At 31.7% G+C, this 56276-nt stretch carries 62 protein-coding genes, 3 tRNA genes and 1 pseudogene (1 of these 66 running past the window's edge); 30 read left to right on the top strand and 36 right to left on the bottom strand.

All coding sequences use genetic code 11. From position 1 onward, the window contains the following. The 8 genes from trpS to B3792_RS07015 all read left to right on the top strand — a co-directional run. Positions 1-778, top strand: the 3' portion of a protein-coding gene (gene trpS, locus B3792_RS07050) for a tryptophan--tRNA ligase (protein WP_286495867.1). Its footprint begins 194 nt before the window's first position; the window shows 778 of its 972 coding nt (coding positions 195-972); its start codon lies beyond the left edge, outside the window; it ends in the stop codon at positions 776-778. A 119-nt stretch (positions 779-897) separates the two neighbouring features. Continuing rightward, on the top strand, positions 898-1227 hold the full coding sequence (locus B3792_RS07045; RefSeq protein ID WP_291047513.1) for a HesB/IscA family protein: 330 nt from the start codon (positions 898-900) through the stop codon (positions 1225-1227). Between the two features lies 1 nt (position 1228). Continuing rightward, positions 1229-2083, top strand: coding sequence for a hypothetical protein (locus tag B3792_RS07040; protein ID WP_291069208.1), 855 nt, complete (start codon positions 1229-1231; stop codon positions 2081-2083). Positions 2084-2087: 4 nt separating this feature from the next. Further along, positions 2088-3545: a Fe-S cluster assembly protein SufB gene (gene sufB / locus B3792_RS07035; protein WP_114999857.1), complete on the top strand. Its 1458-nt coding sequence runs from the start codon at positions 2088-2090 to the stop codon at positions 3543-3545. Positions 3546-3589: 44 nt separating this feature from the next. Next, the gene (locus B3792_RS07030) at positions 3590-3934 is read left to right on the top strand and encodes a four helix bundle protein (protein WP_219035200.1); all 345 of its coding nucleotides are present in this window, start codon (positions 3590-3592) and stop codon (positions 3932-3934) included. 39 nt (positions 3935-3973) lie between these two features. After that, positions 3974-4729: a Fe-S cluster assembly ATPase SufC gene (gene sufC / locus B3792_RS07025; protein WP_219035199.1), complete on the top strand. Its 756-nt coding sequence runs from the start codon at positions 3974-3976 to the stop codon at positions 4727-4729. 78 nt (positions 4730-4807) lie between these two features. Next, positions 4808-6127 (top strand): Fe-S cluster assembly protein SufD, encoded by a 1320-nt coding sequence (sufD, locus tag B3792_RS07020; protein ID WP_219035198.1) that lies wholly within the window; start codon positions 4808-4810, stop codon positions 6125-6127. Between the two features lie 136 nt (positions 6128-6263). Then, complete coding sequence (locus B3792_RS07015; protein WP_257468255.1) at positions 6264-7487, top strand: aminotransferase class V-fold PLP-dependent enzyme; 1224 nt, start codon at positions 6264-6266, stop codon at positions 7485-7487. A 77-nt stretch (positions 7488-7564) separates the two neighbouring features. On the opposite strand, the gene B3792_RS07010 is transcribed toward B3792_RS07015, so the two are convergent. The 3 genes from B3792_RS07010 to B3792_RS07000 form a co-directional block, all read right to left on the bottom strand. Continuing rightward, a complete protein-coding gene (locus B3792_RS07010) occupies positions 7565-7891 on the bottom strand; it encodes a single-stranded DNA-binding protein (RefSeq protein WP_125349072.1) in 327 nt (108 codons plus the stop codon). Positions 7892-7971: 80 nt separating this feature from the next. Next, positions 7972-8355, bottom strand: a complete 384-nt coding sequence (locus B3792_RS07005; protein WP_125349073.1) for a DUF3037 domain-containing protein — start codon at positions 8353-8355, stop codon at positions 7972-7974. Further along, complete coding sequence (locus B3792_RS07000; RefSeq protein ID WP_219035197.1) at positions 8333-9124, bottom strand: HipA family kinase; 792 nt, start codon at positions 9122-9124, stop codon at positions 8333-8335. Before B3792_RS07000 ends, B3792_RS07005 begins: the two co-directional genes overlap by 23 nt. 109 nt (positions 9125-9233) lie before the next feature. On the opposite strand from B3792_RS07000, the gene B3792_RS06995 reads away from it, so the two are divergent. Next, the gene (locus B3792_RS06995; protein ID WP_286495865.1) at positions 9234-9881 is read left to right on the top strand and encodes a SanA/YdcF family protein; all 648 of its coding nucleotides are present in this window, start codon (positions 9234-9236) and stop codon (positions 9879-9881) included. Between the two features lie 38 nt (positions 9882-9919). On the opposite strand, the gene B3792_RS06990 is transcribed toward B3792_RS06995, so the two are convergent. From B3792_RS06990 to B3792_RS06980, 3 genes are all read right to left on the bottom strand, one after another. Continuing rightward, entirely contained in the window at positions 9920-10450 is a 531-nt protein-coding gene (locus B3792_RS06990; RefSeq protein WP_219035195.1) for an adenine phosphoribosyltransferase, read from the bottom strand. Between the two features lie 93 nt (positions 10451-10543). Further along, positions 10544-10972 carry an acyl-CoA thioesterase gene (locus B3792_RS06985; protein WP_125349076.1) on the bottom strand — a complete coding sequence of 143 codons (429 nt, stop codon included), beginning with the start codon at positions 10970-10972 and terminating at the stop codon, positions 10544-10546. 84 nt (positions 10973-11056) lie between these two features. Further along, the gene (locus tag B3792_RS06980) at positions 11057-11317 is read right to left on the bottom strand and encodes a hypothetical protein (protein WP_038333588.1); all 261 of its coding nucleotides are present in this window, start codon (positions 11315-11317) and stop codon (positions 11057-11059) included. 255 nt (positions 11318-11572) lie between these two features. Here B3792_RS06980 and dnaA point away from each other — a divergent pair, with 255 nt between their 5' ends. From dnaA to B3792_RS06965, 3 genes are read left to right on the top strand one after another with little or no spacing between them, the layout of a single operon-like run. Further along, complete coding sequence (gene dnaA, locus B3792_RS06975) at positions 11573-13000, top strand: chromosomal replication initiator protein DnaA (protein ID WP_286495871.1); 1428 nt, start codon at positions 11573-11575, stop codon at positions 12998-13000. Positions 13001-13018: 18 nt separating this feature from the next. Further along, positions 13019-13465 (top strand): low molecular weight protein-tyrosine-phosphatase, encoded by a 447-nt coding sequence (locus tag B3792_RS06970; RefSeq protein ID WP_219034670.1) that lies wholly within the window; start codon positions 13019-13021, stop codon positions 13463-13465. Positions 13466-13474: 9 nt separating this feature from the next. Continuing rightward, positions 13475-14182 carry an SAM-dependent methyltransferase gene (locus B3792_RS06965; protein WP_286495863.1) on the top strand — a complete coding sequence of 236 codons (708 nt, stop codon included), beginning with the start codon at positions 13475-13477 and terminating at the stop codon, positions 14180-14182. A gap of 145 nt (positions 14183-14327) precedes the next feature. On the opposite strand, the gene B3792_RS06960 is transcribed toward B3792_RS06965, so the two are convergent. The 3 genes from B3792_RS06960 to B3792_RS06950 all read right to left on the bottom strand — a co-directional run bounded on the left by B3792_RS06960 (position 14328) and on the right by B3792_RS06950 (position 15441). Beyond that, positions 14328-14627, bottom strand: a complete 300-nt coding sequence (locus tag B3792_RS06960; protein ID WP_219034672.1) for a type II toxin-antitoxin system RelE/ParE family toxin — start codon at positions 14625-14627, stop codon at positions 14328-14330. Next, the gene (locus tag B3792_RS06955; RefSeq protein ID WP_219034673.1) at positions 14620-14871 is read right to left on the bottom strand and encodes a type II toxin-antitoxin system ParD family antitoxin; all 252 of its coding nucleotides are present in this window, start codon (positions 14869-14871) and stop codon (positions 14620-14622) included. The genes B3792_RS06960 and B3792_RS06955 overlap by 8 nt, the downstream gene beginning before the upstream one ends. 81 nt (positions 14872-14952) lie before the next feature. Continuing rightward, positions 14953-15441, bottom strand: a complete 489-nt coding sequence (locus B3792_RS06950) for a hypothetical protein (RefSeq protein WP_286495862.1) — start codon at positions 15439-15441, stop codon at positions 14953-14955. Between the two features lie 114 nt (positions 15442-15555). Between B3792_RS06950 and B3792_RS06945 the strand changes: the two genes are divergently transcribed. Continuing rightward, positions 15556-15930, top strand: coding sequence for a DUF962 domain-containing protein (locus tag B3792_RS06945; RefSeq protein ID WP_286495861.1), 375 nt, complete (start codon positions 15556-15558; stop codon positions 15928-15930). A gap of 100 nt (positions 15931-16030) precedes the next feature. On the opposite strand, the gene B3792_RS06940 is transcribed toward B3792_RS06945, so the two are convergent. The 5 genes and pseudogenes from B3792_RS06940 to B3792_RS06920 form a co-directional block, all read right to left on the bottom strand. Next, positions 16031-16669: an SGNH/GDSL hydrolase family protein gene (locus tag B3792_RS06940; protein WP_286495860.1), complete on the bottom strand. Its 639-nt coding sequence runs from the start codon at positions 16667-16669 to the stop codon at positions 16031-16033. After that, a pseudogene (locus B3792_RS06935) lies at positions 16670-17097 on the bottom strand (SGNH/GDSL hydrolase N-terminal domain-containing protein); the annotation flags it as partial. Between the two features lie 88 nt (positions 17098-17185). After that, positions 17186-18613, bottom strand: coding sequence for an adenylosuccinate lyase (purB, locus tag B3792_RS06930; RefSeq protein WP_125349080.1), 1428 nt, complete (start codon positions 18611-18613; stop codon positions 17186-17188). Positions 18614-18634: 21 nt separating this feature from the next. Then, a complete protein-coding gene (locus B3792_RS06925; RefSeq protein ID WP_291047529.1) occupies positions 18635-19489 on the bottom strand; it encodes a fructosamine kinase family protein in 855 nt (284 codons plus the stop codon). Positions 19490-19545: 56 nt separating this feature from the next. Beyond that, positions 19546-20835: an adenylosuccinate synthase gene (locus B3792_RS06920; protein WP_219034680.1), complete on the bottom strand. Its 1290-nt coding sequence runs from the start codon at positions 20833-20835 to the stop codon at positions 19546-19548. Positions 20836-21065: 230 nt separating this feature from the next. Between B3792_RS06920 and B3792_RS06915 the strand changes: the two genes are divergently transcribed. Then, positions 21066-21755, top strand: a complete 690-nt coding sequence (locus tag B3792_RS06915; protein ID WP_286495857.1) for a DsbA family oxidoreductase — start codon at positions 21066-21068, stop codon at positions 21753-21755. A gap of 60 nt (positions 21756-21815) precedes the next feature. Continuing rightward, entirely contained in the window at positions 21816-22169 is a 354-nt protein-coding gene (locus tag B3792_RS06910; RefSeq protein WP_185144102.1) for a TonB-dependent receptor domain-containing protein, read from the top strand. 49 nt (positions 22170-22218) lie between these two features. Here the strand turns inward: B3792_RS06910 and B3792_RS06905 are convergent, their stop codons facing one another. The 6 genes from B3792_RS06905 to B3792_RS06880 form a co-directional block, all read right to left on the bottom strand. Continuing rightward, the gene (locus B3792_RS06905; protein ID WP_125349084.1) at positions 22219-22836 is read right to left on the bottom strand and encodes an N-acetylmuramoyl-L-alanine amidase; all 618 of its coding nucleotides are present in this window, start codon (positions 22834-22836) and stop codon (positions 22219-22221) included. A gap of 78 nt (positions 22837-22914) precedes the next feature. Beyond that, a complete protein-coding gene (locus B3792_RS06900; protein WP_219034682.1) occupies positions 22915-24243 on the bottom strand; it encodes a DUF58 domain-containing protein in 1329 nt (442 codons plus the stop codon). Next, positions 24243-25229 (bottom strand): AAA family ATPase, encoded by a 987-nt coding sequence (locus B3792_RS06895; RefSeq protein WP_286495856.1) that lies wholly within the window; start codon positions 25227-25229, stop codon positions 24243-24245. Before B3792_RS06895 ends, B3792_RS06900 begins: the two co-directional genes overlap by 1 nt. Then, positions 25229-26473, bottom strand: a complete 1245-nt coding sequence (locus B3792_RS06890) for a hypothetical protein (protein ID WP_286495855.1) — start codon at positions 26471-26473, stop codon at positions 25229-25231. The genes B3792_RS06895 and B3792_RS06890 overlap by 1 nt, the downstream gene beginning before the upstream one ends. Continuing rightward, positions 26470-27132 carry a hypothetical protein gene (locus B3792_RS06885; protein ID WP_280036848.1) on the bottom strand — a complete coding sequence of 221 codons (663 nt, stop codon included), beginning with the start codon at positions 27130-27132 and terminating at the stop codon, positions 26470-26472. Before B3792_RS06885 ends, B3792_RS06890 begins: the two co-directional genes overlap by 4 nt. After that, entirely contained in the window at positions 27119-28114 is a 996-nt protein-coding gene (locus B3792_RS06880) for a stage II sporulation protein M (RefSeq protein WP_219034685.1), read from the bottom strand. The genes B3792_RS06885 and B3792_RS06880 overlap by 14 nt, the downstream gene beginning before the upstream one ends. Before the next feature lie 29 nt (positions 28115-28143). Here B3792_RS06880 and B3792_RS06875 point away from each other — a divergent pair, with 29 nt between their 5' ends. Continuing rightward, positions 28144-28866: an RDD family protein gene (locus B3792_RS06875; RefSeq protein WP_219034686.1), complete on the top strand. Its 723-nt coding sequence runs from the start codon at positions 28144-28146 to the stop codon at positions 28864-28866. Between the two features lie 30 nt (positions 28867-28896). Further along, complete coding sequence (locus B3792_RS06870; protein ID WP_219034687.1) at positions 28897-29268, top strand: YchJ family protein; 372 nt, start codon at positions 28897-28899, stop codon at positions 29266-29268. 377 nt (positions 29269-29645) lie between these two features. Here B3792_RS06870 and B3792_RS06865 read toward each other — a convergent pair whose 3' ends face one another. From B3792_RS06865 to B3792_RS06855, 3 genes are read right to left on the bottom strand one after another with little or no spacing between them, the layout of a single operon-like run. Beyond that, entirely contained in the window at positions 29646-30359 is a 714-nt protein-coding gene (locus tag B3792_RS06865; protein ID WP_219034688.1) for a nucleotidyltransferase family protein, read from the bottom strand. 1 nt (position 30360) lies between these two features. Next, positions 30361-30783 carry a RapZ C-terminal domain-containing protein gene (locus B3792_RS06860; protein WP_219034689.1) on the bottom strand — a complete coding sequence of 141 codons (423 nt, stop codon included), beginning with the start codon at positions 30781-30783 and terminating at the stop codon, positions 30361-30363. Then, positions 30776-31792 carry an aminoglycoside phosphotransferase family protein gene (locus B3792_RS06855; protein ID WP_291069205.1) on the bottom strand — a complete coding sequence of 339 codons (1017 nt, stop codon included), beginning with the start codon at positions 31790-31792 and terminating at the stop codon, positions 30776-30778. The genes B3792_RS06860 and B3792_RS06855 overlap by 8 nt, the downstream gene beginning before the upstream one ends. A gap of 105 nt (positions 31793-31897) precedes the next feature. Here B3792_RS06855 and B3792_RS06850 point away from each other — a divergent pair, with 105 nt between their 5' ends. Together B3792_RS06850 and B3792_RS06845 are read left to right on the top strand one after the other, a co-directional pair. Then, positions 31898-32362, top strand: a complete 465-nt coding sequence (locus B3792_RS06850) for a hypothetical protein (protein WP_147279970.1) — start codon at positions 31898-31900, stop codon at positions 32360-32362. A 76-nt stretch (positions 32363-32438) separates the two neighbouring features. Further along, positions 32439-33074, top strand: coding sequence for an NAD(P)H-dependent oxidoreductase (locus B3792_RS06845; protein WP_291069203.1), 636 nt, complete (start codon positions 32439-32441; stop codon positions 33072-33074). 48 nt (positions 33075-33122) lie between these two features. Here B3792_RS06845 and B3792_RS06840 read toward each other — a convergent pair whose 3' ends face one another. From B3792_RS06840 to ccsA, 7 genes are all read right to left on the bottom strand, one after another. Then, positions 33123-34769, bottom strand: coding sequence for a dipeptidyl-peptidase 3 family protein (locus B3792_RS06840; RefSeq protein ID WP_125349098.1), 1647 nt, complete (start codon positions 34767-34769; stop codon positions 33123-33125). A gap of 261 nt (positions 34770-35030) precedes the next feature. Beyond that, positions 35031-35106, bottom strand: a tRNA-His gene (locus B3792_RS06835). A 42-nt stretch (positions 35107-35148) separates the two neighbouring features. Continuing rightward, positions 35149-35224 (bottom strand) — tRNA-His (locus B3792_RS06830). 41 nt (positions 35225-35265) lie between these two features. After that, a tRNA-His gene (locus B3792_RS06825) sits at positions 35266-35341 on the bottom strand. 118 nt (positions 35342-35459) lie between these two features. After that, positions 35460-36161 (bottom strand): bacillithiol biosynthesis deacetylase BshB1, encoded by a 702-nt coding sequence (gene bshB1 / locus B3792_RS06820; protein WP_125349099.1) that lies wholly within the window; start codon positions 36159-36161, stop codon positions 35460-35462. Positions 36162-36164: 3 nt separating this feature from the next. Next, positions 36165-36758, bottom strand: a complete 594-nt coding sequence (locus B3792_RS06815; protein WP_181816287.1) for a glutathione peroxidase — start codon at positions 36756-36758, stop codon at positions 36165-36167. Positions 36759-36873: 115 nt separating this feature from the next. Then, entirely contained in the window at positions 36874-40164 is a 3291-nt protein-coding gene (gene ccsA / locus B3792_RS06810) for a cytochrome c biogenesis protein (protein ID WP_291047538.1), read from the bottom strand. A 270-nt stretch (positions 40165-40434) separates the two neighbouring features. On the opposite strand from ccsA, the gene B3792_RS06805 reads away from it, so the two are divergent. Genes B3792_RS06805 through B3792_RS06790 form a run of 4 tightly spaced genes read left to right on the top strand, consistent with a single transcriptional unit; the run spans position 40435 to position 43204 of the window. Beyond that, a complete protein-coding gene (locus B3792_RS06805) occupies positions 40435-40863 on the top strand; it encodes a CC0125/CC1285 family lipoprotein (protein WP_180906237.1) in 429 nt (142 codons plus the stop codon). 17 nt (positions 40864-40880) lie between these two features. After that, positions 40881-42215, top strand: coding sequence for a Y-family DNA polymerase (locus tag B3792_RS06800; RefSeq protein WP_306459994.1), 1335 nt, complete (start codon positions 40881-40883; stop codon positions 42213-42215). Positions 42216-42227: 12 nt separating this feature from the next. Next, positions 42228-42686 carry a LexA family protein gene (locus B3792_RS06795; protein WP_115001214.1) on the top strand — a complete coding sequence of 153 codons (459 nt, stop codon included), beginning with the start codon at positions 42228-42230 and terminating at the stop codon, positions 42684-42686. A 56-nt stretch (positions 42687-42742) separates the two neighbouring features. Beyond that, positions 42743-43204 (top strand): hypothetical protein, encoded by a 462-nt coding sequence (locus B3792_RS06790; protein WP_219034692.1) that lies wholly within the window; start codon positions 42743-42745, stop codon positions 43202-43204. Positions 43205-43236: 32 nt separating this feature from the next. On the opposite strand, the gene B3792_RS06785 is transcribed toward B3792_RS06790, so the two are convergent. Then, on the bottom strand, positions 43237-44625 hold the full coding sequence (locus tag B3792_RS06785) for a hypothetical protein (protein WP_257468169.1): 1389 nt from the start codon (positions 44623-44625) through the stop codon (positions 43237-43239). Between the two features lie 294 nt (positions 44626-44919). Between B3792_RS06785 and B3792_RS06780 the strand changes: the two genes are divergently transcribed. Then, positions 44920-45168 carry a type B 50S ribosomal protein L31 gene (locus B3792_RS06780; RefSeq protein ID WP_038335685.1) on the top strand — a complete coding sequence of 83 codons (249 nt, stop codon included), beginning with the start codon at positions 44920-44922 and terminating at the stop codon, positions 45166-45168. Between the two features lie 132 nt (positions 45169-45300). Next, the gene (locus B3792_RS06775; protein WP_115001213.1) at positions 45301-46473 is read left to right on the top strand and encodes a proline dehydrogenase family protein; all 1173 of its coding nucleotides are present in this window, start codon (positions 45301-45303) and stop codon (positions 46471-46473) included. A gap of 50 nt (positions 46474-46523) precedes the next feature. Here the strand turns inward: B3792_RS06775 and B3792_RS06770 are convergent, their stop codons facing one another. Further along, positions 46524-46832 (bottom strand): hypothetical protein, encoded by a 309-nt coding sequence (locus tag B3792_RS06770; RefSeq protein WP_115001211.1) that lies wholly within the window; start codon positions 46830-46832, stop codon positions 46524-46526. Positions 46833-46901: 69 nt separating this feature from the next. After that, the gene (locus B3792_RS06765) at positions 46902-47213 is read right to left on the bottom strand and encodes a hypothetical protein (protein WP_115001209.1); all 312 of its coding nucleotides are present in this window, start codon (positions 47211-47213) and stop codon (positions 46902-46904) included. Between the two features lie 148 nt (positions 47214-47361). Between B3792_RS06765 and priA the strand changes: the two genes are divergently transcribed. Continuing rightward, the gene (priA, locus tag B3792_RS06760) at positions 47362-49821 is read left to right on the top strand and encodes a replication restart helicase PriA (RefSeq protein WP_291069201.1); all 2460 of its coding nucleotides are present in this window, start codon (positions 47362-47364) and stop codon (positions 49819-49821) included. 42 nt (positions 49822-49863) lie between these two features. Here the strand turns inward: priA and B3792_RS06755 are convergent, their stop codons facing one another. Genes B3792_RS06755 through B3792_RS06745 form a run of 3 tightly spaced genes read right to left on the bottom strand, consistent with a single transcriptional unit; the run spans position 49864 to position 51151 of the window. Beyond that, the gene (locus B3792_RS06755) at positions 49864-50238 is read right to left on the bottom strand and encodes a hypothetical protein (protein WP_125349102.1); all 375 of its coding nucleotides are present in this window, start codon (positions 50236-50238) and stop codon (positions 49864-49866) included. A 12-nt stretch (positions 50239-50250) separates the two neighbouring features. Next, the gene (locus B3792_RS06750; protein WP_115001203.1) at positions 50251-50598 is read right to left on the bottom strand and encodes a hypothetical protein; all 348 of its coding nucleotides are present in this window, start codon (positions 50596-50598) and stop codon (positions 50251-50253) included. A gap of 52 nt (positions 50599-50650) precedes the next feature. Next, entirely contained in the window at positions 50651-51151 is a 501-nt protein-coding gene (locus B3792_RS06745; RefSeq protein WP_291047547.1) for a GbsR/MarR family transcriptional regulator, read from the bottom strand. A 173-nt stretch (positions 51152-51324) separates the two neighbouring features. On the opposite strand from B3792_RS06745, the gene B3792_RS06740 reads away from it, so the two are divergent. From B3792_RS06740 to B3792_RS06725, 4 genes are read left to right on the top strand one after another with little or no spacing between them, the layout of a single operon-like run. After that, positions 51325-52014 (top strand): ABC transporter ATP-binding protein, encoded by a 690-nt coding sequence (locus B3792_RS06740; RefSeq protein WP_038335693.1) that lies wholly within the window; start codon positions 51325-51327, stop codon positions 52012-52014. Between the two features lie 57 nt (positions 52015-52071). After that, entirely contained in the window at positions 52072-53301 is a 1230-nt protein-coding gene (locus B3792_RS06735) for an ABC transporter permease (RefSeq protein ID WP_038335694.1), read from the top strand. Next, on the top strand, positions 53301-54557 hold the full coding sequence (locus B3792_RS06730; protein WP_038335695.1) for an ABC transporter permease: 1257 nt from the start codon (positions 53301-53303) through the stop codon (positions 54555-54557). The genes B3792_RS06735 and B3792_RS06730 overlap by 1 nt, the downstream gene beginning before the upstream one ends. Positions 54558-54581: 24 nt before the next feature. Continuing rightward, entirely contained in the window at positions 54582-55715 is a 1134-nt protein-coding gene (locus B3792_RS06725; RefSeq protein ID WP_219034695.1) for an efflux RND transporter periplasmic adaptor subunit, read from the top strand. The last annotated feature ends 561 nt before the right edge of the window (positions 55716-56276 follow it).

Below are 56276 nucleotides of genomic sequence, written 5' to 3'. Positions count from 1 at the left end.
AACTTGGCTGGCATTAGGTTTAGATCCTTCGAAAGTAGTTTTTTACCGTCAATCTGATGTGACTGAAACAACAGAATTAACATGGTATTTATTGAACTTCTTTCCATTTCAACGTCTTACTTTAGCGCATTCTTTCAAGGATAAAGCGGATTATTTAGCAGATGTAAATGCAGGATTATTTACGTATCCAATTTTGATGGCTGCGGATATTTTATTGTATGATGCTGAAGTTGTACCTGTTGGGAAAGATCAATTGCAACATTTAGAAATTACACGTAGTGTTGCCGAAAAATTCAATCACCAAATGGGAGAAACTTTTGTTTTACCACAAGCTGCAATTGATGAAAATATTATGTTGATTCCAGGAACTGATGGAAACAAAATGTCTAAATCAAGAAATAATTTTATCAATATTTTCTTACCAGAGAAACAATTGCGCAAGCAAGTAATGTCGATTGAAACGGATTCAACTCCATTAGAAGATCCTAAAAATCCAGATACAGACAATGTTTTTGCTTTATACAAATTATTGGCAACGCCAGAACAAGTAGAGGAAATGCGTCAAAATTATTTGAATGGAGGTTACGGATATGGTCATGCAAAACAGACTTTATACGAATTAATTTTAGAGAAATATGCTGATGCGCGTACTAAATTTGATGAGTTGATGAATGATAAAGTGACTTTGGATGCATTTTTAGAAAATGGTGCATTGAAAGCAAGAGATGTTGCACAAAAAGTATTGAAACGTACGCGAAACAAATTGGGATTGAAGTAATTTGATCAAATTGTAAGTTGGCGATAAATAATATAACTTAAGCGATTGTTAATATTTATATCGTTCATTATTTGAAGTCATTTTAAATAAGTATCTTTGCAATATAAAATTAGAATCAAATGATTAAGGTTTCAGAATCAGCAAAAAATAAAATAATATCACTTTTACAAGAAGAAGGAACTTCTATAGAAGAATCTTTTGTTCGCGTAGGAGTTACGAGTGGAGGATGTTCAGGTTTAAACTATAATTTAGAGTTTACGAAAGAACAAAGTGCAGAAGACAAATTGTTTGACGACAATGGTGTAAGAATTTTGGTTGACAAAAAATCATTCTTATACCTTGTTGGAATGACATTAGAATATTCAGGAGGGTTGAATGGAAAAGGTTTCGTGTTCAATAATCCAAATGCATCTCGCACGTGTGGTTGTGGAGAAAGTTTTGCAGTTTAAGATGAAAAAAATAGCTTTATTCGTTACGTTTTTGATTGGTTTTGTCGCTTTTGGACAAAATACAATTGTAGAAAAAGATTTGATGGTTTTTCAACCAACAGAATCTTCAAAAAAGTTGAATAAAGCTTATTCAGAACATATGTTTTTCGGTTTGTTTAATGTAAAACCTTTTATAAAAGCGTTAGACTTAGACGAATCAAAAATCAAAACAATTACCATTACCAATGCATCAAACAAAAAAGTTGCGTACAAAGCAAATTATGATGCGACAGGAAATCTTCTTGATTTTGAATTGACAGATGAGGTTGCAACGCCAACTAAAGTAAATTATACGTATAAAGATGGTGTAATTTCTGCCGAAACGATTGCAAGAAAAGGAAGTGAAGTAAAAACAAATCAATTCTTTTACAACCAAGAAAATATGTATGTCAAAAACGGAAATAAACTTTTTGATATCATTTGGTTAGAAGGAGATGTGATGTTGAAGAAAACCTATATGGAGCAGAAAATTGGTTTTGAAGACCGATTAATGCACGATTGTAGAATTACAAAATCATTAGGTCAAGACATAAATAAGATTTGTTATAGCAATTCGACATTTAAGGTGCCATTCAAAATAAAAGAATATACGCCAGATGTTGCACCAAAAACAGAAAGAATTAATTTGGTAGAAGGACCTTGGTCAGAAATTAAATTAATTGCTCAAAATAAATATCAGATTTCGAAAAATAATCAACCACAATTTGAGGTGATTTTAGATCAAAATCAACGATTAAAAGAATTCAAATTTTTAGGAAATAAAGCTAATAAACAGCAACCTTTACAGTTTAATTTTACCTATACATTTTATAAATAATAAGATGAGTAACACAAAATATACAGAAGACGATCTACGTGAAGATCTTGCTAGCCAAAAGCAATATGAGTTTGGTTGGACGACTGAAATGGAATATGAAGAATTCCCAGTTGGATTGAATGAAGATATCGTGCGTGCTATTTCAGCCAAAAAAGAGGAGCCTGAGTGGATGACGGAATGGCGTTTGGAAGCTTACCGCGCTTGGGTTAAAATGGAAGAACCAGAATGGGCAAACGTAACTTACGAAAAGCCAGATTTTCAGGCTATTCAGTATTATGCAGCTCCAAAACCAAAGAAAGAATTAGCAAGTTTAGACGAAGTTGATCCTGAATTATTAAAAACTTTCGAGAAATTAGGAATTTCTTTAGATGAACAAAAACGTTTGTCTGGAGTTGCGATTGATGTGGTTTTTGATTCAGTTTCAGTAAAAACAACTTTCCGCGAAACATTAGCAGAAAAAGGAATTATTTTTATGTCAATTTCGGAAGCAATTAAAGAACATCCAGAATTGGTGAAAAAATACATTGGTAAAGTAGTTCCGCCAACAGATAACTTTTATGCAGCTTTAAACTCGGCAGTTTTCTCGGACGGATCATTCTGTTATATTCCAAAAGGTGTTCGTTGTCCAATGGAATTATCAACGTATTTCCGTATCAACTCTGCAGGAACAGGACAGTTTGAGCGTACTTTATTAATTGCGGACGAAGGTGCTTATGTTTCGTATTTAGAAGGTTGTACAGCGCCAATGCGTGATGAAAACCAATTACACGCTGCTGTGGTTGAGTTAATCATTATGGATGATGCTGAGATCAAATATTCTACTGTACAAAACTGGTATCCTGGTGATGATAAAGGAAAAGGTGGAGTTTTCAACTTTGTAACAAAACGTGCAGTTTGCGAGAAAAATGCAAAAGTATCGTGGACGCAAGTTGAAACAGGTTCTGCGGTAACATGGAAATATCCATCTTGTATCTTAAAAGGAGATAATTCGGTAGGTGAGTTTTACTCAATTGCGGTAACAAATAATTATCAACAAGCGGATACAGGAACAAAAATGATTCACATCGGTAAGAATACGAAATCGACAATTATTTCGAAAGGTATTTCTGCTGGTAAATCTCAAAACTCTTACCGTGGTTTGGTGAAAGTGATGAAAAACGCTGAAGGAGCACGTAACTTCTCTCAATGTGATTCATTGTTGATGGGTAACGAGTGTGGTGCGCATACTTTCCCTTACATCGAAATCGAAAATAAATCGGCTCAATTAGAACACGAAGCAACAACTTCTAAAATTGGTGAAGATCAATTGTTCTATTGTAATCAACGTGGTATCGATACTGAAAAAGCGATTGCATTAATCGTAAACGGATTTAGCCGCGAAGTATTAGACAAATTACCAATGGAGTTTGCCGTTGAAGCGAAAAAATTATTAGAAATCTCATTAGAAGGTTCTGTAGGATAGTTATTAATAATGAGTTGATGTGATAATTTGTTAATGAGTTAATGATGGAAAAAGATAATATCATTTTAAAATTAACTTTAGAATTTTCACTATTAATTATAGAATATTGTGAAGAACTTGAATTGGATAAGAAATTTGTTATTTCAAATCAATTATTAAAATCAGGAACTTCAATAGGAGCAAATATTAGAGAAGCTCAAAACGCTGAAAGCTTGAATGATTTTATTCACAAGTTTAAGATTGCAGCAAAAGAAATTGATGAAACCAAGTATTGGTTAGAATTATGTCAATTATCTAAAAATTATCCAAATACAGAAAGTTTATCTGATAAATTGGTAAACATTTCTAAAATTGTGAATAAAATTATAAGTACATCAAAATCAAGATAATTAAAGAATTATCACATTAACTAATTTACAAATTAGATTATGTTATTAAATATAAAAGACTTACATGCTCGTATCGAAGAGCGCGAAATTTTAAAAGGTTTAAACCTTCAAATTAATCCAGGTGAAGTTCACGCGATTATGGGACCTAATGGTGCAGGAAAATCAACTTTATCTAACGTTATTACAGGTAAAGAAGATTACGAAGTAACCGATGGTGATATCGAGTTTGATAATGAATCAATCTTAGAATTAGCACCAGAAGAAAGAGCACAAAAAGGAATTTTTATGTCTTTCCAATATCCAATCGAAATTCCTGGAGTTTCTGTAACAAACTTCATCAAAACTTCTATCAACGAAACGCGTAAAGCGCAAGGTTTAGAAGAAATGGGAGCTTCTGAAATGTTGAAAGAAATTCGTGCAAAAGCTGAATTATTAGGAATCAAAAAAGATTTCTTATCTCGTTCGCTTAACGAAGGTTTCTCTGGAGGTGAGAAAAAACGTAACGAAATTTTCCAAATGTTAATGTTAAACCCAAAATTAGCCATCTTAGATGAAACTGATTCTGGTTTAGATATTGATGCTTTACGTATTGTTGCGGATGGTGTAAACGAATTCAAAAATGAAAACAATGGAGTGTTAGTAATTACACACTACCAACGTTTATTAGACTATATCGTTCCTGATTTTGTACACGTTTTAGCAGACGGAAAAATCATTAAATCTGGTGGTAAAGAATTAGCTTTAGAATTAGAAGCAAAAGGTTACGACTGGGTAAAAGAAGAAGCAGGAATCTAAACATTTTGTAAAATGTAAAATGTATTAAGTCCAAAGTACTTTTTACTTCTTACATAATACATTAATACAATATCTAAAATGATTGATTTAAAAGAAAATTTAGTTTCTCGTCATTTAGTGTTCAACGAAAAAAACAAAGTGAATAAAGAAATCGAAGGTTTACGTCAAGAAGCCATCGAAATCTTTAATCAAAAAGGTTTTCCGACACGTAAAGACGAAGAATGGAAATATACAAATCTTGCTCCTTTGTTGAAGGTGGATTACAAATTGTTCCCAGAAGACGAAGTTGCAATTGAGTACAAAGACATCAAGAAATATTTGATTAATGATATCGATACGTACACAATCGTATTCATTAATGGAAAATATTCTTCGTTTTTGTCAAATACAACACATGATGAAGCTGATATTTGTGTCTTGTCAAGCGCAATGCATAAAACAACTCATCAAGCTGTAATTGAGAATTATTACGGAAAAATTGCGAAAAAAGGTGAAAGTTTAGTTGCTTTAAATACAGCTTTTGCAAAAGATGGAGCTTACATTTATGTTCCAAATAATGTAATTTTATCTAAGCCAATTCAGATTGTTTATTTCTCAACAGGAGCTTCTCAAGAAGCGATGTATCAACCACGTAATTTGGTTGTAGTTGGAGATAATGCGCAAGTTCAAATTATCGAAAGACATCAAACATTAGACGAAAAAGCAAACTTAACAAATGTTGTTTCGGAGGTGAATGTTGGACGTAATTCTGAGATTCATTGGTACAAATTCCAAAATGATTCTAACGATGCTTCTTTAGTTGATAATACATACATCAATCAAGAAAGAGATTCTCGTGCCAATGTATTTACGTTTGCTTTTGGAGGAAAAATTGTACGTAACAATTTGAATTTCTTCCAAAATGGAGAAAATTGTAACTCTGTAATGGACGGAATTACGGTGATTGATGGAAAACAACATATCGATCATCATACATTTGTGGAGCATAATTTCCCGAATTGTGAGTCGCACGAATTGTACAAAGGAATTTATGATGAGAAAGCGCAAGGAGTTTTCAATGGTAAAATCTATGTTCACAAAGAAGCGCAAAAATTGAATGCATTCCAACAAAATAATAATGTTTTATTATCTGATGGAGCTTCAATTAATACAAAACCTCAATTAGAGATTTTTGCTGATGATGTAAAATGTTCGCACGGATGTACAGTTGGACAATTAGAAGAAGAATCTTTGTTCTATATGCAACAACGTGGTATTCCAAAGAAAGAAGCGAAAGCAATGTTATTGTATGCCTTTGCTGCAGACGCTTTGCGACATGTACAAATTCCACAAATCTCAAATCGAGTTAACTCTATAATTGCAAAAAAATTAGGAGTTAGTTTAGATTTCGAATTATAAAATATAGTTCTGAGTTATAAGTAATAAGTTTTAAGTTGAACTTATTTTGAAATATAAAGTAAGTATTTGAAACTATTTTGAATACTTACTTTTTTATTACACATCACTCATAACTCATTACTCAAAACTTAAAAAAATGTCAATAGATATTCAACAAATAAGAAGTCAATTTCCAATTTTAAATAGAGAAGTCAACGGAAAACCATTGGTTTATTTAGATAATGGTGCAACTTCTCAAAAACCGAAAGTTGTTTTAGATGTTTTGGACGAATATTACGAAAAGTACAATGCAAATGTACATCGTGGAATTCATACATTAAGTCAAGAAGCAACAGATTTGATGGAAGAATCGCGTCGTAAGATTCAGAAATTTATCAATGCGAAACACGATTACGAAATTATTTTTACGCGTGGAACGACGGAAGGAATTAATTTAGTTTCTAATTCACTTCGTAATGTTTTATCAGCCGATGATGAAATTATTATTACCGAAATCGAGCATCATTCTAATATCGTTCCTTGGCAATTGTTGTGTCAGCGAACTGGTGCTAAACTAAAATATATTCCGTTAACTGCAGAAGGTATTTTGGATATTGAGAAGTTGGATGATTTATTGACAGATAAAACCAAATTAGTTTGTGTTAATCAAGTTTCAAATGCATTAGGTGTTGTAAATCCGATCAAAACAATTATCGAAAAAGCGCATGCAAAAGGTGCTTGGGTTTTGATTGATGCGGCACAATCTGCTCCACATACTGCAATTGATGTTCAAGCAATGGATTGTGATTTCTTGGTTTTTTCTGGTCATAAAATGTACGGTCCAACTGGAATCGGTATTTTGTATGGAAAAGAAGATATTTTGAATGAATTACCACCTTTCCACGGAGGAGGAGAGATGATAAAAGATGTAACAATGGAGGTTTCAACATACGCTTGTTTACCTTTCAAATTCGAAGCTGGTACACCAGATATTGCAGGAATTATCGGACTTGGAGCTGCGGTAGATTTTATCAATTCTATTGGAATGCAAACGATTCACGATTACGAAAAAGAATTGGTAGATTATACAATTCAACGTCTATCAGAATTTGATGAAGTGGAGATTTATGCAAAAGATGCAGAACATTCTGGCGCAGTTTCTTTCAACTTAAAATTTGACGGCGTTCATTCATCTGATGTCGGAATGATTTTGGATAAAAAAGGAATTGCTGTTCGTACTGGTCATCATTGTGCACAACCAATTATGCAGCATTTCAATATTCCGGGAACGGTACGAGCTTCATTCGCTGTTTATAATACAAAAGAAGAAATAGATACATTTATTGAAGGTCTAAAAACCGCGATTCGAATGTTAGGATAATTCATATTCCAAATTTATTTTGGAATCTTATAAAATAATAAAAGGGAAACATCACTGTTTCCCTTTTATTTTAAACGCTAAAGAAGTACAATTTCATCAATTATAATTTCTGTAATCGTTTTTTGTTGACCATCTTTATCTTGATAATCTCGGTAAGTCAATTTGCCTTCTATAGCAAGTTGCTTCCCTTTTTCTACATGTTTTTCGATCACATTTACAATTGGTCCGTAAGCAACTAAATTGTGCCACGTCGTTTGCTGAACTTTCTCACCTTTGCTATTTGTGTAGCTTTCGTTCGTTGCTAGACTAAATTTTGTAAACTTCTTTTCGTTTTCTAATGTTTTAACATCAGGATTGCTACCAACATTCCCAATTAGCTGAACTTTGTTTCTTAATGTACTCATGGCGATAAATAATTTAAAATTAATGTATGACCAAATTTAAGAAAATATTTTTAAAACATTCGTTTTTAAGCGTTTAACTTTTATAAAACATGTTCTTTATATAATTGATCCAAGGTTTTATCAAGGTTTGTTGTTTTACCAGGATGCGGACGAGAACTTTGGATAGACGAACTTCTGACAGCTGTTAACCAACGAAAACGTTCAGGGGTTTCGAAATTAGATACAGCAGATTCGGGATGAATTCCTTCGGCAATTTTAGACAAAGCATTCAAATTACTGTCAATAAAATCAAGATCTAATTCGTGGCAAAAAGCATTGATTCTACTATCATTAATAAAATATTTTACTTTCAAATAATCTTCTTTTTTCGAAAATAAAATTACTCCAACATTGATAAACTCTTCGCGTTCAACTTTAGGAACCAAACGAAGAATTGCATACTCATATAAGATTTTTTCTGGCATTATTCGCTTCGTTTATAAAAAGTTCGGAATGTTGTAATCGTGTTTTGATAAATGTTTTGTAAACCGTTCTCATTTCTTCGTGAGTAGCATGTGTAACTTCTGTTTCTAACCATTCATCAGGAATCAAATCGACAATTTTATCAATGATTTCATCATTCAAAATCGCTTTAAATTCTGTATCAACTTCTTCAAGTTTTGTAGCATTTTTCAATAGAACATGGTCTTTAATTGGCGTAAAGGGTGCAAGAGCTGCTTTTTCCCAATTGTCCCACGAATGATGAAAATAATAGGAAGCACCATGATCAATCAACCACAATTCTTTGTGCCACATTAACATATTTGTATTGCGAAAAGTACGATCAACATTCGTCAAAAAAGCATCTAACCAAACAATTTGAGAAGATAATTTATCATCAATTTTCATTACAGCAGGATCATAATTGATTGCACCAGATAAATAATGCAAAGCCAAATTAGTTCCTTCGCTAAATTTTAACAAATCCTGAATTTCTTCATCAGCTTCGGATTGACCAAAATATTCGTCCAAATTTGCAAAAACTAATTCAGGAACTTTAAATCCTAAAACACGTGCAATTTCTCCTCCTAATAATTCAGAAATCAGCATGCGAGGACCATGACCAGCACCTTTAAATTTTAAAACATATTTAAAACCGTCATCTGCATCAGCTAGTGCAGGCAAAGAACCACCTTCGCGCAAAGGTTGCAAATAGCGTTCAACGGTAACTGTTCTTAACTCAATCTCATTCATTCTCTAAAATTACGATGAAAAATTTAAAATAATTTTCACATTTATAATTTTTAAATATCACTAAACTTATAGACTGTTGAATGTTAAAATTTTTTAAAACAAAAGATAGTTGAGTAAACTTGTAAAAATAGGAAGATTTGTAATGCGTAAAAGTATGTTTATCGCTGGATTAATAGCGGTTTTTACTTTGATCGTTGCATTGATTATTCAAGTTTTTACTTCGTATTACATTTACAATTATCAAGGAAATATTCCGTCAGATTATCGTGTGGCAGTTGTTTTTGGTGCAAAAGTGCAAGCTAATGGACAACCAACTCGTTTTTTGAAAGATCGTTTGGATGCTGCAATTCGACTTTACAAAGAGGATCAAGTGGATGTAATTTTACTTTCTGGAGAAAAACTTCACGAGAATTTTAATGAAATTGATGTGATGGAAAAATACTTGTTGGATAGAGGTGTCAAAATTGAAGATACTTATCTAGATGGAGCAGGTTTGGATACATATAGCACAATCTACAGAACCAAAAATATTTATCAATTTGATAAAGTGATTTTAATTTCTCAATCTTATCATCTCAAAAGAGCGCTTTTCTTAGGAAAAGTTTTCGGATTGGATTGTATTGGATATAATGCGGATAGCGGACCTTATAAAACGGAAGGTAAACAGAGTTTTAGAGAAATTTTAGCGAATATAAAAGCTTTGTTGGATATTGGTAATGAAAGAGCGCCAGAAGTGATTATAGCGCCTAAAAAATAAAAAAAACTCCGCTCAAAATTTTGAGCGGAGTTTTTAGTTTAATATTCTGTTAAAGTAACAATATCAGTTGTAAAAGATGTTAATTTATCTTTACCATGTAGGAAAGTTAAATCAACAATAAAAGAAAACTGTGTTGTTTTTCCACCACATTTTTCTACCAATTTAGCACAAGCTTCGGCAGTTCCACCAGTTGCTAAAACATCGTCGTGAATTAGAACTCGCGCACCATCTTTGATGTAATTCGAATTTACTTCGATAGTTGCTTGTCCATATTCCAAATCATAAGATTGACTAATTGTTGGAGGAGGTAATTTACCAGCTTTACGAATTAATACAAAAGGAACTTTTAATTTTTGTGCAATCTGAATTCCGTACAAAAATCCACGGCTTTCAATTCCACAAACAATATCCACTTTACCTTTTGCTTTTTCTACAAAAGCGTCTACAATTTCATTCGAAAGTTCAGAATTTAAGAACAATGGAGTAATGTCTTTGTAGACAATTCCTTCTTTTGGAAAATCGATAACGTCTACAATCGTTTGATTGATTTTTTCTTGAAGTGTTGACATTCGTTTTTAATCATGTTTTGTTAAGGAACAAATTTAATGAGAAATCATTTGCAAGAATTTGTTTTAACGAATAATTAATGATTCTAAATAATATTATAAACCTAAACTTGTCCAAATACGTTCTGGAATACGAACAGGACGACGAGTTTCGGCATCAATACAACATAAAATAGTGTATCCTTGATTAATTATTTTTCCCACTTCATTATATATATTGTAATCAAATCGAATGCGAACACCTTTGTCACGCTCATGAACTGTTGTTTCAATTTCGATTAATTCATCGTACAAAGCGCTACCAATATATTTTGTATGCATTTCAATAATTGGCATCTGAATTCCCATTGCTTCCAATTCAGCATAAGGAAAACCACGTTTGCGCATCAATTCTACACGACCAATTTCATAAAACTCAGGATAATTTCCATAATAAACCACTTTCATTTGATCGGTGTGTTTATATAGAATACGAGTTTTGGTGCGAAAAACATTTAATTGTTCGGTTTCTTCTATCTTCTCCATAATTTTCTAAAACATCATTTTAATCTTCAAAAGTAGAGAACAAAAAAAAGACTTTATCATTAATTATATAAAAAATGAAAAAGTCTATTCAGTAATTTTTTTGTAATCCATCCAACTAAAAGAAGTTTGCGAAGAATCTTTTTGCTCTTCTTTTAAGAAATCATATTGAATTTGAATAATTGTTTTGAAAGTAGGATTTGCTATTTCATAATAAAAAGTCCTTACATTTTTTTCTTCACCTTGTTCAATTCGTAAAAGAGAAAAATTATTTTTGATGCCCAAATCATTTAAATGATTTTCTACTTTGATAATTGCGAAGTCAATTTTTTCTTGTGTAATTTCCATAGTGATACAAAAATAAGAATTAATAGTTTTATAAGCCAAAATATGTCCGAAAAGATTATCTTTGCAGTATTTTTATTTTATCTAAAACTACTTATTGATTATTTTTAATTATACAAAGTATTTTTTAATATATCAATACCTAAATCATTTTTTTTATTCAAAATTTGTTCACAATTTTGTAGAGAAGGGTTGATGAAAATTTAACATTGACTTTCAGTATTTTACATTAAAACTTAAGCACTTTTGGACAATATTATGACGATAACTGCAAATTCTGTGTGGGAAAAATGCTTGTCTTTTATAAAAGACAACATTGCAGAAGATGCCTTCAATACTTGGTTTGTACCGATACGTCCGGGCAAACTAAATAATAATGTTTTAACAATACAAGTACCAAGTAAATTTTTTTACGAATGGTTAGAGGAGCATTATATCAAAATTTTAAAAAGTGCCTTACAAAAAGAATTAGGTTCTGATGCAAAATTGGTATACAGTATTTTGATGGATCAAAAGTCGCAAGGACGTGAGCCATTCACGGTACGTATTCCAAGTTCGAACAAAGAAAAACCTCGCCCACAAGAGGTAGAAGCGCCAATTAATTTGCAAGCTGGTAAAATGATGAATCCTTTCGTTATTCCAGGATTGCAAAAATTAAAAATTGATTCGCAATTAAATCATAATTATACATTCAATAATTTTATCGAAGGAGAATCAAACCGATTAGCACGTGCGGCTGGTCGTGCGATTGCCAAACGCCCAGGAGGAACTTCGTTCAATCCACTATTCATCTATGGTGGAGTAGGGTTAGGAAAAACTCATTTGGTGCATGCGATAGGTTTAGAAGTAAAAGATTTACACCCAGAGAAAACTGTTTTGTATGTTTCAACTGAGAAATTTACACAACAATTTATTGAAGCTGTAAAAAATAATAATCAAAATGATTTCATTCACTTTTATCAAATGATTGATGTTTTGATTATGGATGATATTCAGTTTTTATCTGGAAAAGCAAAAACGCAAGAAGTTTTTTTCCATATATTTAACCATTTACATCAAAGAGGAAATCAGATTATTTTGACTTCGGATAAATCTCCAGCAGATATTCAAGATATGGAAGATCGATTAATTTCTCGTTTCAAATGGGGATTATCAGCCGATTTGCAAAACCCTGATTACAATACACGTCTTTCAATTTTGAAACAAAAATTAGAAAACGATGGTATCGAATTTCCTGATGAAGTAATGGATTATATCGCACAAAATATTGATACAAATGTGCGTGAATTAGAAGGTTCATTAAACTCAATCATTGCGCAAGCAACGTTGAATAAACGTGAAATTACCTTAGATTTAACATCACGTACGTTATCTAAATTAGTACAAACAGCTCGCAAAGAAATCTCGATTGATTACATTCAGAAAACAGTTTGTGAATACTTTAAAGTGAAGATTGAAGATATTCAGTCAAAAACACGTAAACGTGATGTCGTACAAGCGCGTCAATTAGCAATGTATTTTGCAAAACAATATACAAAAGCGTCTTTGGCAAGTATTGGAACACAAATCGGTAAACGTGATCACGCAACAGTTTTACACGCTTGTAAAACAGTGAAAAATTTACAAGAAACGGACAAGCAATTTCGTGGTTATATTGAAGATATTTCACGTAAAATTTCAGATTAATCTATAAATATTTTTTCAATGAAAATTTTGATGGTTTGTTTAGGTAATATTTGTCGTTCTCCGTTGGCAGAAGGAATTTTACAATCAAAGGTTGGCGACAATCATTTGGTAGATTCTGCTGGTACGGGTGATTGGCATGTTGGTGAACAACCAGATAGACGCTCGGTTGCGGTTGCTAAAAAATATGGTGTTGATATTTCTGATCAACGTGCAATGCATTTCAATCCAATTTTTTTCGATGAGTTTGATTTAATCTTTGCAATGGATAAACAAAATTTAATTAATTTGCAACAATTAGCTCGAAGCGAAGAGGAGCAAAGTAAAATCAAATTGATCTTGAAAGATGGAATAGGGCAAACGCAAAATGTTCCTGATCCTTACTACGATGGAGAAGATGCTTTCGAGCATGTTTATCAATTATTAGATGAAGCCACAGACGGAATCATCAAAAAATATAATCTTTAAAATTATACAATGAAAACGGCTAAAGTTTATTTGATTCCTTCACTTTTAGGTGAAAGCGAACACAGTAGAGTATTGCCTTTATACAATCTTGACATTATTCGAGCAATTGATACGTTTGTGGTAGAAAACGAAAAATCTGCACGTAAATTTATCAAACAAGTTTGCCCCGAAAAAGTTCAAGCCGATTTAGATATTTACATTCTAAACAAAGATACAGAGCCAGAAGAAATGTTAGATTTGATCAAATTATTTGATCAAAACAAAACGATCGGAATTATTTCCGAAGCTGGTTTGCCTGCGGTTGCAGATCCGGGTGCGCAGTTGGTAAAAGTTGCGCAACAGAAACGCATCCAGGTAGTTCCTTTGGTTGGTCCATCGTCGATTTTGTTGGCGTTAATGGCTTCTGGAATGAATGGTCAAAACTTTGCTTTTCACGGTTATTTACCAATCGATAAAACAGAACGTAAAAAGAAATTAGCGCATTTGGAAGCTGAAAGCGCGAAAACGGGAATTGCTCAAATTTTTATGGAAACGCCTTATCGTAACAATCAAATGGTAGACGATTTAACGAAGATTCTTCGTGCCGAAACCAAGATTTGTGTCGCGTGCCACATTACATTAGAGGACGAAGATATCCGCACGTTATCGATCAAAGAGTGGAAAAATGAAAAGTATGATTTTCATAAACGTCCTGCTATTTTTGTGATGCAAGCTTAAAATTTTATAATATAGATCAACACTTCGTGTTGCTTTTCACGAGTCGTTTATCCAAAGTAAATAAAATAGCCAACTTGAAAAAGTTGGCTTTCTCGTATAATCGTTTTTTGCGGTGAAAATAGTTGAAGTGAGAAAATTAAAAAGTTTATTCTTTTATACGATTCTTCAAATCCATTTCCGCACCGAGAATTCTTGTTATTTCAATTTCATCTTTAGTTAGAATTCTATAAAAGATAATGTGTTGATTGGCTAAAAATCCGTAAAGTTCAGAATTAATCTCACTATAATTTCTTCCAATCATGGGGTTTTCGGCTAATAACTGACAAAAATTGATTAGTTCTTCATAATATTTATCCGCTTGATTCTGTGACCACAATTCAAACGTATATTCATATATTTTCGAAAGATCTTCAACAGCTTTATTTGTCAAGAAATACTTAGCCATTATTTTTTATTTTGGCTTTCAAAGTTTCGAGGTGTTTTTTTGCATCAAAATCCTCTGCAATTCCACTATCTATACCTTCTTGTATCGAATTTTTCAATAACTGAATTTTATCTTCTTCTTCTTCCAAAAGTCTCAAACCAGCTCTAATAACCTCACTTGCATTTTTGTATCTTCCTTGAGAGACTTTTGTATCAACAAATTCTTCAAAATAATTTCCCAAAGAAACAGATGTATTTCGTCCCATAACGTCTTATTTAGTTTAATAAAATAAAGTTACCAAATTTTGGTAACTATTGCTAATGTTTTAATATTGAATTTGTTTTATTTAGAAAATAGGTGGTATAGGATTCTCAATTTTATTTCTTTTTATATAATAAACTGTCATTAAAATGATACATAATGTAGCGATTGTAGTTATTCCGGTTAAAAAATAGTAGGTGGTTTTGTGCGTATTATAACTTAATAAAATTTTATTTTCTTTCTCTATTTGAACTATATCCAAGTTATTTTTATTAGAATTTGAAGGTGAAAAATATACTTTTACTTTGTCACCGTGACTAATATTATTATCAAGCTCTGAATAATTTTTAGTCATTTTGTATACTGCGAGATTTTGAGGATAATTAGAAAGTTTTAAAAAGAATATTTTAGAATTTTTGTTTGAATTTATAATACCTTTATTTGTTATTATACCTTCAACTTGCGAATATTTAGATAAATCTTTAGAAGCTTGATTATAAAAAATATAAGTTAGTAGGGTAAAGAGTGTGATACCAAATAGTATTGCAAATACATTTATAATTTTTGTAAACATTAATTGGATTTTGTAAGATATTTCAAGTTATATTCAAATTTACAACTATAATTTTGGTTTTAAAGTTTAATAATCAAACAAATTCAACCTATATTTAAGTTAAAATCATCCAATATGAGAAAAATAGAACAACTTTTTAGTGAATATGGAGAAAGTCATCAAAATGGAACAAACAAAACTATTCATTGGATTTGTGTTCCTTTAATCTTTTGGACGATTCTTGGTTTTATATCCTACATTCCAGCGCCGCATTTGTATGTTCAGAACTTTGGTTATATCAGTATAGCTTCAATCATTGCATTGGTTATTGTTTCAATATTTTATTTTAGATTATCGGTTGTCGTTGGTTTCATTATGATTTTTCTAATGTTGATTATGGAATATTTTATTTCGTTGTGCAATGTGCAATTCGGTACAAAATCTTGGTTAGTTTATTTGGTAGTATTTATTATCACGTGGATTTTACAATTCGTTGGACACAAAATATAAGGGAAGAAGCCAAGTTTTCTCAAAGATTTACAATTTTTGTTGGTTGGTCCTATTTGGTTGTTAGGTTTTATTTTGAGAAAAGTTGGTATAAAGTATTAATCTATTTCTTACTCAAAATTTCATTTACTTTTTTCTCAATGGCCTCTGATAATCTGCTAAAACCTAAATCATTTGGATGAATTCCGTCTGTAGAACCTTCGTTATCCGAACCAATTAAATTATCACCTTTCAATAAATACAAATCTTTTATGCCTTCTTTTATCAACGCATCGTATTGGGCTCGATAGGTTTGATTTTGTCTTGTCATATCTTCGTGAGCGATTAAATCAAATTTACTCATTGGTCGAATCAAGCTTTCTACCATCAAGATTGGTGTTTTTGGATGATATTTTCGGAGTAATTTGACGAACGGAATTGTTCTACTTTTGATCTCTTCGGGTGAACTATTTGGAACACAATCCAAGATAAACAAATCAACCCCTTGAATATCTTTGATCATTTCAGCCAATTCAATTTCAATTTTTGCACTTCCACTCAAATCAAGATTAATGAATTCATAGCCTGTTTTTCGTGTTAAAATAGAAGGATAATTCATTCCAGGACGACTTGCCGAAGCACCTTGCACAATGCTTGAACCATAAACCACGATTTTCTTTTTATACGCAATCGGTTGATTGATAAAATTAGCGGAAGCATCAATTCCTATTTTTAAATCTGTAATTTCGTTCCAAAGTGGCAAATAAAGTATGAATTCCTTTTCTGTCTTTGATAAATTCTTGACGATATCAATTCACTTTTGATATTTTGCTGATTTGGTAAAGCCGCACCTGCAAAAATCCACTTTCCGTTTTCTTTGATATACAAATCCAACCCACGCGCCATAATTCCAGTTGTATTCGCGCCCAAATAAGTAGAACGAGTTGTCCAATCCAGTTTTATTTGTGAAGTATTCGATTTGAATGTAACATATAATCCAGCGGGAGCAGTAAATAAACCTTTTACTTTTTCAGGAAGATTTGCGTATTTGTTGGTATCGATTCTATGGTAAAAAGGTGTATTATCAAAGGCTTTTCCTTGTACAGTAAATTCTTTGTTCGTGATATATTTGATTTGTCCAACTACGTGAAAAGAACAAATAAGTGCAAAAAACAGAAAGAATTTTCTCATTGGTTATAATTGATTAAAGGTTAAAATTAAAAAAAGACTTCCAATTTGGAAGTCTTTTTTTTGTTTCATGTGTTTGTCTTAAGCGTGTTTACACTTTAAGGTCTGTATGAGCGCCTAAAAGTGTTTTATTTTCTTCGATAATTGGATCAACCAAATCTTTTAAGAATTCTTCTGTTTGTTCAGAAGCAAATCCTGTAAAGTTTTTCGGATCTAATAATTCGACTAATTTCTCTTTGTCAATTTTTACATTTTCATCGGCAATGATACGTTCAATTAAATCGTTAGATTTTCCTTCCATTTTCACTTGTTTTGCAGCTTCCATAGAATGTGTACGGATAATTTCGTGTAATTCTTGACGATCTCCACCATTTTTAACACCTTCCATAATGATATATTCGGTTGCCATAAATGGTAATTCTTCCGCGATATGCTTCTCGATGATTTTAGGATAAACGACTAAACCATCTAAAATATTGTTCCAAATGATTAAAATTGCATCAATCGCTAAAAATGCTTGAGGTACTGCTAAGCGTTTGTTAGCCGAATCGTCCAACGTTCTTTCGAACCATTGAGTTGAAGCAACCATTGCAGGAGAAGTTGCTAAGGACATCACGTATTTCGCTAAAGAGGCGATACGCTCTGAACGCATAGGATTGCGTTTGTATGCCATTGCAGAAGATCCAATTTGATTTTTTTCGAAAGGTTCTTCAATCTCTTTTAAATTTTGTAATAAACGCAAGTCGTTTGTAAATTTATGTGCAGATTGTGCAATGTTTGATAATAATTCTAATGCTTGAGCATCAATTTTACGATCGTAAGTTTGTCCTGAAACTGCAAAAACATTTTTGAATCCGAAACGTTCAGATAATTTTTTGTCTAATGTTTTTACTTTTTGGTAATCTCCATCAAATAATTCTTTGAAAGAAGCCGCTGTTCCAGTTGTTCCTTTTACACCGCGAAAACGTAACGTATCTATTCTGAATTCTAATTCTTCTAAATCTAATAAAACAGATTGTAACCAAAGTGTTGCACGTTTTCCAACGGTTGTTAATTGTGCTGGTTGGAAATGCGTAAATCCTAAAGTTGGTAAATCTTTGTATTGACGCGCAAATTTTGCTAAACCATCAATCACATTGATTAATTGTCCTTTTACATGTTGAAATCCATCACGAATCTGAATCAAATCTGTGTTATCGCCAACAAAAGCCGAAGTAGCGCCTAAATGAATAATTGCTTTTGCGCTTGGTGCAACATCTCCGTACGTATGCACGTGAGCCATTACATCGTGACGAAATTTCTTTTCGTAAGCCGCAGCAACATCATAATCAATATTAGTTGCATTATTTTTTAATTCTTGAATTTGTTCGTCTGTAATATCTAATCCAAGTTCCTTTTCAATTTCTGCCAAAGCAATCCAAAGCTGTCTCCATGTTGTAAATTTTTTCTCAGGAGAAAAGATATATAGCATTTCGTCGCTACAATATCTCGATTCTAAAGGATTTTGATACTTGTTCATTGTATTTGTTTGTTTTGTTTTTTAAAATTTTTTCAAAATGGTTTGCACATCTTTCACATAATAACCTTCGAAAAGGTAAGCGTGTATCAGCAATGGAAATAATTGTGCAATTGGTAAACGCTCTTCGAAATTTGGTGCTAAAGGATTATTTTCGTGATAGGCATCAAAAAATACATCATCAAATCCTCCAAAAAGCTTTGCAATAGCCAAATCCATTTCGCGATGACCATAATAAATTGCAGGATCTATAACCGAGAATTCGCCTTTTTTGTTGGCTAAAATATTTCCATTCCAAAAATCTCCATGCAATAAAGCAGGTTTTTCTTCTGGAAATATCGAATTCAATTGTTTACATAAACTCTCTGCAGATTTTATTTGTTTTGAATTGATTAATTGTTTGTTTTGCAATAGTTTCATCATTGGCATGATGCGATTTTTTGCATAAAATTCGCTCCAAGAATCTGTTAAACTATTCGGCTGAACGACAATTGCAATGTAATTATCTTCTGACCAACCAAATTGTTTACTTGTATTTTGATGAAGTTTTGCTAAATTTTTTCCTAAGTTTTCCCAATTTACAACAGTTGGAGTAGAGGTTTCCATCCATTCTAATAATAAATATTGAAAATCTTTTCCAGCTTCGCCAACATTTACCACTTTCGGAACCGAAAATGTTTTGGTCTTTTTGATGGCTTCTAAAGCACGTGCTTCTTTCTTGAAAAGATGAGGAAAGTTGTTTGCGGAATTTACCTTTAAAAAATATTTTTTATCAAACGATTCTAATCGAAAAGCATCGTTAATATCACCACCTTTCATCGGGACGATAGAATCTATACCTAAATTCAATTGTTTTAATCGTTCTAAAATTTCGTTCATAAAAATATCTCATAAAGTTATAGCCCAACAAAAGTCAGGCTATACTATTTAATTTATTAAAATAAAGTTGTTCTAATAATGTTTTGAGAACGCTCTGGTCCAACCGAAACTAAATAAACTTCGATTCCTAAGTATTTCTCAATGTAGTGAATGTAATCTTGCGCTGTTTGCGGTAACTCATCAAAAGATTTTACGTTTGTAATATCTTCTTTCCATCCTGGTAATTCGTCGTATTGCGCTTCGTAATCAGCTAATTTAGTTGTAGAAGAAGTGAAATAATCAATGATTTTTCCGTCTTCTGTTTTGTAACCTGTACAAACTTTTACTGTATCAATATTCGACATTACATCTAATTTAGTAATTACTAAATGTGTAATTCCATTAATCATACAAGCGTGTTTCAATGCAACTAAATCTAACCAACCTGTGCGGCGTGGACGACCTGTCGACGCTCCGAATTCGTGACCAACTTGACGAATTTGTTCTCCTAATTCGTTGTCCAATTCTGTTGGGAAAGGACCGTTACCAACGCGTGTACAATATGCTTTCGAAACTCCAATCAAATTTTTCAATTTTGTAGGAGGAACTCCAGCACCAACACAAACTCCACCTGTTGTTGGAGAAGATGATGTAACGAATGGATATGTACCAAAATCGATGTCTAACATTAATGCTTGAGCACCTTCGAATAATACATTTTTACCTTCGTCAATTGCGTGGTTAATTTCTAACTCAGAATCTAAGATACGTTCTTTCAAACGCTCACCATAAGCTAAATATTTTTCGTAAATGTCTTCGAATTTTAATGGTTCTTTATTGAATAATTTTTCGAATAAAGCATTTTTAACCACTAAATTTTCTTTGATTTTTTCTGCTAAAACTTCAGGATTTAATAAATCAATTGCACGAATACCAACGCGCGCTACTTTATCCTCATAACAAGGACCAATTCCGCGTTTTGTTGTACCAATTTGACTATCTTTTCCTGCAAATTCTTCACGATATTCGTCTAACAAAATGTGATAAGGCATGATGATATGCGCTCTTCTCGAGATAAAAACGTGATCTGTAGATAAACCTTTTGCTTCTAATTGTTCAGTTTCTGCAAAAAAAGCTTCAGGATTTACTACGACACCATTCGCAATAATACATTTTCCTTTGCATTGTAAAACTCCAGAAGGTAATAAGTGTAAGACAAATTTATCATCGCCTACATATACCGTATGACCAGCGTTGTTACCACCTTGGTAGCGTACAACATAATCCGATTTTTCGGCTAATACATCTGTAATTTTTCCTTTTCCCTCGTCACCCCATTGAAGACCGACTACTACGTGTGTTGACATATTGTTTGTTCGTTATTTGATTTGGAATAAAAATGAAACTAATCATCTTTTCTTGGTTCACTGCAAAGGTAATTTAAACCTTGTCTTAAACAAATTTAAAACTCAATTTAGCACGATTATTTTTCAAGATTTTGTTAATAATTTTTCAAGATAAAATTAACCGAAAAATAACCGAATCCATTCAAATAAAAAGCGTATTTTTACAAACTTTTACACCAAAAATTTCTATAATGAAAATTGAAATCTGGTCGGATGTAATGTGTCCGTTCTGTTATATCGGAAAAAAACATTTTGAACAAGCTTTAACGCAAATTCCTTATCAAGATAAAATACAGGTTGAATGGAAAAGTTTTCAGTTAAATCCTGATTTATCAAAAACTGAAATTACTTCTGTCAATGATTATTTAATCAAAACAAAAGGAATTTCGGAAGAACAAGTTTCGGCAATGAATAATCAATTGGCTGAAATGGGAAAAGTTGTTGGAATTGATTTTCAACAACAAAATTCTAAAGTTGTCAATACGGGTGATGCTCACCGATTGATTCATTTTGCGCAAGCGAATGGAAAAGGTTCGGAAGCAGAAGAAAGACTTTTTAAAGCGTATTTTACAGAAGGTAAAAATGTAGCTGATTATGAAGTTTTGGCTGAATTGGGAGAAGAAATTGGTTTGAACAAAACCGAAGTTCTTGAAATGCTAAATTCTGATGCAAATGTTTTTGAAGTTGCTTCGGATATTTTAGATGCGCGTAATATTGGTGTTTCTGGCGTTCCGTTTTTCGTAATTGACCGTAAATATGCACTTTCTGGTGCTCAACCAGTCGAGTATTTCGTTTCTGCTTTGACACAAGCTTACGAAAAAGATCATTTGGACCAACCACAAAATGGTGCTTCTTGTGATGTAGACGGAAATTGTGATTAATACAATTTGCAAATAAATATAGAAAAGGACTTCAATTGAAGTCCTTTTTTTCGTTTTATATTGATTGATAATTTTCTAAAAATTGTACAATTTTTTCTGCTAATTGATTTTTATGAAAAGAGCTTTTCAAAGTTTTATATTCAATATCAGTCAACAGAAGATCATTCGTTCAATTTTAATTTTGGGCGAAGAATTCAACGACCAGCTTTTTGGGAATTAAATCCAAATAAATGGTATAGTAATCCTATTTCTTACACAGAAGGAAATCCTTTTATGCAACCAGCTTTTGTGTATAATTTCGAGTTAAGTTATGGATTCAAAGATTATTTACAAGCAAAAGTTTATTATCAAAATATACAAGATGATTTTGGTCAAATTGCCTTTCATCAAGAACAAGAATTGGATGGAAAATAGAGAAAAAACAAAAAATCTCAGAGCAAAATACTCTGAGATTTTTTTATGTCTAATTCTTCAATGCTTCAAAAATTTTATCTGCTATTTTAGGGTAATTACTTTCGTTTGTTAATATTTTTCGGTCATCGTCATTTGTCAAATAACCGATTTCAATCATAATAATTGGAACTTGTGAATCTCGTAATATTTTCGAATTTGTTTCAACAATTCCTAAGTTTTCAAAACCTAAAGAACTTATACTTGTTCCAATTTTTTCGCCAAGTATTTTACATTCTTCGAAAGTAGGATTCAATGGAGAAAGGTGAATTTCTGTTCCTTTTTTCGAATCTTTTACATTATAATTTGCGTGAATTGATAAAACCAAATCAGGTTTTATTTCATTAATCATTTTCGCACGACTTGTATTGATAATTTGTTCGTCACCTTTTCTCAATAATACAAAATCAATATCTGTAAAAGGATTTTTTTCTTGAATAATTTCTGCAATTTTCAGCGCAATATCTTTTTCCTGAAATTCATCTTTTTTTACGCCAGTATCTGTTCCTCCATGTCCAGCGTCCAAAAGGATTACGCGCTTTGTAGAAAGTGTTTTATTTTCGATAAAATTTGTTTGTGCAAAAAGACTTGTTGTTAAAATTAAACAAAAGATCTGTAATAGTTTTTTCATGGTTGTTCAGATTAAATTGACCAACTTTAAGCAATAATTGTGCTTATTTTTCTAAAAAAATGGTTAAAAAAACTTTTTTTAAAACAAACCTCGCGCTTTTATCTCTAAATATTTATTGATTAAGTTAATAGACAATTCTTGTGGTTCGCAGTAAATCGTTAAAATCCCGAATTGATGCAAACGATTTATGATTAATTCTTTGTCGTAATTAAACTTTTCGGCAATTGTTTGATCGTAAATATCAGTAGTAGTCTTTGCTTTCTGATGATTAAGTTTTTTCAATTCCGAATTTTTAAATAGAATCAAAACGACAACATGCGATTTTTTAATCAATTTCAGATATGGTAATTGACGTTCCAAACCATCAATTGTTTCAAAATTGGTATAAATAAATAAAAGCGATCGTTGCGTTAATTTTCGTTTGATATAGGCATACAATTGTCCAAAATCACTTTCCAAAAAATCAGTTTGTACATTGTATAATTTCTCCAAAATCAATTGCATTTGATGATTTTTTCTATCCGCAACAACGTGATCTTGAATTCTTTTATTAAATGTTATTAAACCTGCTTTTTCATTTTTTTGAAGTGAAATATTTGCGACAACTAAGCTAGAATTGATTGAATAATCCAACAATTTTAAACCATCAAAAGGCATTCGCATCGTTCTCCCTAAGTCAATTAACGAATAAACAGGCTGCGATTTTTCTTCCTGAAATTGATTGACCATCAGTCGATTTGCTTTTGCCGTTGCTTTCCAATTGATTAAACGATATTCGTCACCAATCGTATAATTTTTTATATTTTCAAATTCTGTATTTGTTCCAATTTTTCGAATCCTTTTCATTCCAAATTGATTCTGTAACTGAGCGGTAGAATATAATTGAAACTGTTTTAATTGCAAATAAGAAGGATAACAAGCAATCGAAATTGGTTCGTTTATTTTGATCTTTTTCTCAATCAATCCAAAAACAGAAATAAATACATTTGTTAATCCAAATTTATATGAACCTCGTTCTGTTGGTCGAATTTTGAAATCAAATTTAGTATTTTGACTACTTTTAAATCGTTTTCTAAACTGAAAATCTCTTAATTGTAATTGAACAGGAAACTCTTCTATAATCCTTACATTTAGAGGGAATTGATAATGATTTGTTACGAAAAGTTCCAATTCATTTTCATCACCATTTGAAAGTCGTTCTGGATAATTTCGAAGAACTTCAATGGAAGTTTTAGGAATATAAACCAAAAATATTTCGACAATAACACTGACGATAAAGACAAGTGTCAAAATCTTTGCAATAATGTAAATAGGAGATAGAAAAAATGCAATCACATAACAAAATGCAATGAATAATCCCGCATAAAAAAAGCGATTGGTAAGAAATAAGCTTCTGAAAAATTTCATTAACGAGGAATTTCTACGCGATCAATAATTTGCTGAATAATATGTTGTGTTGTAAAACCTTCCATCTCTTTTTCAGGAACCATCACAACGCGGTGTCCCAAAATTGTATGCGCAATTTGCTTGATATCTTCTGGAATCACAAAATCGCGTCCATTCACCGCTGCATTTGATTTTGCAGCATCTAAAATCGCGATAGAAGCACGTGGCGATGCACCCATATACAAGGTTTGATCGATTCTGGTTTGATGAACAATTGTCGCAATATACGTAATCAACGCTTCGTGTACGAAAACTGATTTTATGCGATCTTGGAACTCAATAATTTCATTTCCTGAAATTACTTTTTCTACCAACGTTTCTTTGTCAATATTTTTGCGTTCTTGTTGTTCTTTCAATAATTCAATTTCACTTTCTAACGAAGGATATTTGACATAAATCTTAAACATAAAACGATCCAATTGTGCTTCTGGTAAGCGATACGTTCCTTCTTGCTCGATTGGATTTTGAGTTGCAAAAACTAGAAAAGGAGCTTGTAAAGGATAAGTTGTTCCATCAACCGTCACTTGTTTTTCTGACATCGATTCGAATAAAGCCGCTTGAGTTTTTGCAGGCGAACGGTTAATCTCATCAATTAAAATAATATTCGAAAAAATTGGTCCTTTTTTGAACTCAAATTCATTGATTTTAGAATTTAAAATAGACGTTCCAATCACATCAGAAGGCATTAAATCTGGCGTAAACTGAATTCTACTAAAACCAGAATCTATCGTTTTTGCCAACAATTTTGCCATCATTGTTTTGGCAACTCCAGGCAAACCTTCTATCAGAGAATGTCCGTTAGAAAGCAAAGCCAAAATTAATTGATCGATAATATCATCTTGTCCGACAATTACCTTTTTCAATTCATTTTTTACAGTTTGCATTTTATGTTGTACATCCGAAAAATCGACTCTATTTTCGAATGGTTGATATGTATTTTCGCTCATTAGATATTTGCTTTTTGTTTATAGTTTTCGATGATTTGATACACAATTTTCAAATCGTGTTCATTTGGTTGATTTTTTTGATAAATATTTTTCAGAATCGTGAATTTTTCAAGACATTCTTCTTGGCTCAAATTTGCTTTTTGTGCAACAATTTCAATGAATTGTTTGTTTGTAATATCGTCTGTTTCGATTAAAAATGTTTTTCTCAATTTGTATAAAAAATAATCGATTTTCTTTGAAACAATGTCTTTTACTTCGCCATTTTCTTGGTATAAAGAGGAAATTGTCTTAGCAAATTCGACGGTATGATTTTCTTCTTTGGTATAAATTGGAATGATGCGTTGTTCGCGTTTGCTTCTAAAAATTAAAAAGAAGAAAAGTAAAACCAATAACGTAATCCAAGCAGCTTTTAGAGCTGGTTCGCTCATTATGAAACGCATCATTGATGAACTTCCTGCATAAGTTTTCGAGGTATTGTACCAAAAAATAGTTTTCCCTTTCAGTGGTTCTAAAACTGATTTAGCATAGAAATAACTGTCCTCATTTAACAAATAATAATTGGTAAAATAAAGCGGTTCTGCGTGATATAAATAATAACCTTTATAATTTTTTGGTTTGATTTTTAAATAATTTGGGTAAGCCTTATCTTTATAAGTAATTGTTCCAAAAATTTCAGAATCATTTGTGATATCGCTAAAATAGTGATGTTCGATTTCTTTTTTCTTCTTTATTTTGAACAATTTATTTGTTCTAAGTTCAAAATTATCATTAATATTTATTGTCTGATTGTACAAGATATTCTCTTCAGATTCCGTAGAATCAGTTGTTGGCGTATCTGTAGAATACGTTTCTTCGTTAATATCTTCTTTTCCATTTGTGTCATCACCAAAATTGTCATAATAATCTGCAATCATCACAATTCCACCATTTTCGGCAATTTTGCTCAATAAATTTTTAGAAACTGTATCAAAATAAATTTCAGAACCGAGCACAACAACTGCATAATCTTTTGCTTTTTTAGGATCAATTTTTAATTCAGAAAGTTTTTCCAAATCTTTCATTTTCCCATTAGATAACTTCCCAAGTTCTTCGTGCATAATAAATAATCCGTACGGATCTTTACTATTTTGATAAAGGCTTACATTCCATGATTTAGGAAGCTTATAACGAAGTTTTGAGAAAGAAAATATAAAAATTCCGATCAATAAAATAGCGCCTAATAGAATACCTAATTTCTTTTTCATGAGGCTAAATATTGGTTAAACTGATTGAAATTTGTCTTGAATTCGTGGTATTTATTTTCATCAATTTTAAATTCTCCAAACCAAACTTGATTGAAAATTTTAGTATTTTGATTGAATAAAATCTTTGATTTTTCGTCTTTTATTTGATTGATAAATTGTTGATTTGTTTTCTTCGGATCCCATTCAATCCAACCTTTTTTATCTAAATTTTGTAGATTTTGATAATGCAAATAACGAATTGCTAAAGCAAAATTTTGTTCTGTTTCTGCTTTATTGATTAATGAATTCAAATTAACTTCGGCTAAATTTTCTTCGATAAAATCAAAATCAGATTCGTCATATAATTTTTTCGAATTTCGTTTAAGAATTCCACCATTTTTGTAAATACGTGTGGCAAGAAAAATTAAGAATAATCCAATTACAAAATAGAAAATGATTTCCCAAGGTAAATAAGAGAGAAATCTAAAAATACCTTCGATTATTTTTGAGAAAAAGCCAGGTTCGAATTCTTTTTTAGGTTTTGGAACATCATTATAATCAAATTCTTTTCCAGCATATTTTTCTTTGAATGCTTTAAATTCTGCTGTTTTTTCTTGTGCAAAAACAACGAATTGAATTAATAATAATGTAAATGTAAAAAATAGTCTAAATTGTTTCATTCGATTCTAAAGTTTGATTGAACGAAAAAGTTTTTTGTCTATTTTTTTGAATCGGATAAATGATGTAATACCAAATAATTAAGATTAATGAAAGGATTATTACCAATAAACTCAATACAATATTAACATCATATAAACGCGTAATAAAACCTTCGATAAATCCAGCTATAATAAACATTGGAACAGTGCTTAATAAAATCATTACCGCTTCTTTTGCTTTGATTGTGAGTGATTTTTTTCGCGATAAAGTTTTTGGAAACATAAAGCCATTTCCAAGCATTAATCCGCAAGCTCCAGCAATAATAATCACCGAAATTTCGATTGTTCCATGCATCCAAATTGCTGACATTGCCTTTCCCAAAACGCCTTCTTTGAAAAACATATAATGAAATGCACCTAACATAATTCCGTTCGAAAATAGAATATATCCTGATCCAATACTGAAAAATAATCCTAATGTAAAAGCAAAAAAAGCAACACGAATATTGTTGATGGTTATAGCTAATGTAGAGCCAGTCTGACTTCCTGATTTGTAAATTGCTGCAGGATCACCTTTTTTGATGTTCATTAACGTTTCGTCTACATATTGATTTCCTAAAATTAATCGTGTAAAATCTGGATCGAAATGCGATGATAAAACGCCAATTAAAACCGCTAAGGCAAAAATTAAGAATGAATACAACAACATTTTGTGATTTTTGTAGACTACATTTGGCACATCTTCTTTGAAAAATTGCACAAATTGATTCCCAGAAGTTCGTTGATCTTTGTAAATTGACTGATGCGCAAATAAAGCTAACTCGTTCAAATAATCTTTTGTCTTACTTTTTGGGTAATAAGTTTGAGCAAACGCCAAATCATTTGTAATTTCGATGTAGTTTTTTGCTAAAATATCTGGATGAACATCAATTTTATTTTTCAAATTATGTTCAATATCAGACCATTTAGACTTATTTTTATCAATAAAATGCGCTTCTCTCATTGTAGAGTAGTTGTTAGTGAACCAAATATATGAATAAACTTTTAGTCAATACACCTCAAAACGTGCAAATTGCTTATAATATTGCACCACTTGGAAAACGTTTGCTTGCGTATATCATCGATATGATTATCCGAATCATATTAGTCTACGGTATGTATTATTTCTCTGAGTTTATTCCGAATAGAGACGAATGGTTTCGTATGGGAATTTATAGTATAATAGGTTTTATATTTTTACTTTATCCGTTGGTTCTCGAGATTTTAATGAAAGGGCAAACAATTGGAAAATGGATTATGAAAATTCGTGTAATACGAATGGACGGAAATCGTGCCAATAATTTTGATTATTTCTTGCGTTGGGTAATTGGAAGTGTCGAATTGTTTTTATTTACTGGACTTATCGCGTTGATAACGATGATTATAAATAAAAATGGTCAACGTTTAGGTGATATTGTTGCGAATACATGTTTGATTGATTTGAATCCGAAATTAGCTTTATCACAAACTATTTTCGCTGAAGTTTCTGAAACCTATAAAATTCGTTTTCCCGAAGTTTATCGCCTGTCTGATCGTGATATTAATATTGTAAAAGAAAATTTTACGTCTGCATTAAACAATAATAATTATGATATTTTATTAAAATTAACGCGAAAACTGGAGGAAATAATGGAGGTGAAAAGTGATGGTTTAGGAAATATTGATTTTATTCAAGTGGTGATTCAGGATCATTATCATTACCACAAAGACAAGTAAACAGTATCTTTGCAAAAAATAAAGAATAAAATGAATTGTCCTTGTTGTTCTGGAAAAGTATATGCAACTTGTTGCGAACCTTTTCATTTGAATATTGAATTGCCAAAAACTCCCGAAGAGTTGATGCGTTCTCGTTACGCTGCTTTTGCAATGGTTTTGCCTGAATATTTAGTTGATACAACACATTCTTCTACGCAAAAAGATAATGATTTTAGTGATATCGAAGATTGGGCAAAATCGAATAAATGGTTAAAGTTAGAAATTGTTTTTGCTAAAGATAATAAAGTTCGATTTAGAGCTTATTACCAAGACAAACAAGGTGAAATCTACGAACATGATGAACTTTCTAGGTTTGTGCAAGAGAATGGCAAATGGTTTTATGTAGATGGCGAGTTTTATTGATTTTTAAAAATAAATTCAGAAAATATTATTTCAAGCGAAGTCTAGAAATTAAAAAAAATGGATATTTTTTTTGAGCAATTACTTTTACAATTCCTTCAATTTATCCTGAATTTCTGTATCATAAATTTCTAAAAAACGTTCGTCATAAGGATAAGTATCTTTGAATCCTTTCTTAATCAAAACTAAGCTTTTATTGTAATTTATTTTTGCAGAATCTTTCCAACTTTATTTTTGAAAGAAAAGTAAAGTATTGAAGCGAGAATTATCACTACAACAATAGTTAAATAGATAAAATAATTAATGTATTTCATTCTATCTAAGATATGTAAACTTTTTGCATAAAAAAACTCAATCCATTGAATTGAGTTTTTTGTTTTCTATTTAAAATATTGTTCTGCTTCTAACACGCTTTCTGGTCGACCTACGTCGATTAAAATTCCGCCAGAATGATCAAAACCAATGATAGATTCAGTTTTCATCAAGTCCATATAAACTTTCATGATAGAAAATTTACCTTTCTCTGTAATTTTATCAAATAGAGTAGGAGAAATAACATGAATTCCACTAAAAGCTAAATCTTTGCAATTGTCTAAAGAATCTACAGCTTTTATTTCTTCTTCTGTTTTCAGATTTCGCCAACCTTTTAATTCATTTTGTTCATTGAAAAATAGTTTACGAGATGAATTTCGATCAGAAACTGCTAACGTTACTAACGCTTTGTTTTCTTGATGTGCTTTGATAAATTTAGCAAGATTTAGATCTGTTAAAATGTCCACATTCATCACCAAAAAATCTTCCTCGAAATTAGCTTTTGCTTTAACCAAACCACCACCAGTTTCAAGAACTTGATCTGTTTCATCTGAAATAGTAATTTCAATTCCGAAATAATTATTATCTTCTAAAAACTCAATGATTTGATCTGCAAAATGATGCACGTTAATCACGATTTCATTAATTCCGAAAGATTTCAAATATTCTATATTTCGTTGCAAAAGAGGTTTTCCATTTACAACTGCTAAAGCTTTGGGATGGTTGTCAGTAAATGGTTTTAAACGAGTCCCAAGACCCGCTGCAAAAATCATTGCTTTCATATTAATACGCCTCGTTTATCCAATTTTTTTCTTCTTGCACAATATGATGTAACGTAACTTGCGCTTCTGGAAATTTCTCTTGAATATGTTTTGCAGTCGCATCAGCAGAATAAACTGATCGATGTTGTCCGCCTGTGCAACCAAAATTAATTTCTAAATTCTCGAAACCTCGTTGCAAATAATCTTCGATCGAAATGTCAATAATTTGAAAAACACCTTCTAAAAAAACTGCAATTTTAGTTTCTGTTTTCAAGTATTTTTTAACCTCTTCGTCGCGCCCTGTTTGTGTTTTATATGCCTGAATTCGACCTGGATTTAGAATTCCACGACAATCAAAAACGAAACCACCACCATTTCCAGTTGGATCGGTTGGAATTCCTTTTTTATACGAAAAACTACGAACGTTGATGTTTAATTTAGCCATTTATTTTATGATTTATGCGTTCTAACGTTTCTGGAAGAACAAGGATTTTTATAATATGTTTTAATTCTGGATAATTTTGTAATATAGGATAATCGATTATTGATTCTAAGTTTTTAAGCCCAAATGAAATACTTTCTAAAAAGTGTTTTTTACGTTCAATAATTCCTCTCAAACCATAGGTTCCTAAAACTTGTAAAAGTCGAGCAACTACACAATATTCGTACGATTGACGAAAATCTATTGGAACTAAAGTTGGAATTTGTTTGGTTAATTCTTGGTAATAAAATTCGTATAATTCTTTTTTAAATTGAAATGGTAAATTGGCTTTTGCTTGCCAAATTAACGAAACCAAATCATAGACAACAGGTCCATATAAACCGCCTTGATAATCGATAAAATAAGGTTCGTTTTGATGAATCATAATGTTGCGCGTTTGGAAATCTCTGAACACAAAACCTTGTGGCGAAAGTTTATCAAATTGAGACGCAAAACGATCAAAATCTTTGATTAATTTTCCTGCATTGTAATCAATTCCTAAGACATCTAAAAAGTAAAAATTAAACTGAAATAAATCTCTTAAAATTAATGTTTTATCTAATTTTGGATACGAAAAAGTATGATTAAAATCGATTTTAGTTGCACCTTGAATTTGAGCAATTGCTAATTTTTCTAATGTCTTAAAATAATAAGGTTTTGCTTTTTCGAAATCATTCAAGACAATATTCATCAGTGTTTCGTCTCCTAAATCTGTTTGAACATAGGTTGCAAAATCTTCTGAAACTGAAACAATTTCTGGAATATTATTGATGACTTTTTTTAAATCTAAAGAGAACTGAATAAATACTTTATTTTCTTCAATATTAGAGCTTTCAGCCAAAATATACGACTGATTTTGATCAAAAAATCTCGAATATACTCGAGCTGAACCTCCTCCTGAAAGTTGAGTTAAACTTTCAATTGCTTTTTGAGTAAAGTTTTCTTGCAAAAATTGAGCTGTAGTATCGTTCATCAGAATATTTTGCGAAAGTTACGCATATCAAAAATGATTTAAAAATATTTGTTTGCTGTAACTTTTTTCAAAATGCTGCATCTATTTAGTAAAAGAGAAACTAATATGAAAAAAATAGCACTTATTATCGCAATGATTTCGTTACAATCATGTATTACAGTAAAAGTTAATGCAGATGTTGATTCGAATAATTTTTATAGAAAAGTGGATAATCCAAATATCAAATCGCAAGGAACTTTTTTTGACAAAGGAGTGGGGGATTCGAAATGGTCGAATTCGAATGGTGATAATTGGACAAAAGCGAAGTTTGAAGATGCTTCTGGAACGAGTTATATCAAGCTAAATGTTTCGAAAAGTTTAACTGCTAATTTTCATTCGAATATTAAATTAGAAGGCGAAATGATTTTTGAAATTGTAGATCAAAATAATGAAGTAGTGTTTAATCGTCAACTTACAAATTCGAAAGAAGAAAATTTTACAGTTGATTTAGCAAAAGGTGATTATCAAGTTCGTTGGAATTCTACGAATGCAACTGGAAGTTATTTTTTGGAATGGAAACAAGATAAATAACATAAATTTTAGCATATTTTTTGGTCGATCGATTACTTTTTTGATGTATTTTTAGAAAGATTTTAAATAAGTAATTATGTCTTTAATAGATGATTTGAAATGGCGTTACGCTACAAAAAAATATGATCCGTCTTTAATTGTTGAAGAAGAAGACGTTAAAAAAATTGTTGAAGCAGCTCGTTTAGCACCAACTTCATCAGGTTTGCAACAGTTCAGAATTTTAGTTATTAAAAATAAAGAATTGCAACAAAAAATTGTTCCAATTGCCTATGATCAGCAAGCGATTGTAGATTGTTCGCATTTATTGGTTTTTGTAGCTTGGGATCGTTATACAGAAGATCGTATTGATGCAATTTACGATTATACAACGGATGAGAGAGATTTGCCAAGAGGTCGTTTTGGTTCGTATACAGATAAATTGAAAGGAATTTATTTGCCTCAAACTTCTGAAGAAAATTTTGCACATACAGCTCGTCAAGCATACATTGGATTAGGTTTTGCTCTTGCTCAAGCAGCAGAATTGAAAATTGATAGTACGCCAATGGAAGGTTTTGATAATGCTGAATTGGATGATTTGCTTGATTTGAAAGAAAAAGGAATGCGAAGCGTTTTAATGCTTCCTTTGGGATACAGAGACAGTGAAGATTGGCTAGCGCCAATGAAAAAAGTTAGAAATCCGATAAAGGATTTTGCTACGAAATTATATGAATAACAAAAAAGCTTTCTCAATTTTGAGAAAGCTTTTTTATTGAATCTATTTTTACAATCCCAACATTTTTGGACCTTGTTCAAAAACAACATCAACTGGAATGTTTTTTGTTTTCAAGACATCTAAATCTTTTTGTAAATCGTCGTGAATAATTCCTTTATCAGCATATAATTTTTTTACACCATCATAATCTCCATTTCCTTGAAGTGTCAAAATTAATTCTGATAAACCATTCATTGCTTTTTCCATTTTAGCTACATTTACTCTGTAACGTCCATTTGTAGTTTTTTCGAAAGCTCCATTTTCAGCAAAATAGTTAAACGCAATCATGTTTGCTTGTCCGTGTGCAGAACTTGCTCCAAAACGAACTGAACGTAAGATTCCAGCCAAGAAAGTCACAAAATAATCTTCTTGTGTTCCTGTCAATTCACCTTTTTTCAACAATTGATTCACCATATACAAACCAAGAATATCAGCTTTTCCTTCTTCTAAAGCTGAATTAGCTTCTTTTAAAGCATCGCGGACAGAACCTTTTTCATTTACTGTATTTTTGATTCCTAAACCATGCGCCACTTCGTGAAACATCACATTAGAAAAGAATGCATCAAATTTGATGTTTTTCTGTTGGCTTTCATCAATCAAAGCAGTTGCAATTGGGGCAAGAATTTTATCAAATTTCGCTTTCATAGCATTTTTTAATTGCAAACGGCGCGTTCCTTTTTCTAGTTGAACTTTTTCATCATTTGGTAAATTAATCGCAATTGTTTTTCCAGCAGCGTTACAATCTCCCGCATAATACACCACATCATACGCATTAAGATCCGAATCAGTTCCAGGAATTTCTTTTTTGTAATTTGCAGAAACAGGTAAATTCTTCTGTAATTCTGGTAAATATTGAACGAATTTTGCCAATTTTTTCGACCATTCAATATCTTTTACTAAAATATATGCAGAATATGAAGTTTTATATCCAAACAATTGATCTTCGTAATTTTCAATCGGACCAACCACCATATCAATATTTGCATTTTTCATATCCATCCAAGCCAAATCACTTGCATAAAAATCATCGCTTATCAAAGCTGCAGCACGTAATTTTAAATATTTTTTAAGCCCAGCATCTTCTGCTAATTCTGATGCTTTTGTTAAATATTCAGCGGCTTTTGATAATTGATTTTTGAAATTTTCGTGGTATGGAATCGAATATAATTTTCCTTCACGATTACGACGAATAATTGAGTAAGGAGATTTACCATCTTTGATATTTGCTTGTTCAAATTCCTCTTTCGTCATATCAATTGGATAGAAAGTTGCACCAGCAGGTTTTGCTCCAATACCGTTTATAAAAGGCGTTTCGTTATTCAATCTATCCCAAGGACCGTAGTTTATTTTTGCATATTCTTTGGCTTCACCTTTCGTTTCGTCCATCAAATCTATTTTAGCACCATAAGCTTGTTGCCAAAATAAATCGTCCATAATATCTGCCGTTTTGAACATCAAACGTAAAATCTCTTTTTCGTTTTTTGTTAAATGCGAAATATCTGTTGTTAATGGAACTTGAGCATAATATTGAAAAGCGTAATCTTTTGTCATTTCTATTGAGGTTTGAGTTGATTCTGCTGCTGTTTTTTGAGTTGAACAAGAGCTTAAAACTCCAGCAAAAGCAATCATTCCTAAGAATATTGATGATTTTTTCATTTTGAATGTTTTGGTAAATTTACAACGAAGAATCAAACTAAAAATCATTCTTATTTTTTTTATCCATAAAAATATAATTTAAAATAACCAAGAATCCTGACTCCTAATCCAAAAATTAAAAAGCTTTAGAATGCAATTGTAAGAAGTTAGAGATAGAGCTTTTTTCTTATTCAGATTATCACAAATTTTTGCATTGCTCCCAAGTTTTGATATTAATTCAATAAAAAAATCTCAACTTCTATTGAAATTGAGATTTAATATGGGTGAATGATGGGTCTCGAACCCACGACCTCCGGAACCACAATCCGGCGCTCTAACCAACTGAGCTACAATCACCATTTGGTTTGAATTTTTTTTGAAACTAATTCTAAAGTTTTTAGGGTGAATGATGGGTCTCGAACCCACGACCTCCGGAACCACAATCCGGCGCTCTAACCAACTGAGCTACAATCACCATTTGGTTTGAATTTCTTTTGAAACTAATTCTAAAGTTTTAGGGTGAATGATGGGTCTCGAACCCACGACCTCCGGAACCACAATCCGGCGCTCTAACCAACTGAGCTACAATCACCATTTTTATTGCGAAATTAACTTTTATTTAATCTCTCAATTGGACTGCAAATATAGCCTATTAATCGGTACTTGCAAATAATTTTGACAAAAAAATAAAGGTTTTTTACACCTTTATTTCTAAATTAAAGAATCTAAATTATTTACGCCAATATAACTTCGCGAAATAAATCCTTCTCCACCTTCAGTTCCGATTAATCTTCCTAAATCATATGCACGATATCGGATAGAATCTGTAAAATTCTTCGATGAAATTGGTGTTTGAGGTTCGCTCGAATTTGGATCAAAAAATTGCGTTTTATACGCCATGCAAGCTTCCACTTTTGTATCAACAAAACCAGAAATATCAATTACAAAATGAGGTTCTAAAGGCAACCATTGAATGTAGTGGAAGTGCTTTTTTGGACGCCAAGCTGGTAATCCATTATCAATTTTTGGTAAACCCGATAAGAAAATAGCAGTATTCACTAAATCTGAACCTTTTCCATGATCTGGATGGCGATCGTGAGGTGCATTACTCAAAATAATATCAGGTTGATATTTGCGAATGATTTCGACAATTTTCAATTGATTTTCTTTATCATTCAAGAAAAAACCATCAGGAATTCCAAGATTTTCTCTTACAGCAACTCCCAAAATGTTTTTGGCATCATTTGCTTCTACACGGCGCGTTTCATCAGTACCACGAGTTCCCAATTCTCCTTTTGTTAAATCGAGAATACCAACTGTTTTACCGTTTTTAATTTCTTTTGCAAGTGTTCCTCCACATCCCAATTCTACGTCATCAGGATGAGCTCCAATTGCAAGAATATCTAACTTCATTTACTATTTATTTAACCAATCTATTATTTCTTTTGAATCTGGAGTTACTTTTGATGGATAAGAAGCCTCTAAAGTTCCGTCTTCGTTAATCAAAAATTTCGTAAAATTCCATTTTACATCATTATCAGATTTTCCGTTCAATGATTTTTTTGTTAAGAATTTGAAAATTTCATTTTGATTTTTTCCAATTACATCACTTTTTGACATCAAAGGAAAAGTTACGCCATAATTTAATTTACAAAAACTTGCAATTTCTTCATTGTTGTCAAATTCCTGACCTCCAAAATTGTCTGAAGGAAATCCAACAATAACTAAACCTTGATCTTTATATTCTTGATACAATTTTTCTAAAGCATCATATTGAGGTGTGTAACCACATTTTGAAGCTGTGTTAAGAATTAAGATTTTCTTTCCTTTCAAATCCGCGAAATTAAAATCGTCATCATTGATATCTTTGAATGTATAATCGTAAATTTTGTTCACTTTTTGAGGTGTTTTTGTTGTTTGATGAATGGTTTGCTTTTTAGAAACTTTCTTAGTTTCTTGCGCATTACAAGCTATAAATAGCCCTAAAAATCCGATGAATAAATATTTCATTGCGTACTATTTTAAACAAATTTAAAAAAAATGTTATGATTTGTAAGTTAAAGTAGGTTAAAATAAAAAAGCTCATCTTTGGATGAGCTTTTTTATTTTATAATATTTAAAGAAATTAATTTTTTGATTTTACGTGGTAAACTTTGTTTTGGAAATACCAAGCTGCAATAGATAAAACTAACATTGCGACTGCTGTTGCAGGAACCCAGAATGGAATTGGAATTGGATCTCCGGCTGCGTATGAGTGTAATCCAGATAAGTAATAGTTAACGCCAAAATACGTCATAATTACTGTCCAAACAGCCCACATTGCTGCAACATTGAAGGCAAATTTCCCTCTCAATCCTGGAACTAAACGCATATGTAAAACAACTGCATAAACAATTACAGAAACGAAAGCCCAAGTTTCTTTTGGATCCCAAGACCAGTAACGTCCCCAAGATTCGTTTGCCCACATACCTCCTAAGAATGTACCAACGGTAAGTAAGAAAATACCAATTGTTAATGACATTTCAGAAACGTAAGTCATTTCTTTTAGCGAAATTTCAATCTTTTTATTTGGTTTAATCATCATGATAATTAATGAGAAAACTCCTAAAATAGCACTTAATCCAAAGAAACCATAAGATGAAACGATAATCGCAACGTGTACAATTAACCAATATGATTTTAGTACAGGAACAAGTGGTGTAATTTGTGGATCTAACATAGAACCTCCGTGTGCAAATCCCATCATAATTACAGCAACCATAGCTCCTGTTGTTGGAATAAATGCGTTTCGGTTTTTGTATAATAACAATCCAGCTAAAACACTAATCCATGAAATAAATACAATGGCTTCGTAACCATTAGACCAAGGTGCGTGTCCAGTTAAATACCAACGAACACCAAGTCCTGCGGCTTGTACGATAAAGACAATAAATATTAATCCCAAACAAACATTGATAATTCGATGAAGTGCTTTGCTTTCTGAAAATAACTGAATGAAGGATAAAATCATTAAAACTCCACCAACCATACAATAAGCAATCATCACCCAAAAGAAAACGTTGTATTTGTTGTATAACACTTCTATCTCAACTTTTGTTGGAGAAGGCACAACATTTTTACCCCATTTTTGTTGGTATTTATCGATATAATCTACCGCATTATCTGCAGGCGTCCAATTACCATTTTCTAATCCTTTCGAAACCATGTTAAAATAAACACTAATCATTCCAAGTGCCATTGTATCGATTTCTACAGGATTTTCTTGTGTTTGATAAATCCAAGAAGTCCAACGCTCTGAAGGATCATTCTGAACTGGAATTATTTTTAATTGATATCCTTTTGCAGTTTGATCTAAAATATTGAAACGCTCTGTAACCTTAATTACTTCCTCATCAAATTTAGAACGCTCTGAAGGTTTTCTTGAGAATGCCTCGTTATAGGCTTTATCTAATTTAAAACGAGTCGTTTTTGGATCGATCAAATTCATTAAAGATGTGTAACCATCTTCGTTTGCGCTTGTAATTTTCTTTAAACGATCTCCTCCTTTATCTCCAACTTCAATCATCGGAGCATTTACCCAATAAGCAGGGTCTAATTGCAAAGAAATAAACCATTTATTGGCAGATAATCCGTGGAATTTATCTTTTTTATAAACTTTTCTAAGGATTTCTAAAGCTTGTGTATTAAGAGGTTTTATACGTCCTTCGATATCTTGTGTAAGTAAATGACCAAATTTATCAGCGTGTTCGTCAGGAATTTTTACATTCTTCGCTAATTCATCTCCATCAGCCATTTTTGTAGAAAAACTACCAATGTGCTCTGATGAATGAACGTTCCCTTTTTCCGAATCAGTCTGAATTTTTTGATGTCCATTTTTTCCTCCATCAGTAGTACTTGGATTTTGAGCAAATGCTAATCCAGAAAGTAAAAATAATGGAAGTAAAATATTTATTTTTTTGGTATGTAAACTTTTTAATAGAGAGTTTAATTGCGTAAAACGAGTTCCTTTCCAGAATAATGAAACAAACATTCCTCCAAATAATAAGAAGTATCCTAAATAGGTAATGTTAGTCCCCCACCAGTCTTGGTTAACTTGTAAAATAGTTCCGTCTTCCGTTGGAAAATAACTCGATTGGAAGAAACGGTAACCTTTATAATCCATTACATTGTTCATATAAATGTGATGTTTTGTTTCTTTTCCCTCGTCGATAACTGTAATGTTAGATTCGAAAGAAGAAGGATTTGTAGAACCAGGATAACGATCTAAAATAAAGTCATCTAAACGAATGCTAAATGGAACTTTTACTAATTTAGAACCGTAACCTAACGAAATATTCATTCCGTCAATTTGTACATCAGCAGAATAATTTGTGACACCCTTTCCACCAACAATTGTCACTGTATCGCGTTTATCACCAACAATAACTTCGGCTCTAATTGCACCAGGTAGATTCTTTTCTTCTGCTTTAAATTTAGAACCTTGTCTATATAAAACTTCACCTTTGAAAGCCGGATTTGGAACTACAAATTGCGCTCCGTTGATTGTATATAACGAACGTAGTTTTAATGGAGCAGGAACATTAAATTCAACTTTTCCAGCACCTTCTTGCAATTTTTGCATGTCTGTAATTTGTCCAACTTGTTGTCCAGCCATTTGTACATATTCTCCTTCGAAAGGCGATTTGATAACCAAATTTTCTCCTTCTCCAGTAATTTGTACCGCACCATCTTGCGGTCTATTGTACGAAACTAAAGTTCCATTAACACTTTTTATTTCACCATTTCTGATGAAAACAGAATTACGTCCAGCTTGTCCAACTGTCACGATTTCTAAAACATTAATTCCTTCTTTTTTTCTTACAACCGTATCTAAAGCGTGAGGTACGTAATCAAAAGTTTTTAATTTAATGACTTTATCTTTGAACTGATATTCACCTTCAAAGTGTCTACGGAACAAAGAACTTGTACTATCTTTTCTGTCAAAATACGTCATATTGTATTGATGATTGTCATACGCCAAACGTTGTGTACCATCATCAACCATCATCTTGAAATAAGATTTGTACGATGTAATTTCGTTACTTGTTCCTCCTTCTGGAATAGGCATTTCACCCTCGAAACTGATGTAACGAGTAATTCCTCCTCCAATAAAAATAAACAAAAATGCTAAGTGGAAAACCAATAAAGGCAATTTTTCCTTTGACCATAATCGGTATCGTTTGATATTCATTAAGAACAAAACGATCAACCAAATCATTAATACCTCAAACCACTTTGCCTCGTAAATAACAGCTTTTGCAGTAGCCGTATCGTAGTCATTTTCAATGAAAGTGGCATAACCCATGGCGATTGCGTAGATGAATAGCAAGACCGTCATGGTTCTGGTAGAAAATAGATATTTTTCTAATTTACTCATTACTTATAATTGATTTACAAAAATAGGTGAGTTTATCAGATAAAGCATTAAAACTTAAATGATTTTTATTAGAATCAATGAGTTAATAGAATGTTAAATATGTTGTGCCAAAATTGATTTTAAATGTTTAAAAAACACACTGTTAATCAGAAATGTTTATAACAAAGTATTTTATTCAAAAATAATTTGTTAAGAAAATATTTAGAAATATCAAAAACATATCTTAAAAGGAACAATTTTTGTTAAAGCTCAATAACCAATTATAATGATATGAAAAAATTAACTCAAATTTTATGTGCTGGAGCTTTCATTTTTGCTTTAGCAAGTTGTCATAACAGCAAGGCTGTTGCATACCAAAAAGATAATGGTACAGGCGGTTATACCGAAGAAAAGGTGAACAATGATACCTATATTGTTAGTTTTGATGGAAACGAATACAATAAAAAAGACAAAACGTTTGACTATGCTTTGTTGAGAGCAGCAGAAATTGGTCAGCGTAATAATTTTGATTATTTTGCAATTTTAAGTACGGTGAACGATAAAGTTTTGGAAAAAAGTAACAGCTATACAAAGTTAGATAATAATGATACGTGGCTGAAAGTACAATATTTCAAAAACAGTAAACCGATAAAATTTCAAACGGTTTATGAACCAGCTGTTGTAATAAAAGATTTGCATAAAAAATATAAAATTAAATAAGAATACAAACCACTCATTTGAGTGGTTTTTTATTTTTGAATAATTTAACATTTTCGATGACACAATGTGGCGTTTTAACTTCTCAACTTTGTATTATGTTCGCATTGATAGATTGTAATAATTTTTACGCCAGTTGCCATCGTGTTTTTCAACCGAAGCTTCTTCATCAGCCAATTGTAGTATTGTCTAATAATGATGGTTGTGTAATTTCGCGTTCTGCCGAAGCAAAGTTAGCTGGAATTCCAATGGGTGCGCCTGCGCATCAATTTCAACGTATTTTTGAACAGAAAAAAATCAAAGTTTTTTCGTCAAATTATCAATTATATGCGGATATGAGCAATCGTGTAATGTCGATTTTATCGTTGTATTCGCCTGATCAGGAAATTTATTCGATAGACGAATGTTTCTTAAAATTGAATGGATTTGATCGTTTTGATTTGAAAAATTACGGATTAGAAATCAAATCTAAAATATATCAATTTACAAAATTGCCAGTTTGTGTAGGAATTGCTCCAACAAAATCCTTGGCGAAATTAGCGAATCATATTGCGAAAAAATTTCCAGAAGTTCATCAAGGGGTTTATATTATTCAGACTCAAGAACAAATCCATAAAGCGTTAAAATGGTTAAATATTGAAGATGTTTGGGGAATTGGTCGACGAATGTCGCGACGTTTGAGAATGATCGGTGTCAATAAAGCGTTGGATTTTGTACAATTAAAAGATGATTTTCTTCGGAAAGAATTTTCGATAGTAGGTTTGCGTTTGAAAAAAGATTTGTTAGGTGAAGCGGTGTTAGATTTAGAAGCGATTTCGGCAAAGAAAAGTATTGCAACGACGCGTAGTTTTGAAGAATATACCAACGATTTTGAATATGTAAAAGAGCGTGTTGCTACTTTTGCGGTTTCGTGTGCAGAGAAACTTCGGAAACAGAATTCTTCTTGCAATTTGGTTACAGTTTTTATTCAGACCAATAATTTTGATAGAAATAAACCACAATATTATCGTACAATTTCGGTCCATTTACCTTACGAATCGAATTCAAGTATAACGTTGTCCAAATTTGCAATTAAAGCGTTTGAGCAAATTTATAAAGATGGTTATGAGTACAAAAAGGCTGGAGTAGTGGTGTCTGGAATTGTTTCGTCAGATCAAAAACAATTATCGCTTTTTGAAGAAGAAAATCCAAATCACCCAGATTTGATGAAAGTCATCGATTTGTTGAACAAAAAATTTGGTGCGGCAAAAATAAAATTAGCTTCGCAAGATTTGAATAAAACGTGGAAAATGCGTCAAAATAATTTATCACCTTGTTATACAACCAAGTGGAAAGATTTGTTGGTGGTGTATTAAACGATAGAAAAAATGAATGGAGAGATAAAAATGTTAGACAAAGAACTCAACCTTTTTGTTATAAATACAGATGGTGAGAAAAAATATATTCCGAATTTTGGTCATGTAAATGCTGGATTTCCTTCACCTGCAGAAGATTTTGTGGACGATAGAATAAGTTTGGACGAACGTTATTTAACGCATCCCGAATCTACTTTTTTGATTGTCGTTGGTGGAGATTCGATGTATCCTGTTTATCAAAAAAATGATATTTTGGTGATTCGGACAGATCTTATTCCGTTGCATCACGATGATATTATTGTTTCTGTTAATAATGAAGATTATACGTTGAAACGCTTTGATAAAATAAACAATAAACTGATTGCGATAAATCTAAATTACAAAGATTGTGTTCAAATACACGAAAATGATGAGGTGGTTATTTTAGGAGTTGTTGGTGTTTTGGTACGAGAAATAACGAATAGAATTTAAATCTTTGTTGTAACTTTTTTATAAAACATGCATCTTAATAGTAAAGATATGATGTTATGAGAAAATTTATTTTATTGTGTTTTGCAGTGATGTTGGTGCAATCTTGTATTACAATTTCAACTGTTTCGAATGTGTCAACGAATGCGTCAAGATATTTGAGTATTGATGGAATTTATAAAACAGAAGGAACAACATATTCAGCAACAAAAGTGATTAGACGAAATAATAATCAAATCGTTTTGGACTTTACACAAATGCAAGGAGAAGTTTATTATTTCTTGAAAACAAATCAAGATATAGAACTTGAATTAGATTATGAAGTGAAACAAAAAAATGGTTTAATGGATTTTTCGATTGTAGATTATACAGGAAAAGAATTAACTCAAATAGGTAGTGCTTCGAAAGGAAAAATGAATAAAAAAGAATCTATTCATTTAGAATCTTATAAAAGTTATAGAATCAATTTTAAAGGAGATGATTTTAAAGGAAAAGTATCTGTTCAGTTAAATAATAAATAAATAAGGTCGAGTTTTACTCGACCTTATTTATTTTATTGAAATGCTCCAATTGTAGGAGTTGTTCCTCGAGGTTGTCCGTTATAATCTAACGGATATTGTTGCGCAAAAGATATTTTTCCTTTCCCTTTAGCAGGTGATTCATTTTTCACAGCTAATTTATTTGCGAAATAATTTGTATTCTCAAACATCGGATCTAACGTAATACTTGCCAAGAAATTTGGCGCAGTTGTCACATTTAATACTGAAGTATCCGCATTGTGAATAACATTGGTGTCAAATAAATAATTGAAAGCCGCACCATCTTTTTTATCCAATAAAATAGCATTTGGCGTGCGTTCATTATATATAATACAATTTCCGAACGTTGCTTTTGTCAAAGCCGAAACATTTTTATCATTGTTTTCGTTACTCAAGAAAAGCGAATAAGCTGGACCAGCACTTGTCGCAAAATTGTAATAATTGGCAAAAGTAGAATGATAAAATTCGTACGAACCACCATATTCTATTGCTAAAGTTGCCAAATTACTATTATTCATCACCAAGTTGTAACCTGTAATTGTAGCGTTTGTTGCTAAAATTCCATACGATTGATTATTAACAATTTTAGCATTACTAATATCTAATTTCGAATTATTTACGTGTAAACCAGTATCTGCACCAATAATTTTTGCATAATTGATTTTTGATGTACTATTTGGAGCTAGTTCGATTTTGTTCCATTGATCAGGAATCGAATCGTATTTATTATCATGACGAGCTGAACGAAATTTCACTTCTTCATTCAAAGCTCCATTTACAGTAAGTTTTGCATTGTTTCCAACTGTTAAACTTGCTCCTTTTTTGAAATAAACTTTTGCACCTTTATCAATTGTTAAATCACTTGTAATAGTTAAATTTCCGTCAATTACTTGGGCTTCGTCCATATTCCAATTTGCAGAAGAAATTGTAGCATCTTTTGTATGAATTTTAGCTTTTTCTATCCAAGAAAGTAACTTGATTTTTTTAGAAGAATTGGTTGTTTTAAAGTTAATTTCGTCATCGTAAAGCGGATTAAGAGGCGCTTCTTGAGCATTTACTTCAACAAAAATAAATAAACTATCCTTTTTGCGAATCGGCACATTTTCGAAACTTGTTCCTGCTTTTCCGTCTACATTTATATTGAAAAATGAATTATTTCCACGTGTCAAATATATTTTTGGAATCACGCGATCATCATTCTCAGGATTATAAATTTTAAGCAGATAGGTTTCAGATTTAGAGAAATTATATACGGTATCTACGGAAACGGTATCTTTGCTAAAGCGCAATTCAGAACTAATTGGATCATAGTCAAAATCATCGCGACAAGATTGAAAACCAATCAAAGAAGCAATACCAAGTCCGGCGATTAATGTTTTTACGTTCATAAAATTATGATTCATTATATAAGTTTAAACAGCAAATAATAGGTTTTATTGTAGATGGACAAAGATAAAAAATAGATTTTTATGAATAGATTCACCAAAAATATTTGTACGAATTACTAAAATGTTTATATTTGCACCACGAAAAATGTGTACAAGAAGTGCAGGTTTAATTTTAAGAAGCCCATTACACTCGAAATTAAATTTGCTTAATGTATTGTTTTAAATGTTTTTTCAATAAAATTGATTGTAACATTCTGTAAATAATATTATCTTTGCACTCCAATAAAGTTAACAAAGAAGATTAAAAAAATGAAAAAAGATATCCACCCAACAAATTACCGTTTGGTAGCATTCAAAGATATGTCTAACGAAGATGTGTTCATCACAAAATCTTGTGCTGATACTAAAGATACATTAGTTGTTGACGGAGTAGAGTACCCATTAATCAAAATGGAGATTTCTTCTACATCTCACCCATTTTACACAGGTAAAACTAAATTGGTTGATACTGCAGGACGTATCGACAAATTCAGAAGCAAATACGCTAAAAAAGGATAAGAATAGGCAACTATTTGCAATCTTTAAAATATATCAAAAACCTACAAGAATTTCTTGTAGGTTTTTTTAGTTTAATCAGGTTTTAATTATAAATTTGTAACGTTATATTAACACAAAAAATAGTTAACTCACATGTCTTTATTCGACAATACACAGTTTGCTTTCGAATCGAAATCAGATAAAGATTTAAAGAAAGCGTATTACTTATACAAGTTAATCGGAAGCCCCGCATTGACAAGTTTTGGAACTAAGTTTTTTAATTTACCATTTGCGGTAGATATCCCATTCGTAAAACCTGTAATTCGTGAAACAATCTACAAACAATTTGTAGGAGGAGAAACGGCAGAACAAGGTGTGGTTGTCGCAAATGAATTATTTAAATATCACGTAAGTTCTATTTTAGATTATTCTATCGAAGGATTAACAGAAGAAAAACAATTTGACGAAGTTCGTGACGTTATGTTACACTTGGTTGATTTAGCAAAATCTAATCAATCAATTCCATTTGTAGTATTTAAACCAACTGCATTTGGTCGAATCGAATTATTTGAAAAAGTAGGGAAGAAACAAACGTTAACTGCAGAAGAAGAAAAATCTTGGGCTAATATTCGTCAACGTTTCGAGGCAGTATGTCAAAAAGGATATGATTTGGATGTTAATATCATGGTAGATGCAGAAGAAACTTGGATGCAAGGTTCTGCAGATGATTTGACTGACGAAATGATGGTGAAATATAACACAAAACGTGCATTAGTTTGGAATACGTTGCAAATGTATCGTCATGATCGTTTGGCTTATTTGAAAGAAATGCATGCAAAAGCAGAGCGCGAAGGATATTTCTTAGGATTCAAAATTGTGCGTGGAGCATATATGGAGAAAGAGCGTGCACGTGCGCAAGCCGAAGGTTATCCATCTCCAATTCAACCAAACAAAGAAGCTTCGGATAGAGATTATAATCTAGCGTTAGAATTTATTGCTTCTCATCACGAGCGTTTTGGTTTATTCGCAGGTTCGCACAACGAAGAAAGTTGCGAATTGTTAATCAAATTGATGAACGAAAACGGAATTGAGAAAAATAATCCAAATTTCTGGTTTGGACAATTATTTGGAATGAGTGATAATATTTCATTCAACTTGGCGCATTTAGGATACAATATTGCAAAATATTTACCTTACGGGCCAATCAAAGAAGTAATGCCTTACTTGGTTCGTCGAGCACAAGAAAACACTTCTGTTGCAGGACAAACAGGACGCGAATTGATGCTGATTGAAAAAGAATTAGAGCGTCGTAAAAAATCGAAATAATCGTATTTTATATAAAGCAAAAATCCACTCAATTTGAGTGGATTTTTTGATTAATTATTATTTTTCTTGATTCTAATCTTGCCTTTATGTTCATGATACATCATACAAGTTGCTTTATTTTCTAACTCTTTGCATGTTTTTTCAAAATCATAAATAACACTCACGGTTTCACCTTCTTTTTTGTCTGAAAATATTTCATTGTTACAAACCAAATAATCCTCTTTGTCATCAACACGAATGTAAGTTCCTGTACAATCTCTCACAATCGTTCCAGTAAATAATCGATCGTGTTTAATACTTGTACTGCAAGAAGATAGGGCTAAGGTAAGGAGAGTAGTTAATGAGAAAAGTAGTTTCATATTTTGATAAATTAATAATCATAAATATAAAGTTTTTTATAGTGTAAATAAATAGAGTTTAACTATATTTTAAAAACTTTTTTTATTAAAATTTAGAATAACCAACATCATCGAATCTTGTAAGGAAGTCACTTGATGAATAACTTTTGGAGGAAGAATATATTCGTCAAATTCTTTTAAATTGACAATCTCAATTTTTGAATCAATTTCTATTTCACCTTTCAGCATTAAAATTTTTGCATTTACAGGTAATTGATGATCGATTAATTTCAAACTTTTTTTTAGTCCAAAAGCAACAACACGCGTATCATCATTTCTGAAAATGATTTTTATAATTGGTTTTTCCGATTCCGAAATCTGATCTAAAATGGCATGTAACATAATGATAGTTTTTGAATTCTCTTAAAATTAGTATTAATTCTTCAAACTATCTGAAAATGAAATATTAATAATTTGTGAAATTTTAAGCAATTGTAATCTTCATTCTTAACACAAAAAAATGTTTAACTTGCGTTTTTAATCATATAAAATGACAACGAATTATTTTGCCGAAATTATTTTACCACTTTCATTAAATGGAACATTTACATACCATCTTTCTGAAATTGATTTACAGCAAATTAAAGTTGGTCAGCGTGTTTCCGTGCCTTTCGGAACGCAAAAATTATATACAGGAATTGTACATTCTATTCATCAAAATGCGCCAGAATTATACAAAACAAAGGCGATTCATGCTTTTTTGGATGATGAACCTTTGGTGACGCAAACGCAAATTAATTTTTGGGAATGGATGGCGAATTATTATATGTGTTCACTGGGCGATGTTTTTCGAAATGCTTTTCCTTCTGCATTAAAATTAGAATCTCAAACTTTTGTTCGATTAATTAATCCAAATTATGAAACAATTGAAGAGCTAAATGATTATGAATTCTTAGTTTTTGAAGCGTTGAAATTGCGTGAAATCATTTCAGTTGAAGAAGCAGCTTTAATTGTAGACGAGAAATCAGCAATTCCAACACTTAAATTATTAATTGATAAAGGAATTATTCGGTTAGATGAAAAACTGAACGAAAAATATACGCCAAAAATTGATAATTATGTCCGATTACATCCAGATTTAAAAGGAAATGAAACTGCCTTTATCGAGATTTTAAATCAATTAAATAAAGCACCAAAACAGCGCGAAACCTTGTTGCAATTGATTACGTTAGAAACGCAATCGCAAGAAAAACCGCTAAAAGTTGCAGATTTTATAAAACAAGGTGCGACAAATGCTGTACTTAAATCTTTAGCAGAAAAAGGAGCAGTTGAAATTTATCAACATCAAACTTCTCGTGTAGATGAAGATGAGAAAGAAGTTGCTGAAATTGCTGAATTGACCTTGAAACAAATTGCAGCTTTAAATCAAATTAAAGAAGATTTTAAGGATAAATCAACCGTTTTATTACATGGTGTAACATCAAGTGGAAAGACAGAAATTTATCTAAAATTGATGGAACAAGTAATTGCGAAAGGAAATAAAGTGTTGTACTTATTACCAGAAATTTCTGTGACAACTCAAATTGTTCATCGAATCAAAAAACATTTTGGAGAAAGAGTAGGAGTTTATCATTCGAAATTCAATCAAAATGAACGTGTAGAATTGTGGCAGAAAACCTTGAATGGCGATTTTGATATTATCATTGGTCCACGAACAGCGTTGTATTTGCCTTTTGATAATTTAGGAATGATTATCGTGGATGAAGAGCACGAATCTTCTTATAAACAAATGGATGTAAAACCATTTTTTCATGCGCGCGATATGGCGATGTTGCTTGGAGGAATGATGAATGCGAAGGTTTTATTAGGTTCAGCGACACCTTCGGCTGAAAGTTATTATAATGCGAAAAATAAAAAATATGGTTATGTCGAATTAACTGAACGTTTTGGGAGTATAAAATTGCCCGAAATTAATTTGATTGACCTCAAAAAAGCGCAAAAGGAAAAAGAAATTACAGAAGATATTTCGCATACACTTCGTGATGAAATTTTCAATCAATTGCATCAAAAAAAGCAAGTCATTTTATTTCAGAATCGTCGTGGATATGCGCCAATTATGGAATGTAATACGTGTGGTCATACGCCCGAATGTCCAAATTGTGATGTCAGTTTAACATATCATAAATTCTCGAATCAACTAAAATGTCATTATTGTGGTTATGCACAAGCAAAACCTTTGCGTTGCCCGAGTTGTGGTTCGTACGAATTGAATACAAAAGGTTTGGGAACAGAACAGATAGAACAGCAAGTTCAAACAATTTTTCCTGAAGCAAAAGTTCGAAGAATGGATGTCGATTCGATACGAGGGAAATTTGCGTACGAAAAATTGATCGAAGATTTTGAGAACAAAGAAATTGATATTTTAATTGGAACGCAAATGATTACAAAAGGTTTTGATTTTGGAAATGTTAATTTTGTTGGTGTTATTCGAGCAGATTCTTTGTTAAATTTTCCTGATTTTAGAGCGCACGAAAAAGCGTTTCAATTGTTAACGCAAGTTTCTGGTCGTGCAGGTCGTCGTCAAGAACAAGGAAAAGTATTGATTCAATCTTTTCAGCCAGAACATCAGATTTTGCAAAATGTCACAACCTACAGTTATGCACCAACGATGAAAGATATTTTGTATGAGCGAAAAGAATTTTTGTATCCTCCTTATTCACGGTTAATCAAGTTGCGTTTCAAGCATAAAAATAAAGAGCGTTTGGATAAAACGGCGGCTCAATTAGTCGTTTTGCTTAAACCAAGTTTTGATGCAAAATGTTTACTTGGTCCAGAAACGCCTTCGATTGGAAGAATCAATAATTTATATATTACAGATGTGATGATTAAAATTAGACCAAATCAATCACCTCAAAAAGTAAAAGATTTAATTCAAGCAAAAATAGATCAATTGCATACAATTGCAGCTTTTCGTTCGGTACGAATTGATGTTGATGTTGATCCAGTTTAAAATAAAAACCTCCCAAAAGTTAACTTTTGGGAGGTTTTCTTGTTAAGATTCTAAACTTCTTAAATATTGTTGTTGCAAAGATCTACGTCTGCCTTTCATAAATAAGAAAAGGTTTAGCATCAACATTATTCCTAAATAAATGGCGAAACTACCAATTTTTGTACTTAATTTTACAATCAAATCTTCGGTTGTTGCGATAGAAGTCATGTAAACAATTAGCATGGCAAAACCGATATTCAAAAGATAAAAACCAATTTTGAATAATGAATTTGTTGCGCTTGCAATATCTTCTTTTTGATGGAAAATATCGTACATAAATATTTTTCCATTTTTGAATAAAACGTTAGAAACTGCGATTGTCATTAATATTGCCACTGGTAAGTAAACCAAATATGCAATTAGATTGTAATTTGTCATAATTTGCTGTGTTTAAGTGTTTATTTTTTTGCTTTTTCTTGCGATATAAATAATTGATAAATTAATAAAATGTAATATTCCGAGGATTAATAATATAAATCCAATTTTGTAGGACAATGAAGAAAACATGATGGTAATGGAGTCAACTTGTTCCCAGTTTTGTAAACTTATTGCCGAAAAACCTAAATTGACCAAATAGTATCCAATCAATAAAAGATTATTAATCGATTGACAAACAGAATGATTATCGATTAAGTTTGTCAAGTACACAAAACCAATTTTATACACTTTCCAACCAATAAAAATGGTGATGTAGAAAGTAATAATCAGATAAATGATATACGAAATAATATTATACATATTGAATTTTCAATAATTTTTGAAATTTGTGATTCAAAAAAATACGAATTGATTATTTTATCAAATTCGTGATTTTTCCTACCAACCAATGCTCATCAGATTTGATAGCAAGGTCCATTATATTATTGATTTTTGTCGAAACAGAAGATAAATCTTGTAATAATTTTGCAAATTCTTTTGCATCATCAGATTGATCGTCGATGTTTTTTAATGATTCTAAAAAATCAATTACCGGCTCTATTTCACGCTTTCTGCGTTCTTTTGTAATTTGTTTGAATAAATACCAAACATCTTTATCGGCAACAAAATATTCTTTACGTTCTCCTTTTATCAATTCTTTTCTTACAATTCCCCAATCCATCAAAGCACGCAAATTCATATTTGCATTTCCGCGAGAAATTTGTAATTCCTCCATAATTAGATCTGTAGAAATAGGTTCATTATACGTTAATAATAATGCATGAACTTGTGCCATAGTACGATTTATTCCCCAGTTAACAGCGAAAGTTCCCCAAGTTTGAACAAATTTTTCTTTTGATTCTTCTAATTTCATTGCAATTATTATTTACACAAATATATATAAATTTCTATACTTTCAAAAATTATTGAAAATTAATTTTGAAAAATATTTTAGCGCTATTTATAAGATAAATCTTAAACTTGCTTGTAACATTTTTCTTATAATTTCGACTTATCTGTTATCTTTATTGAAATTTACAACAATCTATGATATCTATTCGAGATTTAAATAAATCCTACATAATGGGAAAAAACAAACTTCACGTACTCAAAGGAATTAACCTTGAGATTACGGAAGGCGAATTTGTTGCGATTATGGGATCTTCGGGTTCGGGGAAATCAACTTTATTGAATATCATTGGAATGTTGGACGAGCATGATACAGGTATTTATGAATTGGACGGTGTTAGAATTGAGAAGTTAAACGAAACTAAAGCGGCTAATTATCGAAACAAATTTTTAGGATTTATTTTTCAATCTTATAATTTAATTAGTTTCAAAAATGTATTAGAAAATGTAGCGTTACCGTTGTATTATCAAAAAGTAAAACGATCGGATCGAAATAAAATAGCGCTTAGTTATCTGGAAAGAGTGGGGTTGGAGCCTTGGGCTACTCATATGCCAAATGAACTTTCGGGTGGACAAAAACAACGTGTTGCAATTGCGCGTGCATTGGCTGCAAAACCAAAATTGTTATTGGCGGATGAGCCTACAGGAGCGCTGGATACAAAGACTTCGCAAGAAGTAATGCACCTGATTCAAGAAATTAATGACGAAGGTAAAACAATTGTAATGGTGACGCATGAAGATGATATTGCAAATATGTGTAAACGTATTGTTCGTCTTAAAGATGGTGTAATTGTAAGTGACGAAAAAGTAGAACAAGTAAGAGTTTAATGATTTTCGAATCTCAAACTTCGTAAATCATAAATCAAAGAATCTTAAATATAAAATATGTTTGATACAGACCGTTGGAGCGAAATATGGTCGTCCATTGCAAGTAATAAATTGCGTACAGCATTGTCGGGTTTGACAATCGCTTTGGCGCTTTTTGTGTTTATTACATTGTATGGATTGGGAAATGGTTTGCAGAACGGGTTTCAACAAGAATTTTTCAAAGCAAATTCATTAAATATTACCGTTAACGGAGGTACAACAACAGAACCTTACAATGGTTTCAAACAAGGACGTACAATTGAATTGGATGTAAAAGATTTTGATTTTATTAAACATTCTTTTCCAGATGAAATAAAATCGATTGTAAGTACAATTTCGAAAAGTGATACGATTAGAAATGAAGCTAATTCAGGAAGTTATTCAATTACTGGAGTTTATCCAGAATATGAATCAATGATTAATGAAAATGTAACGCTTGGTCGATTTATCAATAAAAAAGATATGGAGAATCAGTCCAAATCAATTGTTATTGGACGATTGGTTGCGCAAGATTTTTTTCCAAATCAGATTGCGATTGGTAAGTATTTGCAATTAGGTTCAAGTATGTATCAAGTGGTTGGTGTTTTCGAAAGTAAAGATGGTGGTGATAATGCCGAGCGTGCTTTGTATGCACCTTTTACAACGTTTAGAACGATTTATGCTACAGATAAAGTATCATCGATTATTGTAACACCAAAAGATGGAATGGCTTTGGCTGACATTTCTAAACTTGCAAATGCAATTGAATATAATATAAAAGGTCGACATAATGTTGCACCTTCTGATTATGGTGGAATTTGGGTGCGAAATGCGGCTGATGCAATGGAAGATACCAATCAATTTTTCTTGATTCTGACAATTATTGTATTTGTAATTGGTGGAGGAAGTTTGATTGCAGGAATCGTAAGTATCGGAAATATTATGGTGTTTAGTGTAAAAGAGCGTACCAAAGAAATTGGTATTCGAAAAGCTTTAGGCGCAACACCAGCCAATGTTTTGGGACTGATTTTACAAGAAGCAATTATGATTACAATTATTTTCGGAGCAATAGGAATTGCTTTAGCGGCACTTGTTGTAGAAAATATTGGAGATAGCTTAGAAGAATATTTTATTTATAATCCAGGTGTAGAAACTAATTCGTTGGTAATGGCTTGTATTATTTTATTTGTTGCAGGAACAGTTTCTGGATTAATTCCAGCTTTGAATGCAGCACGTATTAAACCTATTGATGCTTTAAGAGACGAATAATGAACTTTATAAAATTTGTTTTTGATCCAGATGCTTGGAGCGAAGTCTACGCGGCGATTCGCAAAAATAAATTGCGCACTATTTTGACAATGATTGGTGTTGCATGGGGAATGTTCTTATTTGTATTATTGTTAGGAGTAACACGCGGTTTGCAAAATGGTTTTGACCGTAATTTGGCAAATGCCGCAACCAATTCATTATTTGTTTGGGGAGGGACAACATCGATGCCATATCAAGGATTTCAAAAAGGTCGCACAATTGAATTGAAAATGAGTGATGTTCGTCAAATTCAGGCTCGTTTTCCTCAAATTTCGTTGTTAGCTCCTCGAAACTCGAAACCAAATTCAATATTAACTTACGGAACAAAATATAATTTTTACACGGTTAATGGAGATTATCCAGATCAAAACCGAATGTTTGGGAAAGATATTATTCAAGGTCGTTTTATCAATGAAGATGATATCAAAACTGAATCGAAAGTTTGTGTAATTGGAATTGAAGTTGCCGAACAATTTTTTGGTGATAAACCGAAACCTTTAGGGAAAGAAATCAGAATTAGCGATAGTTATTATACAATTGTCGGCGTTTACGACACACCTTCTTCGCCTGTAGAGAGTAAAGATCAAGTGTTTATTCCGTTTACAACATTTCAAAAAATATACAATCAAGGAGAAACGATTCAATATTTAAGTTTGAGTTTACCTAATAATTATGATATTGTAGCATTCGAAAAAGAATTAAAAACATATCTGAAACAAATTAAAAATATTTCGCCAGATGACGACCAGGGAATTGGTGGTTTTAATTTAGGTGAAATGCTTGGAAAGATTATGAAATTCGTAAAAGGAATGCAGTTCCTAGCGATTGTTGTAGGAGGAATGACATTATTTTCCGGGGTTATTGCGATTGCAAGTATTTTATTGATTACAGTTTCAGAACGAACAAAAGAATTTGGAATTCGAAGAGCATTAGGTGCAATTCCTGCTCAAATTCGAGGACAAATTTTGTTAGAATCAGTAGTTTTAACATTAATTGCAGGTTTAGGCGGAATTATTTTTGCAGCACTTTTACTAATGGTTCTCAACGAAATTATCATTCCATCAAATAAAAACATACCTTTATATAATGCGTCAATCGATTTGTTTACACTTTTTACAGCTTTAGCAGTGATGGTGATTATGGCAACTTTAGCGGGATTGATTCCTGCTCAACGTGCAATTCAAATCAAACCTATTGATGCTTTGAGAGATGAATAACTAAAACTTAACAGATATAGAAGAATGAAAAAATTTCTAAAGATTTTGATGATTGTCGTTTTTATCGGTGCTGTAATCGGTGTGATTGCATATTTCGGTAAAAAGAATAGCCAAGACAATGAAGTTTATGAAACGACAACGCCTTTTATGGGAAATATAGAGGTGAAAGCTGTTGCAACTGGTGAATTAAAACCGTTGGAAACAATTGAAATTAAGCCAAATATTTCGGGTGTTATAAAATCGATTAATGTTGCTGAAGGACAATATGTAGAGCGTGGTCAGTTGATTTGTGAACTGAAAGTTGTTCCAAATGTTCAGTCGTTAAATGCAGCTCGTCAGTCTATTCAAGCGGCTCAAATTACGGTCGATCAAGAACGTCGTAATTTCAATCGAACATCAACTTTATATAATCAAGGTGTTTTGCCTCGTGCAGATTATGACAATGCAAATGCGACATATAAGTCAGCTCAACAACAATTAAAAGCTGCCGAAAACGATTACAAAGTTGCGCAAACAGGTATTGCTCCCGGTTTGGAAGCTTATGCAACAACACGTATTACAGCAACTACTTCGGGAATGATTTTAGATATTCCTGTTGAGGTTGGGAATATGGTGCAAGAGATTAATAATTTCTCTACAGGTACTACTATTGCTACGATGGCTGATGTTAAGAAAATGATTTTCCAAGGAAAAGTTGACGAAGCTGAGGTTGGTAAATTAAAAGAAGGAATGAAAATTAATGTATCGATTGGTGCAATTCCGAACAAAACTTTTACAGCGATTCTTGATTTTATTTCGCCTCAAGGAGTTGCAACGAATGGAGTAGTTCAGTTCGAGATTAAAGCACCAGTTCAATTAGATTCAGATAACTTTATTCGTGCGGGATATTCTGCAAATGCTGAGGTTGTAACGCAGGAAGCAAAAAATGTATTGTTGGTAAAATCAGCGCATGTTCGTTACGACGAAAACCAAAAACCATATGTTGAGATTCTTACTTCTGGTAAAGGACAAGATGCAAAATACGAAAAGAAATACATCACTCTTGGAATTACAGACGGAGTGAATGTTCAAGTAAAATCTGGCTTGAAAAAAACAGATAAAATCAAAATTTGGAATACCGATTTGGAAAAAGATAAAAACGGTAACGGTCCACATTAATAAGATACAAAAGGAGAATAAAGCGTTCTCCTTTTTTTGATTCTGTCACTCCGATTTTATCAAAAAGCTTTTTTATAGAAACTTAATTATGATGTCATCAGCATCGTATCCATTATATTATTAACTATACTGAATAACTCATTCTCGCTTTGCGACAATTCCTCCCGAATAGTTAACTCAAAAGTATCCATTTTACTTTTCTTTTTGGTAAGAAAAGCAAAACGTCTAATCATTTTATGAAGTTAAAAGGCATTCTTGAGTAATTAACAAGTTTAATTTTCCTGTCGTTTCGAGCTTGTCGAGAAATCTATCCCGTTATAATTTAGTTTTTAAAAAGAGCTTTTCTCGTCAAAAATCTAATATCTCAGTTCTCATATCTAAACATTTCAAAAAATATTTTCCATTGTACCAATAACTTAAGGAAAGAATGTAAAATAAAAGTAAAGTATGTTTGGAAAAACGAATAATCCAGCCGTATATTTGCAATCCCAATACGAAAGACGAGTGGTATTGAAATTGACATAACGACTTGTATAGCGACAAAAATTATTTAAAAATAAT

It is taken from the genome of Empedobacter sp. UBA5924 (assembly GCF_002431085.1).
Taxonomy (GTDB): domain Bacteria; phylum Bacteroidota; class Bacteroidia; order Flavobacteriales; family Weeksellaceae; genus Empedobacter; species Empedobacter falsenii_B.
This window is presented reverse-complemented; position numbering and strand designations above follow the sequence as displayed.

What these genes read in the sequence shown, in the direction of transcription:
- B3792_RS06945 (WP_286495861.1), top strand. Translation starts at nt 15,556, where the DNA reads ATGAGAAAAATAGAACAACTTTTTAGTGAATATGGAGAAAGTCATCAA.
- B3792_RS06890 (WP_286495855.1), bottom strand. Translation starts at nt 26,473, where the DNA reads ATGAAAAAGAAATTAGGTATTCTATTAGGCGCTATTTTATTGATCGGA.
- B3792_RS06905 (WP_125349084.1), bottom strand. Translation starts at nt 22,836, where the DNA reads ATGAAAAAACTATTACAGATCTTTTGTTTAATTTTAACAACAAGTCTT.
- B3792_RS06805 (WP_180906237.1), top strand. Translation starts at nt 40,435, where the DNA reads ATGAAAAAATTAACTCAAATTTTATGTGCTGGAGCTTTCATTTTTGCT.
- B3792_RS06775 (WP_115001213.1), top strand. Translation starts at nt 45,301, where the DNA reads ATGTCTTTATTCGACAATACACAGTTTGCTTTCGAATCGAAATCAGAT.
- B3792_RS06895 (WP_286495856.1), bottom strand. Translation starts at nt 25,229, where the DNA reads ATGAGCGAAAATACATATCAACCATTCGAAAATAGAGTCGATTTTTCG.
- B3792_RS06860 (WP_219034689.1), bottom strand. Translation starts at nt 30,783, where the DNA reads ATGGCTAAATTAAACATCAACGTTCGTAGTTTTTCGTATAAAAAAGGA.
- B3792_RS06920 (WP_219034680.1), bottom strand. Translation starts at nt 20,835, where the DNA reads ATGTCAACACACGTAGTAGTCGGTCTTCAATGGGGTGACGAGGGAAAA.
- B3792_RS06850 (WP_147279970.1), top strand. Translation starts at nt 31,898, where the DNA reads ATGAAAAAAATAGCACTTATTATCGCAATGATTTCGTTACAATCATGT.
- B3792_RS07010 (WP_125349072.1), bottom strand. Translation starts at nt 7,891, where the DNA reads ATGAGTACATTAAGAAACAAAGTTCAGCTAATTGGGAATGTTGGTAGC.
- B3792_RS06780 (WP_038335685.1), top strand. Translation starts at nt 44,920, where the DNA reads ATGAAAAAAGATATCCACCCAACAAATTACCGTTTGGTAGCATTCAAA.
- B3792_RS06950 (WP_286495862.1), bottom strand. Translation starts at nt 15,441, where the DNA reads ATGTTTACAAAAATTATAAATGTATTTGCAATACTATTTGGTATCACA.
- B3792_RS06770 (WP_115001211.1), bottom strand. Translation starts at nt 46,832, where the DNA reads ATGAAACTACTTTTCTCATTAACTACTCTCCTTACCTTAGCCCTATCT.
- B3792_RS06855 (WP_291069205.1), bottom strand. Translation starts at nt 31,792, where the DNA reads ATGAACGATACTACAGCTCAATTTTTGCAAGAAAACTTTACTCAAAAA.
- bshB1 (WP_125349099.1), bottom strand. Translation starts at nt 36,161, where the DNA reads ATGAAGTTAGATATTCTTGCAATTGGAGCTCATCCTGATGACGTAGAA.
- B3792_RS06870 (WP_219034687.1), top strand. Translation starts at nt 28,897, where the DNA reads ATGAATTGTCCTTGTTGTTCTGGAAAAGTATATGCAACTTGTTGCGAA.
- B3792_RS07005 (WP_125349073.1), bottom strand. Translation starts at nt 8,355, where the DNA reads ATGCCAGAAAAAATCTTATATGAGTATGCAATTCTTCGTTTGGTTCCT.
- priA (WP_291069201.1), top strand. Translation starts at nt 47,362, where the DNA reads ATGACAACGAATTATTTTGCCGAAATTATTTTACCACTTTCATTAAAT.
- B3792_RS06985 (WP_125349076.1), bottom strand. Translation starts at nt 10,972, where the DNA reads ATGGAGAAGATAGAAGAAACCGAACAATTAAATGTTTTTCGCACCAAA.
- B3792_RS06845 (WP_291069203.1), top strand. Translation starts at nt 32,439, where the DNA reads ATGTCTTTAATAGATGATTTGAAATGGCGTTACGCTACAAAAAAATAT.
- B3792_RS06795 (WP_115001214.1), top strand. Translation starts at nt 42,228, where the DNA reads ATGAATGGAGAGATAAAAATGTTAGACAAAGAACTCAACCTTTTTGTT.
- B3792_RS06840 (WP_125349098.1), bottom strand. Translation starts at nt 34,769, where the DNA reads ATGAAAAAATCATCAATATTCTTAGGAATGATTGCTTTTGCTGGAGTT.
- B3792_RS06815 (WP_181816287.1), bottom strand. Translation starts at nt 36,758, where the DNA reads ATGAAATATTTATTCATCGGATTTTTAGGGCTATTTATAGCTTGTAAT.
- B3792_RS06955 (WP_219034673.1), bottom strand. Translation starts at nt 14,871, where the DNA reads ATGGGACGAAATACATCTGTTTCTTTGGGAAATTATTTTGAAGAATTT.
- B3792_RS07015 (WP_257468255.1), top strand. Translation starts at nt 6,264, where the DNA reads ATGTCAATAGATATTCAACAAATAAGAAGTCAATTTCCAATTTTAAAT.
- B3792_RS06880 (WP_219034685.1), bottom strand. Translation starts at nt 28,114, where the DNA reads ATGAGAGAAGCGCATTTTATTGATAAAAATAAGTCTAAATGGTCTGAT.
- B3792_RS06990 (WP_219035195.1), bottom strand. Translation starts at nt 10,450, where the DNA reads ATGTCAACACTTCAAGAAAAAATCAATCAAACGATTGTAGACGTTATC.
- B3792_RS06790 (WP_219034692.1), top strand. Translation starts at nt 42,743, where the DNA reads ATGAGAAAATTTATTTTATTGTGTTTTGCAGTGATGTTGGTGCAATCT.
- B3792_RS06730 (WP_038335695.1), top strand. Translation starts at nt 53,301, where the DNA reads ATGAACTTTATAAAATTTGTTTTTGATCCAGATGCTTGGAGCGAAGTC.
- B3792_RS06740 (WP_038335693.1), top strand. Translation starts at nt 51,325, where the DNA reads ATGATATCTATTCGAGATTTAAATAAATCCTACATAATGGGAAAAAAC.
- B3792_RS06915 (WP_286495857.1), top strand. Translation starts at nt 21,066, where the DNA reads ATGAAAATTGAAATCTGGTCGGATGTAATGTGTCCGTTCTGTTATATC.
- B3792_RS07040 (WP_291069208.1), top strand. Translation starts at nt 1,229, where the DNA reads ATGAAAAAAATAGCTTTATTCGTTACGTTTTTGATTGGTTTTGTCGCT.
- B3792_RS06885 (WP_280036848.1), bottom strand. Translation starts at nt 27,132, where the DNA reads ATGAAACAATTTAGACTATTTTTTACATTTACATTATTATTAATTCAA.
- ccsA (WP_291047538.1), bottom strand. Translation starts at nt 40,164, where the DNA reads ATGAGTAAATTAGAAAAATATCTATTTTCTACCAGAACCATGACGGTC.
- B3792_RS06755 (WP_125349102.1), bottom strand. Translation starts at nt 50,238, where the DNA reads ATGACAAATTACAATCTAATTGCATATTTGGTTTACTTACCAGTGGCA.
- B3792_RS06765 (WP_115001209.1), bottom strand. Translation starts at nt 47,213, where the DNA reads ATGTTACATGCCATTTTAGATCAGATTTCGGAATCGGAAAAACCAATT.
- B3792_RS06970 (WP_219034670.1), top strand. Translation starts at nt 13,019, where the DNA reads ATGAAAATTTTGATGGTTTGTTTAGGTAATATTTGTCGTTCTCCGTTG.
- B3792_RS06900 (WP_219034682.1), bottom strand. Translation starts at nt 24,243, where the DNA reads ATGAAATTTTTCAGAAGCTTATTTCTTACCAATCGCTTTTTTTATGCG.
- sufC (WP_219035199.1), top strand. Translation starts at nt 3,974, where the DNA reads ATGTTATTAAATATAAAAGACTTACATGCTCGTATCGAAGAGCGCGAA.
- B3792_RS06960 (WP_219034672.1), bottom strand. Translation starts at nt 14,627, where the DNA reads ATGGCTAAGTATTTCTTGACAAATAAAGCTGTTGAAGATCTTTCGAAA.
- B3792_RS06875 (WP_219034686.1), top strand. Translation starts at nt 28,144, where the DNA reads ATGAATAAACTTTTAGTCAATACACCTCAAAACGTGCAAATTGCTTAT.
- B3792_RS07045 (WP_291047513.1), top strand. Translation starts at nt 898, where the DNA reads ATGATTAAGGTTTCAGAATCAGCAAAAAATAAAATAATATCACTTTTA.
- dnaA (WP_286495871.1), top strand. Translation starts at nt 11,573, where the DNA reads ATGACGATAACTGCAAATTCTGTGTGGGAAAAATGCTTGTCTTTTATA.
- B3792_RS06785 (WP_257468169.1), bottom strand. Translation starts at nt 44,625, where the DNA reads ATGAATCATAATTTTATGAACGTAAAAACATTAATCGCCGGACTTGGT.
- B3792_RS06865 (WP_219034688.1), bottom strand. Translation starts at nt 30,359, where the DNA reads ATGAAAGCAATGATTTTTGCAGCGGGTCTTGGGACTCGTTTAAAACCA.
- sufB (WP_114999857.1), top strand. Translation starts at nt 2,088, where the DNA reads ATGAGTAACACAAAATATACAGAAGACGATCTACGTGAAGATCTTGCT.
- purB (WP_125349080.1), bottom strand. Translation starts at nt 18,613, where the DNA reads ATGAACAAGTATCAAAATCCTTTAGAATCGAGATATTGTAGCGACGAA.
- B3792_RS06745 (WP_291047547.1), bottom strand. Translation starts at nt 51,151, where the DNA reads ATGAAATTAGAAGAATCAAAAGAAAAATTTGTTCAAACTTGGGGAACT.
- B3792_RS07000 (WP_219035197.1), bottom strand. Translation starts at nt 9,124, where the DNA reads ATGAATGAGATTGAGTTAAGAACAGTTACCGTTGAACGCTATTTGCAA.
- B3792_RS06735 (WP_038335694.1), top strand. Translation starts at nt 52,072, where the DNA reads ATGTTTGATACAGACCGTTGGAGCGAAATATGGTCGTCCATTGCAAGT.
- B3792_RS06725 (WP_219034695.1), top strand. Translation starts at nt 54,582, where the DNA reads ATGAAAAAATTTCTAAAGATTTTGATGATTGTCGTTTTTATCGGTGCT.
- B3792_RS06965 (WP_286495863.1), top strand. Translation starts at nt 13,475, where the DNA reads ATGAAAACGGCTAAAGTTTATTTGATTCCTTCACTTTTAGGTGAAAGC.
- B3792_RS06750 (WP_115001203.1), bottom strand. Translation starts at nt 50,598, where the DNA reads ATGTATAATATTATTTCGTATATCATTTATCTGATTATTACTTTCTAC.
- B3792_RS07030 (WP_219035200.1), top strand. Translation starts at nt 3,590, where the DNA reads ATGGAAAAAGATAATATCATTTTAAAATTAACTTTAGAATTTTCACTA.
- sufD (WP_219035198.1), top strand. Translation starts at nt 4,808, where the DNA reads ATGATTGATTTAAAAGAAAATTTAGTTTCTCGTCATTTAGTGTTCAAC.
- B3792_RS06925 (WP_291047529.1), bottom strand. Translation starts at nt 19,489, where the DNA reads ATGAACGAAATTTTAGAACGATTAAAACAATTGAATTTAGGTATAGAT.
- B3792_RS06980 (WP_038333588.1), bottom strand. Translation starts at nt 11,317, where the DNA reads ATGGAAATTACACAAGAAAAAATTGACTTCGCAATTATCAAAGTAGAA.